49 protein-coding genes and 1 pseudogene (2 of these 50 cut by a window edge) are annotated in these 57,671 nt (G+C 61.3%); 9 read left to right on the forward strand and 41 right to left on the reverse strand.

Annotated features, from left to right (window positions below; genetic code table 11):
• From BT179_RS03650 to BT179_RS03740, 19 genes and pseudogenes are all read right to left on the reverse strand, one after another.
• Positions 1-885: the 5' portion of a flagellar hook-length control protein FliK gene (locus tag BT179_RS03650; RefSeq protein ID WP_072430258.1), read on the reverse strand. The gene continues 489 nt to the left of window position 1, outside the view; 885 of the gene's 1,374 nt are visible here — the first part of the coding sequence; its start codon is at positions 883-885; its stop codon lies beyond the left edge, outside the window.
• Positions 886-983: 98 nt separating this feature from the next.
• The gene (locus BT179_RS03655) at positions 984-1,328 is read right to left on the reverse strand and encodes an Hpt domain-containing protein (protein ID WP_042731736.1); all 345 of its coding nucleotides are present in this window, start codon (positions 1,326-1,328) and stop codon (positions 984-986) included.
• Positions 1,329-1,359: 31 nt separating this feature from the next.
• Positions 1,360-3,066: an ATP-binding SpoIIE family protein phosphatase gene (locus tag BT179_RS03660; RefSeq protein ID WP_072389498.1), complete on the reverse strand. Its 1,707-nt coding sequence runs from the start codon at positions 3,064-3,066 to the stop codon at positions 1,360-1,362.
• 102 nt (positions 3,067-3,168) lie between these two features.
• Positions 3,169-3,468: pseudogene (locus BT179_RS03665) on the reverse strand (STAS domain-containing protein); the annotation flags it as partial.
• Positions 3,469-3,571: 103 nt separating this feature from the next.
• On the reverse strand, positions 3,572-4,021 hold the full coding sequence (gene fliJ / locus BT179_RS03670; RefSeq protein ID WP_053154949.1) for a flagellar export protein FliJ: 450 nt from the start codon (positions 4,019-4,021) through the stop codon (positions 3,572-3,574).
• Between the two features lie 6 nt (positions 4,022-4,027).
• The gene (fliI, locus tag BT179_RS03675; protein ID WP_072430257.1) at positions 4,028-5,386 is read right to left on the reverse strand and encodes a flagellar protein export ATPase FliI; all 1,359 of its coding nucleotides are present in this window, start codon (positions 5,384-5,386) and stop codon (positions 4,028-4,030) included.
• Positions 5,376-6,206 carry a flagellar assembly protein FliH gene (gene fliH / locus BT179_RS03680; RefSeq protein WP_072389500.1) on the reverse strand — a complete coding sequence of 277 codons (831 nt, stop codon included), beginning with the start codon at positions 6,204-6,206 and terminating at the stop codon, positions 5,376-5,378. The genes fliI and fliH overlap by 11 nt, the downstream gene beginning before the upstream one ends.
• A gap of 7 nt (positions 6,207-6,213) precedes the next feature.
• The gene (gene fliG / locus BT179_RS03685; protein ID WP_053154943.1) at positions 6,214-7,233 is read right to left on the reverse strand and encodes a flagellar motor switch protein FliG; all 1,020 of its coding nucleotides are present in this window, start codon (positions 7,231-7,233) and stop codon (positions 6,214-6,216) included.
• Positions 7,226-9,010 carry a flagellar basal-body MS-ring/collar protein FliF gene (gene fliF, locus BT179_RS03690; protein WP_072389502.1) on the reverse strand — a complete coding sequence of 595 codons (1,785 nt, stop codon included), beginning with the start codon at positions 9,008-9,010 and terminating at the stop codon, positions 7,226-7,228. Before fliF ends, fliG begins: the two co-directional genes overlap by 8 nt.
• A 16-nt stretch (positions 9,011-9,026) precedes the next feature.
• Positions 9,027-9,353 (reverse strand): flagellar hook-basal body complex protein FliE, encoded by a 327-nt coding sequence (gene fliE, locus BT179_RS03695; protein ID WP_072389504.1) that lies wholly within the window; start codon positions 9,351-9,353, stop codon positions 9,027-9,029.
• Between the two features lie 230 nt (positions 9,354-9,583).
• Positions 9,584-10,978: a sigma-54-dependent transcriptional regulator gene (locus tag BT179_RS03700; protein WP_072389506.1), complete on the reverse strand. Its 1,395-nt coding sequence runs from the start codon at positions 10,976-10,978 to the stop codon at positions 9,584-9,586.
• Between the two features lie 4 nt (positions 10,979-10,982).
• Positions 10,983-12,173 carry a sensor histidine kinase gene (locus BT179_RS03705; RefSeq protein ID WP_172834668.1) on the reverse strand — a complete coding sequence of 397 codons (1,191 nt, stop codon included), beginning with the start codon at positions 12,171-12,173 and terminating at the stop codon, positions 10,983-10,985.
• Between the two features lie 134 nt (positions 12,174-12,307).
• Positions 12,308-13,783 carry a sigma-54 dependent transcriptional regulator gene (locus tag BT179_RS03710; RefSeq protein ID WP_072389509.1) on the reverse strand — a complete coding sequence of 492 codons (1,476 nt, stop codon included), beginning with the start codon at positions 13,781-13,783 and terminating at the stop codon, positions 12,308-12,310.
• 172 nt (positions 13,784-13,955) lie between these two features.
• Entirely contained in the window at positions 13,956-14,252 is a 297-nt protein-coding gene (locus BT179_RS03715; RefSeq protein WP_072389511.1) for a flagellar protein FliT, read from the reverse strand.
• Between the two features lie 11 nt (positions 14,253-14,263).
• Entirely contained in the window at positions 14,264-14,659 is a 396-nt protein-coding gene (fliS, locus tag BT179_RS03720; protein WP_072430256.1) for a flagellar export chaperone FliS, read from the reverse strand.
• Positions 14,660-14,791: 132 nt separating this feature from the next.
• A complete protein-coding gene (gene fliD, locus BT179_RS03725) occupies positions 14,792-16,222 on the reverse strand; it encodes a flagellar filament capping protein FliD (protein ID WP_072430255.1) in 1,431 nt (476 codons plus the stop codon).
• A gap of 82 nt (positions 16,223-16,304) precedes the next feature.
• A complete protein-coding gene (locus BT179_RS03730) occupies positions 16,305-16,670 on the reverse strand; it encodes a flagellar protein FlaG (RefSeq protein WP_072430254.1) in 366 nt (121 codons plus the stop codon).
• A 72-nt stretch (positions 16,671-16,742) separates the two neighbouring features.
• Positions 16,743-17,591, reverse strand: coding sequence for a flagellin domain-containing protein (locus BT179_RS03735; RefSeq protein WP_039593098.1), 849 nt, complete (start codon positions 17,589-17,591; stop codon positions 16,743-16,745).
• Positions 17,592-17,925: 334 nt separating this feature from the next.
• Positions 17,926-18,852: a ketoacyl-ACP synthase III gene (locus tag BT179_RS03740; protein WP_072430559.1), complete on the reverse strand. Its 927-nt coding sequence runs from the start codon at positions 18,850-18,852 to the stop codon at positions 17,926-17,928.
• 149 nt (positions 18,853-19,001) lie between these two features.
• Here BT179_RS03740 and BT179_RS26705 point away from each other — a divergent pair, with 149 nt between their 5' ends.
• Positions 19,002-19,172 (forward strand): hypothetical protein, encoded by a 171-nt coding sequence (locus BT179_RS26705; RefSeq protein ID WP_176776485.1) that lies wholly within the window; start codon positions 19,002-19,004, stop codon positions 19,170-19,172.
• An 18-nt stretch (positions 19,173-19,190) separates the two neighbouring features.
• On the opposite strand, the gene BT179_RS03745 is transcribed toward BT179_RS26705, so the two are convergent.
• From BT179_RS03745 to BT179_RS03825, 17 genes are all read right to left on the reverse strand, one after another.
• Entirely contained in the window at positions 19,191-22,085 is a 2,895-nt protein-coding gene (locus tag BT179_RS03745) for a glycosyltransferase family 2 protein (RefSeq protein WP_072430253.1), read from the reverse strand.
• Positions 22,086-22,148: 63 nt separating this feature from the next.
• Positions 22,149-25,730, reverse strand: a complete 3,582-nt coding sequence (locus tag BT179_RS03750) for a glycosyltransferase (protein WP_072430558.1) — start codon at positions 25,728-25,730, stop codon at positions 22,149-22,151.
• Between the two features lie 108 nt (positions 25,731-25,838).
• Positions 25,839-27,404 (reverse strand): flagellar hook-associated protein 3, encoded by a 1,566-nt coding sequence (locus BT179_RS03755; RefSeq protein ID WP_072430252.1) that lies wholly within the window; start codon positions 27,402-27,404, stop codon positions 25,839-25,841.
• A 13-nt stretch (positions 27,405-27,417) separates the two neighbouring features.
• Positions 27,418-29,484, reverse strand: a complete 2,067-nt coding sequence (gene flgK / locus BT179_RS03760) for a flagellar hook-associated protein FlgK (protein WP_072430251.1) — start codon at positions 29,482-29,484, stop codon at positions 27,418-27,420.
• A 10-nt stretch (positions 29,485-29,494) separates the two neighbouring features.
• Entirely contained in the window at positions 29,495-30,811 is a 1,317-nt protein-coding gene (gene flgJ, locus BT179_RS03765) for a flagellar assembly peptidoglycan hydrolase FlgJ (RefSeq protein WP_072389551.1), read from the reverse strand.
• Between the two features lie 10 nt (positions 30,812-30,821).
• The gene (locus BT179_RS03770) at positions 30,822-31,892 is read right to left on the reverse strand and encodes a flagellar basal body P-ring protein FlgI (protein WP_165887907.1); all 1,071 of its coding nucleotides are present in this window, start codon (positions 31,890-31,892) and stop codon (positions 30,822-30,824) included.
• Between the two features lie 45 nt (positions 31,893-31,937).
• A complete protein-coding gene (gene flgH / locus BT179_RS03775; RefSeq protein WP_072389553.1) occupies positions 31,938-32,633 on the reverse strand; it encodes a flagellar basal body L-ring protein FlgH in 696 nt (231 codons plus the stop codon).
• Positions 32,634-32,681: 48 nt separating this feature from the next.
• Positions 32,682-33,467 (reverse strand): flagellar basal-body rod protein FlgG, encoded by a 786-nt coding sequence (flgG, locus tag BT179_RS03780; protein WP_053154880.1) that lies wholly within the window; start codon positions 33,465-33,467, stop codon positions 32,682-32,684.
• A gap of 49 nt (positions 33,468-33,516) precedes the next feature.
• Positions 33,517-34,254, reverse strand: a complete 738-nt coding sequence (locus tag BT179_RS03785) for a flagellar basal body rod protein FlgF (protein WP_072430250.1) — start codon at positions 34,252-34,254, stop codon at positions 33,517-33,519.
• A 430-nt stretch (positions 34,255-34,684) separates the two neighbouring features.
• A complete protein-coding gene (gene rffA / locus BT179_RS03790) occupies positions 34,685-35,830 on the reverse strand; it encodes a dTDP-4-amino-4,6-dideoxygalactose transaminase (RefSeq protein WP_072430249.1) in 1,146 nt (381 codons plus the stop codon).
• 51 nt (positions 35,831-35,881) lie between these two features.
• Entirely contained in the window at positions 35,882-36,559 is a 678-nt protein-coding gene (locus tag BT179_RS03795; RefSeq protein WP_072430248.1) for a metallophosphoesterase family protein, read from the reverse strand.
• The gene (locus BT179_RS03800; RefSeq protein ID WP_072430247.1) at positions 36,540-37,517 is read right to left on the reverse strand and encodes an ATP-grasp domain-containing protein; all 978 of its coding nucleotides are present in this window, start codon (positions 37,515-37,517) and stop codon (positions 36,540-36,542) included. Before BT179_RS03800 ends, BT179_RS03795 begins: the two co-directional genes overlap by 20 nt.
• Complete coding sequence (locus BT179_RS03805) at positions 37,514-38,362, reverse strand: NAD-dependent epimerase/dehydratase family protein (protein ID WP_072430246.1); 849 nt, start codon at positions 38,360-38,362, stop codon at positions 37,514-37,516. Before BT179_RS03805 ends, BT179_RS03800 begins: the two co-directional genes overlap by 4 nt.
• Positions 38,359-39,087, reverse strand: a complete 729-nt coding sequence (locus BT179_RS03810; protein ID WP_072430245.1) for a class I SAM-dependent methyltransferase — start codon at positions 39,085-39,087, stop codon at positions 38,359-38,361. Before BT179_RS03810 ends, BT179_RS03805 begins: the two co-directional genes overlap by 4 nt.
• A 45-nt stretch (positions 39,088-39,132) precedes the next feature.
• Positions 39,133-42,675 carry a glycosyltransferase gene (locus BT179_RS03815; protein ID WP_072430244.1) on the reverse strand — a complete coding sequence of 1,181 codons (3,543 nt, stop codon included), beginning with the start codon at positions 42,673-42,675 and terminating at the stop codon, positions 39,133-39,135.
• A 51-nt stretch (positions 42,676-42,726) separates the two neighbouring features.
• Positions 42,727-43,428 (reverse strand): WbqC family protein, encoded by a 702-nt coding sequence (locus BT179_RS03820; protein WP_072430243.1) that lies wholly within the window; start codon positions 43,426-43,428, stop codon positions 42,727-42,729.
• A 230-nt stretch (positions 43,429-43,658) separates the two neighbouring features.
• Positions 43,659-45,215, reverse strand: coding sequence for a sigma-54-dependent transcriptional regulator (locus BT179_RS03825; RefSeq protein ID WP_072430242.1), 1,557 nt, complete (start codon positions 45,213-45,215; stop codon positions 43,659-43,661).
• Between the two features lie 274 nt (positions 45,216-45,489).
• Here BT179_RS03825 and phhA point away from each other — a divergent pair, with 274 nt between their 5' ends.
• The 3 genes from phhA (at position 45,490) to BT179_RS03840 (ending at position 47,995) form a co-directional block, all read left to right on the forward strand.
• A complete protein-coding gene (gene phhA / locus BT179_RS03830) occupies positions 45,490-46,347 on the forward strand; it encodes a phenylalanine 4-monooxygenase (protein WP_256343703.1) in 858 nt (285 codons plus the stop codon).
• Positions 46,348-46,445: 98 nt separating this feature from the next.
• Positions 46,446-46,802, forward strand: coding sequence for a 4a-hydroxytetrahydrobiopterin dehydratase (locus BT179_RS03835; protein ID WP_003184087.1), 357 nt, complete (start codon positions 46,446-46,448; stop codon positions 46,800-46,802).
• A complete protein-coding gene (locus BT179_RS03840; protein ID WP_072389561.1) occupies positions 46,802-47,995 on the forward strand; it encodes an amino acid aminotransferase in 1,194 nt (397 codons plus the stop codon). Before BT179_RS03835 ends, BT179_RS03840 begins: the two co-directional genes overlap by 1 nt.
• 80 nt (positions 47,996-48,075) lie before the next feature.
• On the opposite strand, the gene BT179_RS03845 is transcribed toward BT179_RS03840, so the two are convergent.
• Complete coding sequence (locus tag BT179_RS03845) at positions 48,076-48,639, reverse strand: NAD(P)H nitroreductase (RefSeq protein WP_072430241.1); 564 nt, start codon at positions 48,637-48,639, stop codon at positions 48,076-48,078.
• 172 nt (positions 48,640-48,811) lie between these two features.
• Here BT179_RS03845 and BT179_RS03850 point away from each other — a divergent pair, with 172 nt between their 5' ends.
• Positions 48,812-50,266 carry a TrkH family potassium uptake protein gene (locus BT179_RS03850; protein WP_072389565.1) on the forward strand — a complete coding sequence of 485 codons (1,455 nt, stop codon included), beginning with the start codon at positions 48,812-48,814 and terminating at the stop codon, positions 50,264-50,266.
• On the opposite strand, the gene BT179_RS03855 is transcribed toward BT179_RS03850, so the two are convergent.
• Positions 50,223-51,278 carry an AraC family transcriptional regulator gene (locus tag BT179_RS03855; protein WP_072430240.1) on the reverse strand — a complete coding sequence of 352 codons (1,056 nt, stop codon included), beginning with the start codon at positions 51,276-51,278 and terminating at the stop codon, positions 50,223-50,225. The two genes, BT179_RS03850 and BT179_RS03855, sit on opposite strands and share 44 nt — an antisense overlap.
• A gap of 156 nt (positions 51,279-51,434) precedes the next feature.
• Between BT179_RS03855 and BT179_RS03860 the strand changes: the two genes are divergently transcribed.
• On the forward strand, positions 51,435-51,746 hold the full coding sequence (locus tag BT179_RS03860; protein ID WP_072389569.1) for an Mpo1-like protein: 312 nt from the start codon (positions 51,435-51,437) through the stop codon (positions 51,744-51,746).
• Between the two features lie 2 nt (positions 51,747-51,748).
• On the opposite strand, the gene BT179_RS03865 is transcribed toward BT179_RS03860, so the two are convergent.
• A complete protein-coding gene (locus tag BT179_RS03865) occupies positions 51,749-52,564 on the reverse strand; it encodes a UDP-2,3-diacylglucosamine diphosphatase (protein ID WP_072389571.1) in 816 nt (271 codons plus the stop codon).
• A 135-nt stretch (positions 52,565-52,699) separates the two neighbouring features.
• Between BT179_RS03865 and BT179_RS03870 the strand changes: the two genes are divergently transcribed.
• Together BT179_RS03870 and BT179_RS03875 are read left to right on the forward strand one after the other, a co-directional pair.
• Entirely contained in the window at positions 52,700-53,449 is a 750-nt protein-coding gene (locus BT179_RS03870) for a helix-turn-helix transcriptional regulator (RefSeq protein WP_072389573.1), read from the forward strand.
• A gap of 162 nt (positions 53,450-53,611) precedes the next feature.
• Positions 53,612-54,502 (forward strand): DMT family transporter, encoded by an 891-nt coding sequence (locus BT179_RS03875; protein WP_072389575.1) that lies wholly within the window; start codon positions 53,612-53,614, stop codon positions 54,500-54,502.
• Here the strand turns inward: BT179_RS03875 and BT179_RS03880 are convergent.
• The gene (locus tag BT179_RS03880) at positions 54,496-54,783 is read right to left on the reverse strand and encodes an Rdx family protein (RefSeq protein ID WP_072389577.1); all 288 of its coding nucleotides are present in this window, start codon (positions 54,781-54,783) and stop codon (positions 54,496-54,498) included. The genes BT179_RS03875 and BT179_RS03880 overlap by 7 nt on opposite strands.
• A gap of 71 nt (positions 54,784-54,854) precedes the next feature.
• Between BT179_RS03880 and BT179_RS03885 the strand changes: the two genes are divergently transcribed.
• Positions 54,855-57,056: a patatin-like phospholipase family protein gene (locus tag BT179_RS03885; RefSeq protein ID WP_072389579.1), complete on the forward strand. Its 2,202-nt coding sequence runs from the start codon at positions 54,855-54,857 to the stop codon at positions 57,054-57,056.
• 93 nt (positions 57,057-57,149) lie between these two features.
• Here BT179_RS03885 and BT179_RS03890 read toward each other — a convergent pair whose 3' ends face one another.
• On the reverse strand, positions 57,150-57,671 hold the 3' end of the coding sequence (locus BT179_RS03890; RefSeq protein ID WP_072430239.1) for a motility hub landmark protein FimV. Its footprint extends 1,446 nt past the window's final position; 522 of the gene's 1,968 nt are visible here — the last part of the coding sequence; its start codon lies beyond the right edge, outside the window; the stop codon is at positions 57,150-57,152.

Raw genomic sequence — 57,671 nt, forward strand, 5'->3', positions numbered from 1 at the left:
CGTGGCGGCCTGGGTCAGCGCCGCCAGGCGGTTGGCGAAATCATCCACCCGGGTATCGCTGGAAGCGCCCCCCAGATCCTTGAGCCCTTCGCTGATCAGGCCGCTGAAGGCCTTGTCGCCGCCCTGGCTTCCCGGACCGGTGCTGTCCTGGTCAGCCTGGACGCTGAGCATATTGGCCATGCCGGCGGCGAATGTCTGGGCCGACGTGGACGTCTGTTCGGCTTCGAGCGGCGCCGTAGCGGCTGCCTTGGACTGGCTGGCGGCGGAAACATGGCCGCTCTGCTCCATTGCCAGGCGCAGCGCCGGCAGGGCATCGAGGGGGTCAGCCTGTGGATCGAACTCCGGGTCCACCACTGGAGCCTCAGCCTTGGCCGGCGTCACTAGGGGCGCAACCGGTGCCGCCACCGCCGCGACAACCTGAGGTGCGGAGCAAACGTCCACCGGCGTGGGTGCAACGTCCACGGTCACGACCGATGCGGCAGTCTCCGGCAGCAAGGCGGGGTCCAGTGTCGGATCGGCAAGCGGAGCCTCGGCCACGGGCGCTTCAGCCGTATCGTCGCGCTCCTCGCTGGCCTGCTGGTCGTCGGCGGTGACCGGTTTGTCGGTGGGCAAGGGTTTGCCGCTATCGGCAACGGTCGGTTCTGGCGCGGCAGCCGTTTCGTTGCCGGCGTCTTTCTTGACGGTGTTGTCGGGCGTCTTGTCGCGCACCGGCTTCATCGAAGGTTCAGGTACCGACGGTGATTTGACGGGGGCCTGCTTGGCGAAGACCTGCGCGAAGCTGAAGGCTCTATTTCCTGGCTCCGGGGCCGCTGCCGGTGAATTGACGGCGGTCTGGGGCTTGGCCTGGGTGGTGGCCTGCAGCAGTGTATTGGGCGTAACGGGCATAAAAAGTCTCCGCTGCACTGAAATCATAGGTACAGTCGAGACAAGTCAATGCAAGGGGCGGGCCAACGCCGCAGAGGCTGGAAATCGGTCGGTCATGCTCAGCAGTGGAAACCTTCGCGCTCTTCCCTGCAGAGGTTTCGAACATGGGCAAATTCGCTGTCGATCTCGCTGACCAGCTTCTCGATGCCACCCAGCGAGGGCTGCTTGGCACGCTGCTCCAGCTCGCCGCACAGCTCAGCCAGGCGGATGGCCCCCATGTTGCTGCTGCTGCCCTTGAAGCTGTGGGCCGTGGCGCTCAGTTTTTCAGCGTCACGAGCCTCGTGCAGCACGCGAAGGCGCGCCTCGGAATCGTTGAGAAAGGTGTCCAGCAGTTCCAGATACCCTTCCTCCATGACTTCCTTCAATGTGCTGAGCACATCGCGGTCCAGATGAATCTCACTCACTTGTTCGCTCCTTGATCAAGAATGGCGCGGATTATGCCAGAGCCTCCCAGAAAAACTCCACGCGGACACTACGACCATCGTCTGACCAACGGGCCTGATGGCTCAACTGCCGTACCAGGCTCACACCGCGCCCTGACAGCCTGTCGCAGTCCAGAGGTCGCGCCAGCACCTGGGCGACATCGAAGCCCTCGCCGCTGTCTTCGACCTCGATCACCAGGCGGCCACCCTCACCATGAGGGGTGATATGCAAGTGTACCCGGATGTGACCGTCACTCAATTCTTCCAGGCGTGAGTTGCGCTCCGTGTAATAACGCGCAAAACCCGACGCGTCACGCTTGATACTCGAATCCAGCCCCAGCACGCCATGTTCCAGGGCGTTGGAATACAACTCCGAGAGTACGCTGTAGAGCGCACCGCTCTGGGCCCTGAGCCCATGAACTTCAAGCAACAGTTGCAACAGGTACGGCATGGGATTGAACCGCCTGAGCGTCTGCGCCCGGAACTCGAAGCTCACCGACCAGTCCAGCGGGCTGGACTGGCCGCTATCGGAATAGACCGGTGGCGGCGGGTTGAGTTGCGCCGGCGCCACCATCCGCACCTCCACCATGCTGAAGTCATCGCGGGCCTCGCCGCGAAAATCCCGCAGCGCCTGCTGGATGTCTTCGAAAAGACTGTCCGGCTCGCGGTTGGCGGCGAAGACCGCCTGCAGCCGATCCACGCCAAACAGTTCGTCATCCTCGTTACTGGTATCGATGACGCCATCCGACAGCAGGAATACCCGATCCCCTACCGCCATCGGATGCACTTCGGTACGGTCATCGAATAACTGTGGCGTGAGCACGCCCAACGGCAGGTGGCGCGCCGGCAATGGCTTGCGCGCCCCGCTGAGGCTGTCATGCAGGTAGCCGTCGGGCATGCCGCCGTTCCAGATTTCCACCGTGCCGCGTTGAAAACTCAGGCACAACAGCGTCGCGCAGCAGAACATGTCGACCGGCAGGATGCGTTTGAGCTTGGCGTTCATTTCCCGCAGGATCTGCGCCAGGCCGTAGCCCTTGGCAGTCATGCCGTAGAACACCTCCGCCAGCGGCATCGCGCCGACTGCCGCCGGCAGGCCGTGGCCGGTGAAATCCCCCAGCAGGACATGCATGTCGCCGGCCGGATTGAACGCGGCCAGCAGCAGATCGCCGTTGAACAAGGCATAAGGTGATTGCAGGTAACGGATGTTCGGAGCGCTGAGACAGCCGGAGTGGGCGATCTTGTCGAACACGGCCTTGGCGACCCGCTGTTCGTTGAGCAGGTAATCGTGGTGCCGGGCGATCTGGTCGCGCTGCTCAACGACGGTAGCCTGCAAACGCCGCAACCGATCCATCGCCTTGATCTTGGCGGCCAGGATCACCTGGTTATAGGGTTTTGCCAGGAAATCGTCGCCACCGGCCTCCAGGCAACGAGCCAAGGCCTCGCTTTCGGTCAATGACGTGAGGAAGATGATCGGAACCAGCTGCTCGCCGGCCAACTGCTTGATCTTCTGCGCGGCCTCGAACCCGTCCATGACGGGCATCATCGCGTCCATCAGCACCAGGTGCGGACGCTGCTGCTGGTACACCTCCACTGCCTCGGCACCATCGGCTGCAGTGAGCACATGATGCCCCTGGCGACGGACAATGGTGGACAACAGCAGCCGATCAGCGGCACTGTCCTCGGCAATCAGGACCGTCAGCGACTCCAGATCGGACAACATGGCGGGTGATCAGGCTTTGCCCAGATGGAACTTGTCCTGGTGAGCGTGGCCGTTCTGCGCGCCGTCATCTTTCGCCGCCGACTTGTCCTCCTTCGGGCCGTCGATATCGAACAGCTTGTCGAAATTGGAGATCGCAAGAATCTTGCGCACATCCGCACCGCAGTTGGTGACGCTCACATCGGCGTCTTCACCCCCGGCGTAATCACGCAGCAGGAGCAACATGCCCAAAGCGGAGCTGTCGAGATAGGTGGTGTCTTTCAGGTCCACGACGTAGGTTTCGGGCTTCTTGTGGAACTTTTCGTAAGATTCACGAAATTCCTGGTGCCGCCCGAAATCGAAACGACCCTTGATCGAAATCGTCAGTTTCTTCCCATCGTCGGATACTTCTGTAACGACTGACATAGTAGGCTTCCCTGTCATGGACATACGTGTACAAGGTGTAGCACCTGGTAGAGGACTGAGCAAGGCCTTGGATCGCCCCGCCCTCTAAATTCCAGTGCCCCGGTCAAAACGGATCCTGGCGCGGCAGGCGCTGGGACAGCTCATCCAGCAGCTTCTGCTCGCGTTTGTCTTCCAACTGTCGCGCCTCATCGATGTAACGCTGCACCAGTTTGCGCAGCCCTTCGACGCGGGCGAAAGCCTCCTGCCAACTCTGGCGCGCCTTCTCCAGGTTGTTCTGGTGCCAGACCAGGCTCTGGCGCTGCTGGTCGATGGCCGTCCCCAACTGCGCGAGAAACCCCTGATAGCCCAATAACCACTGGCCGGAAACGCCGTGGCTGCCACGGGCGATCCATTGTTCCTGATATTCCAGGCGGAAATTCTCCAGGTCGGCCAGCTTGCTTTCGGCAACGGCCACCTGGCCCTGGAAATACGCCAACCGCTGGACCGCGGTCTTCTCGGCCTTTTCCGCCATGTCCACCACGGGCGCCAGGCGCGCCGCACGACTCGTGGCCATGATCGGTTATCCGCCGGAAACCGGGGCGAAGATGGTCTGCAGGTGCGCTTCGCTGGCGCCCATGCCGATGTTGTCGTTCAGGCTCTGGCGCAGGTAGACCGCCATGGCTGGATAGAGATTGATGGCGGTGTCGGTCTCGCGATCGCCCCCGGGTACGTAGGCCCCCACACTGATCAGATCGCGGCTCTGCTGGTAGCGCGACCAGTATTGCTTGAATTGCTGGGCGCGCTTGAGGTGTTCGGCGCTGATGACCGATGGCATGACCCGACTGATGGACGCCTCGATATCGATGGCCGGGTAATGCCCCTCCTCCGCCAGGCGCCGGGACAGCACGATGTGGCCGTCCAGCACCCCCCGCGCCGAGTCGGCGATGGGGTCCTGCTGGTCGTCACCTTCGGACAGCACGGTATAGAACGCCGTGATCGAGCCGCCGCCCTTCTCGGCATTACCGGCGCGCTCCACCAGCTTGGGAAGCTTGGCGAACACCGATGGCGGATAGCCCTTGGTGGCCGGCGGCTCGCCGATGGCCAGGGCGATTTCCCGCTGGGCCTGGGCGAAACGGGTCAACGAGTCCATCAGCAACAGGACATTCTTGCCCTTGTCGCGGAAATATTCGGCGATGCGGGTGCAATACATGGCGGCCCGCAGGCGCATCAGCGGCGCGTCGTCCGCCGGCGAGGCCACCACGACGGAGCGCTTGAGGCCTTCCTCACCGAGGATGTGCTCGATGAATTCCTTCACCTCACGACCCCGTTCGCCGATCAGCCCCACCACGATGATGTCGGCTTCGGTGAAGCGGGTCATCATGCCCAGCAGCACACTCTTGCCCACCCCCGTACCGGCGAAAAGCCCCAGACGCTGGCCGCGCCCTACCGTCAATAAACCGTTGATGCAGCGAATGCCCACGTCCAGCGGCACGCTGATGGGGTCGCGCTTGAGCGGGTTGATCGTCGGACCGTCCATCGGCACCCAGTCCTCGGCCTTCATGCCGCCCTTGCCGTCCAGGGCACGGCCGGCACCATCCAGCACGCGCCCGAGCATGCTCATGCCCATGGGCAGCCGGCCGGTATCGGCCAGGGGCACTACCCGCGCACCGGGCGCGATGCCCGCCACGCTGCCCACCGGCATCAGAAAGACCTTGCTGCCGGAAAAGCCCATGACTTCGGCTTCGACCTGCACCGGATGGTAGGTGTCGTCATTGATGACCAGGCAGCGGCTGCCCATGGCGGCACGCAGGCCTTCGGCCTCCAGGGTCAGGCCGACCATGCGCAACAGACGTCCTTCCATGATCGGCTGGCCGGCCAGTTCGGTGGCCTCGGCGTAACTGCCCAGGCGCTTGCCGAAGCTGGTTCTTTCAAGGCGCATCGCGAGCATCCGGTTCGGTAGCGATCAGTTCGGCGGCATCCAGGCCGGCACTGACGGCGCCCCTGGGCTCGTCCGGCAATTCCACGCTAAGGTCGGCAGCGGCCGGATGCAGGGCCTGTTCGTGCAACTGGTCGAAGAGCTTGGCCATGGCTTGCTGGATGCGGGTTTCGACAGTGGCATCGATGCGACTGTGTTCGGTTTCCACCCGGCATCCACCCGGCAGCAAGGCTTCGTCCTCGACGATGCGCCACGTTTCCTCGTGACGCTCGCGCAGAGCTTTGACCAAGGCGAAATCCTGGGGATTGATGTATAGGCGCACGTTGCCCACGCCCAATGGCAACAGCTTGAGGGCCTCGCGCATGACATGTTCGATCTGGCTCGAATCGATGGCCAGTTCGCGCTGGATCACTTGCCTGGTGATGTGTTGCACCAACCCCACCAGGGATTTTTCGATCTGCGTATCCTGCTCGGCGATGGGCTCGAACAGGTTGAGCATCAGTGTCTCCAGCGCCTGGAGCTTGGCCGTCAACGCCGTTTCGGCTTCCTGGCGGACCTTGATGGACGTGCTGTGGAAGCCTTCCTTCTCACCGATGGCGAAACCTTCGTTGTAGGCTTCCTGGCGAATGCCTTCCACTTCCTCCAGGGTCAGCGGCTGGACTTCCTCCAGCGGCACTTCCTCGATTTCCGGCAGTTCCTCCACCGGCTCGGGCTCAGGCTCCGGCACATGAGGATCGAAGCTGGGCAGCGACCAGACGTCGAAACCACCGACATCCCGGGCGCGGATCAGGTCGCTGGGTGCATCATCACTCTTGGCAGACATAACGACCTTAGATCATCTCTTCGCCGCCCTTGCCACCGAGCACGATTTCTCCGGCTTCGGCCATGCGACGGGCGATGGTGAGGATTTCCTTCTGTGCGGTTTCCACATCGCTGACGCGCACCGGGCCCTTGGCCTCCAGGTCGTCGCGCAACAGTTCGGCCGCCCGTTTGGACATGTTCTTGAAGATCTTCTCCTTGACGCCTTCGTCCGACCCCTTGAGGGCCAGTACCAGCACATCGGAGGACACTTCGCGCAACAGCGCCTGGATACCGCGGTCGTCGACATCGGCCAGGTTGTTGAACACGAACATGAGGTCTTCGATCTGACCGGACAGGTCTTCGTCGAACTCGCGGATCGAGTCCATCAGTTGGCCCTCGATCGAACTGTCGAGGAAGTTCATGATATCCGCCGCACGCTTGATGCCACCCAGGGTGGTGCGCGAGGCATTGGAATTGCCCGAGAACTGCTTCTCGAGTATCTGGTTCAGTTCCTTCAGCGCCGCCGGCTGCACGGTGTTGAGCGAAGACACCCGCAGGATGATGTCCAGCCGCGCCTTGTGATCGAAATTGCCGAGCACTTCGCCCGCCTGGTCGGGATCGAGGTAGGCCACCACGATCGCCTGGATCTGCGGGTGCTCGTAACGGATCACGTCCGCCACGGCCCGCGGCTCCATCCACTTGAGGCTGTCCAGGCCACTGGTGTTGCCCCCCAGCAGGATCCGGTCGATCAAGCCATTGGCCTTGTCCTCGCCCAGGGCCTGGGTGAGCATCTTGCGCACGTAGTCATCGGAGCCGACGCCCAGGCTGGTCTGGTCGCCGACGATGTCGACGAACTCGCTCATGACCTGCTCGACCTGCTCACGGTGCACGTTACCCATCTGCGCCATGGCCACCCCCACACGCTGGACCTCCTTGGGCCCCATGTGGCGCAGCACCTGGGCGGCATCGGTCGACCCCAGGGACAGCAGCAGGATCGCGGCTTTGTCGACCCGGGACAATTTGGCAACGGCGGCTCGATTATCACTCATCTGCGTTAATCCACTCTTTCACGACCTGGGCCACACGACCCGGATCTTCTGCCACCAGACTCTTGATGGCGTTCAACTGTGCGTCATAGCCTTCGCTCGGGCTTGGCAACAGAATGCTCTGCGGCCCACCGAGGCTGACGCGATCGTTGGCCAATTCGCCATCCAGGCCACCCATGCCTCCCAGCTCTACATCACCCAGGCCGGCCAGTTGCTTGTTCCTGCCGCCATTGGTGATGTTGTTGAGTACCGGACGCAGCACCCCGAAGACCAGCACCAGGATGAACAGCACGCCCAATACTTGCTTGACCACATCCCAGAACCAGGGTTGCGAATAAAACGGAATATCGGCGATCACTTCTCCGCGCTCGGAGGAGAACGGCACGTTGATCACGCTGACGCTGTCGCCACGGCTGGCGTCGAAACCCACGGCGTCCTGTACCAGGCGGGTAAAGCGCGCCAATTCGTCGGCGCTCCAGGGCGCACGGGTGGTTTCGCCGTTCGCCGGGTTGACCTTGACCTGATCGTCCACCACCACTGCCACCGACAGGCGGTTCAAACGCCCTTGCTGTTGCTTGGTGTGGCTGATGGAACGGTCCAGCTCGAAGTTCTTGGTCGATTGCTGGCGCTTGTCGGCCGGGTACGGCGCGAGCATCGGCTGGCCGGTGGCCGGATCCATGATCTGCTGGCCGTTGGCATCTACCAGCGGCTGGCCTGGCTGCACCATACCGGCAGCCCCGGCGGCACCACCAGTGGTCTGCGGCGCGCTGGCAGGCGATGGCGGCTGGTTGCTCAGGGCACCGGGCACGCCTTGGGGGCCATTGCTGGCGGTGCGCTGCTCAGTCACCGACTGCTCACTGCGCAAGGCCGGTTGATCGGGGTTGAACTGCTCGGACGTCGACTCGACGGCGCTGAAGTCCACATCGGCCGACACTTCGGCCTTGTAGCGGTCATTGCCCAGGATCGGCTGCAGGATGTTATGCACACGCTGGGTCAGCATGCCTTCCATGCGACGGCTGTAGTCGAACTGCTTGCCGGCCATGGTCAGTTCGGAGTTTTCCACCTGGTCGGACAGCAGGTTGCCCTTCTGGTCGACCACGGTGATCTGCGACTTGCTCAATTCAGGAACGCTGGTCGCCACCAGATTGACGATCGCCAGGACCTGGCCAGGCTCGAGCGCGCGGCCCGGGTACAACTCGACCAGTACCGAAGCACTGGGCTTGCGTTCGTCGCGCACGAATACCGAGCTTTTCGGGATCGCCAGGTGCACACGGGCACCCTTGACGTTGTTCAGGCTGGAAATGGTACGCGCCAGCTCGCCTTCCAGGCCGCGACGATAACGGGTCGCTTCCATGAACTGGCTGGTGCCCAGGCCCTGATCCTTGTCGAGGATCTCGAAGCCGATATTGCCGTCGCTGGGCGTCACGCCGGCGGCGGCGAGCTTGAGGCGCGCACGCGCTACGTCGTCGGCCTTGACCAGCAGGGCACCGGAATTGGGCTCGACGGTATAGGGAATGTCTGCGGAAGCCAGGGTCTCCATGACTTGCTTGGCGTCCATGCCTTCCAGGCTGCCGTACAAAGGACGGTAGTCCGGCTGCTGGGACCACAGCACCACGGCGAAACCAATCGCCACGCTGGCAGCCAGGCCGACCAACAGGCCAACCTGACGCAGCATGGTCATCTCGGAGAGGTTTTCCAGGAAAGACAGCCCGAACAGCGGCGGTTTGCCGTCTGGTGCAGGGGTCTTGGCCGGAACGTTATCAACGACTGCTTCTGCCATGACTCAATAGTTTCCTTTAGACCGGCATCTGCATGATGTCTTGATAGGCCTGAACCAGTTTGTTGCGAACCTGGGTCAATGCCTGAAACGAGACAGAGGCTTTCTGCGAAGAGATCATTACATCAGTCAGGTCGACGCCACTTTTGCCAATTTCAAAAGCACTGGCCAGTTGACTAGACGCCTGCTGGGTATCGTTCACTTTATTGACGGCCTGACCGAGCATGTCGGAAAAGCTGCTGCCACCCACCTGGGGGACCGCGACCGACTTGGGCTGTGCCATGGCGTCCATCTGCATGGCCCGCATGTCCAGCATCAATCGATTAAATTCAATACCTTGGCTCATGGTCTACTCTCTCTGGCGGCCCGCATTTTTTTGACACTTACTCAGCGGGTATACAGGTGTTAGCAACAAGGGTGCCAGCTCCGTGGCCGTCATAAACAAATGCGCGCGCCGCTCCTTCGAGGCACCTGTGCAAGCGCGCCTGCTGGCGATAGCGGTGTGTCGGTCAACGTCCTCGTCGCGAGACCATGGTCGTCGCGCGCAGACTCGTTCCCACAGGGTTCAACTCAAATTCAACTGGCGAACAGGTAGGCCTCTACGTCCATCCCCGCGTCACGCATCTGCGCCAGCTTGTAGCGCAAGGTGCGCGGGCTGATGCCCAGACGTTCCGCCGCCTCCTTGCGCCGGCCACGCTCGGCACGCAGGGTGTCGATGATCATCTGGAACTCGCGCCGCCGCAGGTCATCGCCCAAGGCCCCAGCCGACTCGCCCTCGACTTCCGCCGCCGGTACGAATGCCGCCACCGGCGGCTGCGAAGCGACCGGCAATGGGGCACAGGCCACCGGGCCGGCCAGGCAGAAATCCTCAGGCTGGATCAAGCCGCCCTGCTGCAGGATCAAGGCTCGCTGGATCGCGTTATCCAGCTCCCGGACATTTCCGGGCCAAGGGTAGGCAACCAGGCAGGCCTGCGCCGCCGGCGACAACCTGGCGGCCGCATGCTTCATTTTATTGACGTGCCGGGCCAACAACCGCTCGGCCAGCGGCAGGATATCGGCAGTGCGCTCGCGCAATGGACGCCAGGCCAGGGGAAATACCGACAGGCGGTAGTAAAGGTCTTCCCGAAAACGACCCGCCGCCACTTCGCCGGCCAGGTCTCGGTTGGTGGTCGCCACCACGCGGATATCCAGGTGGATGGGCTTGCGCCCACCGACCCGCTCCACTTCCCGCTCCTGCAGCACCCGCAACAGCTTGGCTTGCAGCCCCAGGGGCATTTCGGAAATCTCGTCGAGCAGAATGGTGCCGCCATCGGCCTGCTCGAATTTGCCGGCCTGGGCCGCAATGGCCCCGGTGAACGAGCCCTTTTCGTGACCGAACAGGGTCGCTTCGAGCATGTTGTCGGGAATCGCCGCGCAGTTGATGGCAATGAACGGTTCGTTGGCGCGCCGGGATTGCTGATGGATATAGCGCGCCAGGACCTCCTTGCCGGTGCCGGACTCACCGGAAATCAACACAGTGGAATCGCTACGCGCCACTCGCGCGGCCAATTCCAGCAGTTGCGCACTGGCCGGCTCGAACGCCACCGGCCCTTCGCCTTCGACGAGCGGGACACCCAGCGCATGGCGCGCCACCAGATCCAGCAGCGCCTTGGGTTCGAATGGCTTGACCAGGTAATCCGCTGCGCCCTGGCGCATGGCGTCCACCGCTCGCTCCACCGCACCGTGGGCGGTCATCAGCAACACCGGCAATTGTGGATGGCGGGCACGTAACAGCCCGAGCAACTGGTGACCATCCATGCCCGGCATGTTCACATCACTGACCACCAGGTTGAAGGTTTCCCGAGCCACGGCCAGCAGCGCGTCCTCTGCCGAGCCAACGGCAACATAATCATGCCCGGCCAGCACCAGCGTGTCGGCCAGCGCTTCGCGCAGGGCCCGGTCGTCCTCTACCAGTAACACCTTGATCGCCATCACTTCACTCCACCTGTGGCGAACTGGAGAACAACGGCAGGAGCACCGTTGCACAGGTCCCACGCCCCAGTCGCGACTGCAATTTCAATTCTCCCTGATGGGCACGGGCCACGGCCTTGACCACGGTCAGGCCCAGGCCGGTGCCGGTGGCCTTGGTGGTGAAGAACGGCTCGCCGAGGCGAGCCAGCACAGCCGGCTCGATACCGCTGCCGCTGTCGCTGACACACAGACGCAGGGTCTCGGCCCGGGTGTAGAGGTGAACCTTGAGACGCACGTGCTCGCCGCCGGCCTGGATCGCATTTTCGATGAGGTTCAACACCGCCCCCACCAAGGTGTCACGGTTACACAGCACCTCACCGGCATGGCTATCACACTGCCAGCGGATCGGCAGGTCCCGCACATGGGTCAATGCCGCGGCCTGCAGGGATTGCAACAGCGCCTTCGGGGTTACCCGGTCGGTCAATGGCAACTCGCCGCGGGCGAAGACCAGCATGTCCCGCACCTGATGCTCCAGCTCGTGCAGGCGCTCTTTCAAACGTCCGGCAAAGCGCTGCTGGGTTTCCACCGACAGGGGTTGCTCGGTCAAATGACTGGCGTACAACAGGGCGGCGGACAATGGCGTACGGATCTGATGAGCCAGCGACGCCACCATGCGCCCCAGGGAGGACAACCGCTCATGGCGCGCCAACTGGTCTTGCAGGTGACGGGTTTCAGTCAGGTCGTTGAGCAGCACCAACTGCCCGGGCTCGGCGTCCAGCGAACGGGTCGAAATGGACAAGCGGCGACCATCCTTGAGGGAAACTTCATGACCGTCGTCTTCACGAGGCGCGAAGCAGCGGGCAATGACGTGTCGCCACAACTCGCCCTCAAGGGGCAGCCCGAGCAGCTCGCAAGCCGCCGGGTTGGCTTCGCGGACGAAACCCTGGGCATCGATGACAATGACGCCGCCAGGCAGAAGGTCGAGCAGGTTCTGCAGCCGGTTGGCCAGACGCTCTTTTTCCGCCAGCTCTTGCATGCGCTGGGCGCTGACCACCGCCAACTCACCCTTGAGCTCGGTGACCCGGGCTTCGAGGAGGCTGTAGGAATCGGTCAGTTGGCTGGACACCTGATTGAACAGCGAAAACGCCTGCTCGAGCCCAAGCCGGCTTGCCTGCTCGGCGGAAGGCATGCCCCCCGCATCGGGGACCGAAGACATCTGAACGTGGGCGGCTTGGCTCATCGGGCTCTCTCGCTTGGCTGACCGTCAGTTAAACGGAACGTTGAGAGAGCTTTAGCAATACCCGTGCCGAAAAAAAACCGCCTGAAAATCAGACGGTTGCAAAACAGGCGTCAATCATCCGCCTGTTCGTCTCCTTCGCGACGGCTCATGCCGTACTTGCGCATCTTTTCCACCAGGGTGGTGCGGCGAATGCGCAAGCGTTCCGCCGCACGGGCCACGATGCCGTTGGCGTCGTCCAGCGCCTGCTGGATAAGCCCCTGCTCCAGGCCTCCGAGGTAATCCTTGAGGTCCAGGCCCTCCGGCGGCAGCAGGGCATTGGCGGTGAAATCCGGCGTGTGGCCGTTGATCACCACCCGCTCTTCCAGGTCGCTGCGCAGGCTGTCGACCATTTGCTCGTCTTCGTCGTCGACGTAGCGGAACTTCTTGGGCAGCTCGGCCACCCCAATGACGCCATAGGGATGCATGATCGCCATGCGTTCCACCAGGTTGGCCAGCTCACGGACGTTGCCCGGCCAGCCATGGCGACACAGGGACATGATCGCCGCCGAATTGAAACGGATCGAACCGCGCTTCTCGTGCTCCATGCGCGAAATCAGCTCGTTCATCAGCAACGGGATGTCTTCGACCCGCTCACGCAACGGCGCCATCTCGATGGGAAACACATTGAGGCGATAGTAGAGATCCTCACGGAAACTGCCCACCTCGATCATGCTCTCGAGGTTCTTGTGGGTCGCGGCGATGATGCGTACGTCGACGCTCTGGGTCTTGTTGCTGCCCACTCGCTCGAAAGTACGCTCCTGCAGGACCCGCAGCAGCTTGACCTGCATCGGCAAGGGCATGTCGCCGATCTCGTCGAGGAACAGGGTGCCGCCATTGGCAAGCTCGAAACGCCCGGCCCGGCTGGTGATCGCCCCGGTGAAAGCGCCCTTCTCATGGCCGAACAGTTCGCTTTCCAGCAACTCGGCCGGGATCGCGCCGCAGTTGACTGGCACGAATGGCGCCTCGCGACGCTTGGAATGGTAATGCAGGTTGCGCGCGACCACTTCCTTGCCGGTGCCGGACTCGCCGAGGATCAATACGCTGGCGTCGGTGTCGGCCACCTGCTGCATCATCTGGCGAACATGCTGGATCGCCCGGCTGGTACCGACAAGGCTGCGGAACAGGTTGGGTTCACGATGCCTGCCGCGCTCGCGAGCCTGGTCATACATCTCGCGATAGACCTGGGCCCGGTGCAGCGAATCGAGCAACTTGCTGTAGCTGGGCGGCATTTCCAGGGTGGAAAGCACTCGGCGACGCTGGTCCTCTGGCAAGTCAAGGGAAGAATTTTCGCCCATTAACAAAACCGGAAGGAACTCATCCCAGGTTGAGAGTGTCTTTAGCAAGCCCAAAAGAGTTGCGGGAGCATTTACGGTCCCGATAAGGACACAAATGACTTCACGACTGGACGACAAAGAGCCGACTGCCTGCTGCCAGTCATGGCTTCCGCAGGGTAAATTTTCTTCGCCAAGAAAATTCAGGATCACCGCCAGGTCGCGGCGGCGAACGCTATCGTCATCGATCAGGAGAATTTTGGTTTCACGCCACATGCAATAGCAACTTCCCTAGTCAACTCAGTGCCCGGAATTAGGGGGCAAGCTAGACGCTTGCAGACTTGTCGTGCCTGTAGACGCCTGAAAAGTGTAAACAGCCACTAGTTAAGTCAAAAAACGCTGCAGAGTCAAATTTATGGCGCAGTTTGTTCGGATTATTTGAGCAGGATCAACCGAACAAGTGGTAAACCTTGGCCGCAGCCTGTGCCTGCTGGACCTGCGACATCTCGTTGACTATCGCCTGCCGCTCCCCTGTCGCCGCCTCGAGCAATTGCCTGTACACCCCCAGCAACTCCTCAAGATTACTGCGCAAAGCTGCCTCATCCACTCCGGATTCGCTCAGGGCGTCTTCCATGCAGGAACGGCAGGTCATGTCCAACTGACCGATTGCCTCCCAATTACGCTCTGCCAAAGCATCGACCAGGGCGTCACGGGTTTGTTCTATTCGCTGCAGGACAAGACTCATGAGAGTACTCCTTAGAATTGCGGACCAGGCGTGGCAATGGCATCCCAGCCTTCCTTGACCGTGCGAAGCAGATCGGCGACTTCGTCGAGAATCTTCGGATCGGTCTTCACATTGGCTTCGGCCAAGCGTTTCATCATGTAAGCGTAGAGAGCGTCCAACTCGGCAACCGACTCGGCCTGGTTCTCCAGGTCCAGGCCTTCACGCAGGCCACCAACGATACCGATGGCCTTGCTGATGAAGATGCCTTTGTTGGCGATATCCTTGCGCTCCATCGCACCCTTGGCCTGCGCGATACGGTCCAGGCCGCCTTCCATGAGCATTTGTACAAGACGATGGGGACTTGCTTCGGAGGTTTGCGCCTGGGCACCAATCTTCTGGTATTGGCGAAGGGCTAACATCGGATTCATGTTCTACCTCATCAAAAAACTTCGGTTCGTATAAAGAGCGTATCGACGCCACGTCAAAAAACTTTAGACCCGAAAGGCAAAAGCCCGGAACGTTGTCAAAACGTTGCCGGGCTTATTTGCGTCGGTGGAAAATCAGCTGTTTCTCTGTTGCGCTGTCAACGCCTCGAACATCGAGGTGATGTTGCTCGCAGTCGCCTTCAGCTTACCGACCAGGGTGTCCATGTCGTTGTACTTTTTGGTCAGCGTGGCAGTCAGAGTCACGACCCGGCGATCCAGGGCCTCCTGGTCGTTTTTGAGCCGGGTCTGAGTCTTGTTCAGCGCCGATGTACGCTGATCGAGGATGCCGCCGGTCTGGCTGTAGGGTTCGATAGCCTTGCTCATGCGCTCGAGCAAGCCATTGGAACCGGTGAACATCGTCTGGACTTCACCACTGAGCTTCTTGTCGTTCATTGCCGCGGTGAACTTGGTGTTATCGAAGTTCAACGCGCCCGTTTTCTGGTCGGTGGTGATACCCAGCTGGGCCAGTACCGTCAGCTTGTCGCCGGCCCCGGTTTGAGACAAGGGTTCGCGGATCGCCGCCAGGAGCGAACGAGGCAACGCGTCACCGGTCAGCTTTGCAGGTACCGTCGGGTTACCATCATCGTCAAGGGTCGGCTTGGTCAGCGCGGTGATGCTGTTGGCGACCGCGTTATAGGCATCGACGAACTTCTGGATCGAGGCTTTCAGGCCGTCATTGTTCGGCGCCACGGTAACGGTTGCAGTGCCATCCCCTCCAACGCCGAGCAGATTCAACGTCAGACCGGAGATCGCCGTGCTCACCGTATTGCTCTTGCTGGTCAGTGCCATGCCATCGATGGAAAAACTGGCATCCTTGGCCACGGCACCGATGGCCCCCGCCGAGGTAGCCGTCAGCGCGGCACCGTTGGCACCCACGACATTGGTCCCATCGATCTCCAGGCCAGCAATACCACTCACCGAGATGTCGGAACCTGCACCGGTCGTGCTTGAACCCAGCACCAGGCGCGAGCCGAAAGAGTCGGTCACGATGTTGGCACTGAAACCCGCAGCCTTGAGCGAAGAATCGGCGTTTATCGCGTCACGGACCGATTGCAGGGTCGAACCATCCGGCACATTGAGGTTGTAGTTGACCCCCTTCTGCGAGATGGTCAGGGTGCCCGAGGGGATGGCGCTGGTCGTACCACCGGCGAAGGCTGCCGAAGTAACCTTGGACGCCGTGGCGAGGTTGTTGACTTTGACCGAGTAAGTCCCGTTCACCGCCGAGTTGCTGGCGGTGGCCGTGAGCACTGTCGGGGCAGAGGATGTCGCAGCAAAACCCGCGAATTGCGGGTTGGTTGTGCTGCCCAAGTCCTTCATGGCGGTATTGAAAGCCGCCAGCAACGACTTCAGGGTTCCCACCCCGGAGATACTGTTGGTAGTCGTCGTCGTCGCTCGGGTGATCTGACCTTGCTTGGCGGCCTTGTCGGAATCGACCAGCGCCTTGACGATCGCGGTGGTATCAAGGCCAGAGCCTAGACCCAAGCCAGGTAGAATTGGACTTGCCATATGGGACTCCCTTCAGTGTGTCGCCGGCCTTTTGACCTTTACAACGCCCAAAAGAACATAACTACAAAATTCGTGCCGGTTGTCAGGCTTCGGCGCTGAACAACAAGCTGTTTGCATCATTCAAACTGTTGGCCAGTTTCAAAACTTCTTCGTTCGGGATCTGGCGAATCACTTCACCGGAATCACTGGCAATCACTTTGACCACTACTTTGCCAGAAGGCTCATCGATAGAGAACTCCAGGTTGCGCTTGACCGACTGGACGAACTTCTCGATTTCCTGAACTGCTTTCTTGAGTTTGTCCTGCTCTGCGGCAGCTTCTTTAGGAGTCTGCTTGACCGGTGTCACGATAGCGACGTCAGCCTGAGGCTTCTCCACTGGCTTGTCGGCCACTGTATGCACCGGCTTGGCCGCTGGATAAGACAAGTTCAGCTTCACGCTCATATCCATGTCCATCACCTCTTGAACGGAAAAAGCGAGAGAGCACGCAAGCGCACTCCCCCGCTAAAACTCATCCGACTATTACTGAAGCAGCTTCAGTACAGCGGATGGCAGTTGGTTGGCCTGGGCCAGAACCGAGGTAGACGCTTGCTGCAGAGTCTGCTGCTTGGTCAGTTGTGCAGTTTCAGCAGCGAAGTCGGTATCTTGTACGCGACCCAGTGCAGCACTGGCGTTTTCGTTGATGTTCTGCAGGTTGGAGATAGTGCTGTTCAGACGGTTCTGGGCAGCACCGAGGTCGGCACGAGCACTGTTGATGGTGTCGATCGCGCTGGTGATTGCGTCCATGGCGGCCGAGAAGTTGGTTTCAGCAGTTGCGCTGTCGGAACCAACGATGGTGATCGCCGAGTCAACACCCAGGGTGGCAGCGTCGAAGCTGGCGCTCAGGGTCAGGGTGATCTGGTTGTCAGAACCGTTGTTCGAACCGACCTGGAAGGTCATGGTGCTAGCGGTACCGTCCAGCAGGTTCTTGCCGTTCAGGTTGGTGCTGTTGGCGATACGGGTCAGTTCGTCGCTCATCTGCGAGAACTCTTTGTTCAGAGCGATACGGTCATCTGCGCTGTTGCTATCGTTACGAGCCTGGATGGCCAGTTCACGCATACGTTGCAGAATGTTGGTCTGCTCCTGCATCGCGCCTTCAGCGGTCTGCGCCATGGAGATACCATCGTTGGCGTTCTTGATCGCCATGTTCTGACCGCGGATTTGCGAGGTCATACGGGTAGCGATCTGCAGGCCTGCGGCGTCGTCTTTGGCGCTGTTGATTTTCAGGCCGGACGACAGGCGGGTCATCGAAGTGGACAGAGCATCGGAAGCCTTGTTCAGGTTCTTCTGAACGTTCAACGATGTGACGTTAGTGTTTACTGTTAAAGCCATGACGAATTCCTCGTTGGTTGGGTACTGCGGCTTCCGGCCCTGGCAACCGCCGGGTGTGGCCTAGAGAACCTTCGTAATAGTTATCGTCGGGTTGGGAACTTGCTTGAGGGCTTTTTTCAAAAAATTTGCTAGCAGACTGCCACCCCTTGAAAAACAAGGGCTTAGCCGGGAGAAAAGGCAAGAAAAATGGCGCCAAAAACCGGTTCCGGTAAATTGCGGGCAAAAAAAGTGGGAGCGGACTTGCTCGCGAAGGCGCAGGTTCAGCAGGTAACTGTGCTGAAGGTACCGACGCCTTCGCGGGCAAGCCCGCTCCCACATCTGGGTTGCGGTGTAATCAGTCGCGATAAAGGATCGCCGATCCCCACGACAGGCCCACACCGAAACCGCTGATGGCCACGCGTTTCCAGTCAGCATCCAGGACGTGCTTTTCCAGCAGCAATGGAATGCTCGACGACACCGTATTGCCAGTCTCGACCATGTCCTTTATGAACTTCTCCGGTTCGCCTTCGAAGCGGCGCGCCACGGCATCGACAATCGCCGCACTGCCTTGGTGGATGCAGAACGCATCGATGTCGCTGGCTTGCAACGACGACTCGTTCAACAGCTCATGCAAATGAGCGGGCACCTTGAGCAAGGCGAAATTGAAGACCTGGCGACCGTTCATGAAGAACACGCCATCACTGACCTTCAAATGTGGCGCACCGGAGCCGTCGGTACCGAACTTGGACTTGCCCAACTGCCAGCTGGCGCCCTCGGCCATCCAGGTGGCCGTGGCGGCATCGCCGAACAGCATGGTGGTGTTGCGATCTTCAGGGTCGACGATTTTCGAGTACGGGTCGGCGGTAACCAGCAAGCCGTTCTTCAGGCCTGCGGCCTCCATGAAGCCTTTCAAGGCATAGATGCCGTATACGTAGCCCGAGCAGCCCAGCGATATATCGAACGCCGCCACATGGGTGGGCAGGCCAAGCTTGTCCTGCACGATAGCGGCAGTGTGCGGCAGCCCTTCTTCATCACCATTCTGGGTGACGACGATCAGCGCGTCGATAGACTCGCGCGAAAGCTGTGGATTGTTGGCGAACAATGCATTCACCGCCTCGACACACAGGTCCGAGGTTTCCTGGTCGGCGTCTTTGCGCGGCAGAAACGCCGAACCAATCTTGCCAAGGATGAACTCTTCATCCTTCTCGAATTTGGCACCCTGAGCGTAGTTATCCACACCAGCGGTCGGCACATAACTCGCTATGCTTTTTATGCCAATCATCATGGCTTCCCGATCATGTACTGCGACTAGGTTCACCCCCAAAAGCTCAGGGGCGCGTCAAAAAAGGTTGATTTCCCGGGGCGGACGCCTTGTCCTGCGAACGAACAGGCCTCCACTCCAGGGAATACAATACAGTGAAGATGCACTTTATGACCTATGCGTCACGCCGTTTTGTTCTGGAAAAGCATTTTTTCATGACAAACGAAGCCATGTCATTTCCAGCGACGGTGCCGAAAACAGGACAAGAATCTTGGGATGGCGGCGCGATTCGGGGAAGGACGCCGGCAGGTTCAGCTGCCGGCGCTGATGGAAACCACTGAGATGGGTTGCGCAGCAGGTTAGCCCAGCAAGTCGGTCCAGGGTACGTTGCGTACCGCCCCCAGGGCGAAACCCGCGCCTTCCAGCGCCAGGTTCCCGTTGTAGAACCGATCCTGGGCGAATGCCTCGGACCACTTCTCGCGAAGGGCTGCAAGCGCCTGGGGGGTGCTGGCCAGCACGCCAGGCTGGATGACCTGCACGTGTGGCGTCCATACCGTCAGATAACCGGCCTGGCCAATTCTCAGACACAGGTCGACATCACCCAAGGCCTCGTCGAACAGCCCTGTGTCGATACCGTCAGCCGCTTCGAACAACTGCCTGGAAATCATCAGGCAGGCAAAAGACACCGCCGAGCAGTTCTGCTCCACCACCAGCCTGTTCATGTAGCCTCTGGCTGTCTTCGGCTCGCCGACGAAAGCCGAGCCGACTCCGTTGTTGAGGCCCAGGATCAAGCCAGCCTGGGTGATGCTGCCGTCGCGTTCGACCAGTTTGGCGCCGACCACTCCCACTTCCGGACGCAACACTTGATTGAGCAGCGACTCGATCCAGTTGACATTGACCACTTCGCTGTCAGCCGCCAGTGTCACCAGATAGTCGCCCTTGGCATGCTGACTCGCAGCGTTGATCAAGGTCCCCGTCGCGACACCCGGTTCGATATCCAACAATCGGACGCGGCTGGCCTGGTGTCCCTGGCCACTGAGCCAGGTGCGCAGTACCGAATTGTTTGCCGCCCCGGTGGGCACCAGCACTTCGTAACGCTGATATCGAGTGCGCTGCAGTACGCTGAGCAAGCAACGTTGCAGCGCGATCAATTCGCCAATGCCATGGACGATAATCGATACCATGGGACGATCGGCAAAACGGTAATCGATTTTATGCGTGCCCGGCACCGCAGCGCTCACGTCGGCTTGATACCCACGAACCGCCAGATGACGCAGCAATGTCTTGCGCTCATCGGCATTGTCCTTCAGCGCAGGCGCCTGGCAGATCAGCAGAGGTTCATCCAGGTGGGCAAGCCCTTCCAGGCCATCCTGCTCGATCAGACGCAACAACAGGTCGAACTCCATCGCATTCTTGAACTCGCGGGAATACCCGCCGAGCTTGACCAGCGTCTCGCGGCGTACCAACCAGTGACGGGCCATCAACGCCGGGGAGTTTTGCAGCAAGTCCAGGTTGAACCCTGGCCGGAAGACATCGGCCAGCGTACCGTCGGGCTGGCGCTGAAGCTCGTCCATCGCCACGGCCTGGCACTGTGGAGCGGCCAGTAATTCCACCCCCGCGCGGAACAGGCCGCCCGGCGTCAATTCATCGCCCACCTCGGCCATCACCATCCAGTCACAATCGCTCTGGTTGACAACCTGGTTGATCTTGTCGACGTAGTTGCTTTCGTTGACCTTGACGAAATGCAAGACATTCTGCGGCGTCGTCTCGGCTGGCAGGTCGCCGGTGGTGAACACGATTATCTTGAATGCCCGACAGTAGCCGTTGATGATGCTGTCGAAGGTCGCCTGTAATTTGAAGACGTCCGCTTCCAGGTCCAGGAGCAAAATGCCGAACTTGGGGCCTCCATCGCGAGCCGCCAGGTATTTTGATACCTGCCCGGCTTCACCAGCGCTCGGCTCACGTGCCTCGAGCCAACGCAGCAATTGACCGGAACGCGTGGCATCGAACAGTTTCGCGGTATTTTCAAATGCCGCCGCCTTGAGCCGCTGGTCCCAGGCCTGGAGCATCTGCACGTAGCGCGTGTCACCCTTGGCCTGCATGAGCCCGAGCAGTTGCTTCACCAGATCCTGGTTGAAGGCATAGCTCAGGAAAGCCCTCGCCAGCTGTTCGTCAAGCGGCTCGGCGCTGGTGTTGCGCTGCGGCCGAGACAGCTCTTTCTGCCTGAGCATGACCGCTTCCAGCTCCCGCAACTGCACCTGTCCGCTCGGTGCTGCATGGAGCAGGAATTCCAGCGTGGTGAGCACGTCAAAGAAGGCCTGGTTATAGAACGGCATCTCAACGTATTGCGTCGGTTCGAAACGACGAACCGGTTCGCCACGCCGCGAGTCCCAGATTGACTCGAACAGATTCCTGCCCTGCGGTACCGAACGTTCGTCCTGCTTCTTGACGATGGCCTTGGCATATTCCCGCGTCGGGGTATCCGTGCCGAAGGCACTGGCCAGGGCCGCGGCAAAACGTTCCTGCTCGGCGGCCGCATGCAAGTCCGAAGCGCCAGGCACCGTAACGAGCGGGTTCTGTGGTTTTTCTATGCGGCTACGTTCGTGCAAGCCATGGGGAATGTCCAGCAAACGGACCTTGCCCTGGGCCATCAACCCATAGCAATGACCGGCCTGCTGCAACCGCGAATCAAAGCCGGCGGGCAACGAAGCGTAGTTTCGCCGCAAGGTTTCAGTGCGCGTCAGTGCGCTCACCAATGACGGGCAATCCTCGGCGAACACGGCCAGGCGGGCTTCGGCCGATGAGGCGCAATAGTCTTCACAGCCCTTGCGGTCGAGCAAGTAGTAATCGACACGATCGGCATGGGCTTCGAACGCCAGGCTATAGCCTTGGCAGGCACTGTATTCGGCGTGTGCTTCGAGGAAACTCAACGATTGTTCGAGCGCTTGGGGCAGCAGGAAACTATCGGCGTCGGCAATCGCCAGGTAAGGCGTGACAACCCGCTCAACGGCCTGGCGAACCTTGTCGCCAAAACCACTCGCCCCAGGGGCATGCAGGTATTGCACACCAGGGAATGCAGTCGAGATACCGGCATCGATCAGGTTCGATGAGTCGATCACCAGCATGGAGAACGAACTGTCGCGGTAGTGGCGCAACGCCCGTCGCAGGGCAGTCGACTGGTCGTGAGCAAGCAGCACCAGCGTAAACCGTTCATTCAACGGAGCAGTCGATCCTGTTGGGACATTGCTTTGCATATTCATTCCTTAAAAAGTGTGAAGCCACATCGGCGATACCGGGAGTTTCGGGATCGAAATCCGTCAGTCCGGTAGCCAGCCATTGGCCCAGTACTGCAAGTTATCGCCGCGCAATACAAAGTCGCGCAGTACCACTTCACGTAATTCGTCGCCCATCCGGTAACTGGCAATCGGATCCGCCAGGTGCATACGGATCGCCTCCAGCCATTCTTCCGTGCTGTTGGTGAGAACGCGAGTGCAAGGCAAATGACCCCGGTAAGCTTCGGTGTCCGAACAGATGACCGGATAACCGCACGCCCCGTACTCCAACAGGCGAAGGTTGCTCTTGCAGTCGTTGAAAATATGGAATTCCAACGGAGCCAGAGCCAGGTCCAGGTTCAAGCTGGCAAGTTTTGCCGGATAAAGCGCCAGACTCACCCCAGGATGAAACTCATGAACATAGGGCTTGAGCAAATCGGGGCACATGCCAAAGAAAACCCACTCGACTTCATCAGCCAACTCTTTGACGACATCGGCAATGAGCTCCAGGTCACCACGGTGGCTGGTGCCTCCGCCCCAACCGATACGCGGTTTGGCGGAGGTCGCACGCTGGCTCCTGAGTTGGTTCCACAGGCCGGCGGCCAGCATATTCGGCACCACACGGATGTCGTGGTGCATGCTCGACAAGACATCCGCCAGCGGATGGGTGGAAACCACTACCCGATCACATAGGCCGATTCCCTGGCGCAGCAGATCCTCGAGGTTATCCGGCATATTGCGACGGTGTTCGTTTTTTTCCGGGACCTTGGCTATGTAATCATCCAGCTCGTAGATGCGCATGGCCTTGGAGTAGGTCTTGACTTGGGTAATGTCCTTGAACTTGCCCACGTTATAGCGACCTTGAAGCACGATCACATCCGGTGACTGGCGTTCGATGTCGATGATCGAAGGCGTATCGTAGGCAACACGACCGACTATTCGGCCCGCCGCCTCCAGCTCGAACAACGGTTGACTGACCCGGTAATGCCCCACCGCCGAAGTATTGACCGCCATTCCCAGGATTGACGGTACGTTGCGGGTGATCAACGGATTCCATCCGGTGCGTGGGCCGGGTTCCAGGCTGAAACTCTTTCCGGTCAGGGTCAGGTTACGGTTGTAGGCAGGATCATTGGCGATCCTGGGCAACCAGCGCTGATAGAACGCCTCTTGTTCGTGCTCCAGCCGCTGCTTCCACGAAGGGTCACGACTGGCCTCCACGCCAGGTGCCAGCACAACATCGCTGTACGGCGTGGTAACGATCAGGTAGCCGTTTTTTCCGACCTGCTGGCACAGCTCCAGAGAGTTGATGCGCTGCGTGGTGATGGATTCATCAAACCCACCGACCTCCTCCAGAACCTGCTTGCGCACCAGCATGCAATGATCGCCGACGGCACTCCAGTTCTGCACTGTCTGCAAGCGTTGCATATAGCCGCCAGACGTGACCGATTCGTTGACGAAGGCCCGGCCCGCCAATCCACCCAGCCCCATGATCATGCCCGAGTCGATGACCCGGCCTTGCTGGTTGAGCGTGCGGGGGCCCACGATGCCAACCTCGGGACGTTGCCCATGATTGAGCAACTCGTCCAGCCAGGCGGCTTCCAGCAGGAGGCAATTGGGGTTGAGCAACAACAGGTATTCGCCGCGAGCCTGCTGTGCGGCGAAATTGCGCAGCACTGCTTCGCTAGCACTTCCCGGATGCAGGAAGATCCGCAGCTTTTCACTGCCCAACTCGGCCATGGCCCGCAGCCAATGCTGCAACTCGGCGTTTTCACTGGCGTTGTCGACAATGATGATTTCATAGTGAGGGTATGCGGTCGTGCTGATCAGGCTGTTTACGCAGCGCTCCAGCGCGCCCAGGTCATCCTTGACGCTGATGACGATCGACACCAGTGGTCGCTCGGCGAACAGATATTCGATGCGTGGTACCAACGCCAGGAGCGGCCCTGGGTGGAGCTTGTGCGGCACGCCGATACGCTGCAGATGAGCGCTGATCGACCTGGCATTCTGCTCGATGACTTCCGGCAGCGACAGCCATTGTGCGAAGGAAAACGTTGACTCGACCTGGACTTCAGGAATATGCCCGATGACCTGCGGCCCGTCCGTTTCCACCAAGCGCCAGATCAGGTCGTGGGGCGCCAATTCGCCCAGGCTCGAATCGAATCCACCCGAGGCCAGGAATCGCGTGCGCTCGAAAGCCAGCGTCCGACCGACATAGGGATAACCTCGCATCAGGTCGACATTGAAGTCAGGCTTGAAGATCGGCTCCGCCGATTTTTCATCCGCCAACGCTCCTTCATCGCTGTAGATACAGGCCGCACCCGGCGAGCTGACAATCCGGTCGGCCATTATCAGCAACGCTGATTCGGTCAGGCGATCGCCAGCACGCAGCAGGTAGAACCAGTCGGCACCGTCCAGTTGAGGCAGCAGCCCGTTGAGCTGCTGCGCCCAGTCTGCTTGCAGGCCGAGGCGCAACACATGGTTCTCCAGCGCCTGGCGGCCGTTGGATAACAGCAGCACGGATTCGCAGGCGTAGGCTTGGGCAGCGATACTCTGCAGGGTAATGCCCAACGCATAAGGATCGTCCTGCTCGTCGATGATGACCGGGACGATCCTCGGACGATAGGCCCAGCGGGCGATCTGCCGGGACAAGACTTGCTTGCGCAATGGGCTGAAACGCCGACAGGCCAACCACTGCACATAAAGATCCGCATAGCTTTCGATGTCAGTGCCGACTTGCGAGCCGATGACGCCCTGCCGCGTCGCAATCACCGAGTAGACGTTGATTTCTTCCCACTCGGACGCCTCCTGTTCCTTGCTCCGATCCAGCGCCTGGTAACGCACCCAGCCGCTGGCTGGCGCCGGCTCGCCACTGCGCTGGGCAAGCATTTCCTTGAGCCATGTCAGCTCCACCGTTGCCGCGTCAAGCATTTTGGCCTGACGCGCCAGGCGCTCCGGATGCAAGCGCTGGCCGCTTCCCTCGGCGTACAGCTGGACCAGGTTTCCACGGCGCAACAGGCAGATAAACAAGGCGAAATCAAGGACCGCCTCGAAGCCTTCACCGGGCCGCGCCAACGCTGGCAGCAAGGCCTCGACATCGGTACGACGCATCAACGCGCCACTTAAACCGCCAAGGATATTACGGGTGGTTTTCTCAAAATACGCCAGCATGTCGCTGCCATTGAACATCGCATCGAACTGCGTGATACCCGTGTTTTCAACACGGACCGGCAACGCATAGTTGTCTGCGTCGATCAGGTGATGCTTGTTGATCACCAGCGAGACTTGCGCATGCTCCTGCAGAATGGCTGCCTGCTGACTGACACAGAACGCCAGCAATTGGTCGTCATCGCAAAGGAACTTGATGAACTCGCCCGAAGATTCTCCAAGGCAACGCAACAGGTTCTGCTGGAACCCCAACCGAGTCGGGTTACGCAGGTAGCGCACCGCAACGTCGGAAGCCGCGCCAAGCTCCTGGACAATCTGCTCGATTTCATCAGTGCGGCAATCGTCGCAAATGACAATCTCGAGGTTCTCGTAGGTCTGCTCGAGTGCACTTTGCAAAGCGAGGCGGAAAAAGCGTGGGTTGAACGCGGGGATGGCAATGCTGACAAGAGGAGCTGAATTCACACGCATGGCTCTCAACCGGTGGGCGTCAACTCAGGCGAGAGCAGGACGTCCTGAATCGTAAAGGAACAGGTCGGGGACCGTGCTTGGCATCACGGCCCCCGCCTTGGATCAGATCTTGTTGAACAGTCCCAGCTGACTGATTTTGCTGAATGCCAACTGCGACGCCTGAAGCATAGTCTGCTGCAAAGTCAGGCGCGTCATCACTTCCGCCGGGTCGGAGTCACGAATGGCCGACTGGGTTTGCGAATTCGCCAGGACAAAGCTCTGGTTGGTATCGCTCTGGGTATCGAGGGACTGGCCGCGTCCACCCACAGAGCTCAGAGCACTGGTCAACTGGTCGGTTCCGCTGGCCAGGTTACCGATACCCGAAGCCAGCGCCGCGTTCAATTTCTGGATAGCGATATTGTCGCCATCGGCCGGCGTGTTCAGAGCAGTTCGCAACTGGTTCACGGTGTCCAGGATGTTCTGCGTCTCGTGGGTATTGACCGCGATGCTGAACTGGTCGTTGGCCGCCGGAGCACCATTGAGGGTGAAACTGACGCCGGATGCGGTGGCGACGTTGCCCGCCAGAGTCCCGCTGGATACCGGCTTGCTATCAGCGGTCAGGGGCGCGGCATACAGGTCGAAATCCGTGGCGCTGGTGAACTTCAGCACCGCCGACCCCGTCGGAAAACTGCCGTGGTAGGCCACCGGATCGGTGATTTCGCTACCGGTGATCTGGGTCGCAGTGGTGTTGCCCGGGCTGCGGGCAGGAGCGAACGAGTCGGGTTTGGCAGCCAGGGTAAAAGTATGGCCGGGCAACACCGTGCCTGGCGCGTCGCCCGCATGAAGGTTGACGTTCAGGGTCAGGTCGACGCCGCGAAAGCTGACGGTCTGGCCGACCTGGTTATTAGGCTCGATGACGCCACCCTTGCTGGCTTCAGCGGTGACATCGTTGCCGCCCGAATCGGTGATCTTCAATTGGGTGCCGCTGACGAACTCCACGGTGTATGGCTCGCCGCTGCGAAACTTGCCGTTGTAGGCAACGCTGGACGACACCTGCCCATTGGTCAGCACCACGCGACCATCATCCACCGCCGGCGCGGTCATGGTGACCTGGGTGCGACTGGTGTTGACGGCTTGCTGGAACGCTTCCCAACCGGTGCTGTTGGTGGCCATCGACATGGTGTCGCCGATAGGCAGGTCAAGGGTCACCTGGTCGCCATTGTAGCTGTAGGTACCGTCGTCATTGCGGGTGAACGGTACGACATCGCCTTTGGATCCGGCAAAGATGTATTTGCCGTTTTCATCCTTGGTGTTCATCAGGCTCAGCAGCTGCTCTTCGATCGATCCCAACTCAGAAGCGACGGCCTTGCGGTCTGCGTCGGTGTAGGCGGCGTTGCCGGCACTCACGGCCAATTCCTTGGCGCGCTGCAGCACGTTGCCAATGCTGGTCATGACCGCTTCGGTCGTGCCCAGGGTCGCCTTGATGGTGGTGACGTTCGCTTCATATTGGGAAAGCATCGAAGCCTGGTTGCCCAGTTGCAGCAGACGCGAAGCGCCCACCGGATCATCGGCGGCGGTGTTCACCCGCACCAGGCTGCTGGCTTCCTCACTGGTCTTGACGACCTTGGCGAAATTCTTCTGGTAGTTCGCAGCCGTGCTTTCGTAGAACTGAGAGGTGGAAATGCGCATGGGCTACGGCTCCTTAAAGACTGTTGATCAATGTGCTGAAGATTTGTTGCGCAGCCTTGATGATCTGCGAAGACGCGGTGTAGTACTGCTGGAACTTGACCAGGTTGCCGGTTTCTTCATCCAGGTCCACGCCAGACAGCGAGTCGCGAGCGGTCTTGGCGTTGTTCAGGATCGCGCCGGTGGCGGCGCTGTCGAGCTTGCCCTGGGCGGCCTTGGCGCCAACGCCTTCCACCAGTTTTCCGTAGGCATCGTTCAGGGAAATGCCCTTGCTGGACGAGCCGGTGTCCACGGTCTTGGCGGTTTGCAGGCCGGCCAGGACGGTGCCGTTACGGTTATCCAGGCTGCCAGGCTGGCTGAGGCTGATATTGATGCCTGACCCTTCGGATGGCGCGCCGGCAATGGACATGTCGAACGTGACGGTACGCTGCACCGGCGGTACGGACGAATCCATGATCGGGTTGCCACTGGCGTCCTTGAGCGGAACGCTCAGGCTCAGGGTGTTGCTCTGGCCCGGCTTGATCGTACCGCTGCTGATCGTACCGCCTTGGGCGTCGAGCAGCTGGTAGGCCTGGCTTGTGCCGTCGGCCGAAGTCGCACCGAACACCACCTTGACCGGCATGGAGTTCTTGATGCCGTTCTGGATGATGCTGGTGGTAGCTTCATCATAGATGTCCAGCTTGGTCGTCATGGTCGGCTGGCCGCTGGCCGGAATGGTCAGCGTGCCGCTGCCGCCCGGCGTAATGGCCGCGCCCAGCGGGGCCGCGATCGCCAGCCGCTTGGAGTCGGTCATCTCGGTCTTGATGCTGCCCGCCGCGTTGCGGGTCGGGGTGATCTTGAACGAATCGCCGGCCGCCGCGGTGCCGTTGGCAAAGGTCATCGAAAAACCGTCGATCACCGGCGGCGGCGTGGTCGTGGTGCTGAATGCCCCCATCGAAGTCCCGTCGGGCAAGCGCTGTACGATATATCCAGTGGCGCTGGTGAACGTCACTTTATAGTCGTTGGTGGTCAGCTTGCCGGTGTCTTCGATGGACACGTTGAAGTTGCCGGAACCTGCGCTGTTACTCAGCGCGGCGACGCTGCGCTGGCTCATCTGCGCAGTGCTGTTGATGTTGCTGAACAGGTTGGAGCCAAACGCACCGTTCTTGTCGATGCCCGAAGCCTGGATGGTATTCATCTGGTCGGCGACGACCAGTGCCACCCGGCCCAGCTCGTTCATGGCCGGATCCAGTACGGTGCTGCGATAGCGCATCAGGCCGCCGATTTCACCGCCGGTAATTACCTGGGTCAGGTCCATGACACTCGAGCCGCTGTTGAGCTGGATGCCCATGCGACCCGGGTCGTTCTTGTCCGGCACCGCCTCGAGTTTATTGGTGATATTGCCCATGACCAGTGGCTGGCCGGAGCCGAGGTAGATGTCCAGGCTGCTGCCGTTCTCGACGACCTGGGTGCCGGTGAACGTGGACAGTTGGCGAATGGTTTCGCTACGGGCATCGAGCAGATCGTTTGGCGCGCCGCCGGAGTTGGAGACTTCGGCGATTTTCTTGTTCAACTGGGCAACAGTGGTGGCCAGACTGTTGATCTGGTCGACCATGTTCGACAGGTTGCCGTTGATGTTCTCGTTCTGGGCGGTCAACTGGCTGGCAACCGAATTGAAACGGTTGCTCAAGGCCTGGGCATCGCTGAGCAGCAGTTGGCGGGACGCATCGTCCCCCGGCTTGGCGTTGACGTTCTGCACCGAGGCGAAGAACTTGGTCAGCGCACCGTTGAGGCCGGTACCGCTGTCCGACAGCAGGGAGTCCAGCGGAGTGATCTGCCCCTGGTAGGCCGCCGCATCGCTGTTGAGCGAGGTGGTGGTTTTCAACTGCGCTTCAAGATACGAGTTATATACCCGGCGCACATCGGCCAGGGTCGTGCCGGAACCAATGAACACGTTGCCGTACTGGTTCGACGCCTTGGTGGTCTGCACGGTCTGCTGACGCGAATACCCGGCGGTATCGACGTTGGCGATGTTGTTACCCGTGGTTACCAGTGCGGTCTGGCTTGCGGACAGACCCGACATCCCGATATTGAGCAAACTCATGGTTCAGACCTTATAAAGTCGTTGTGGCGCCAGCCGACGCGTAGTTTTGGTAACTCGTCATCTGCCGGGCTATGTTCGAAATCTTGCTGGCGTAGTTCGGATCGGTGGCGTAACCGGCCTTCTGCAACTCGCGTACAAACTGTTCCGGGTTATCGGCCGACTTCAGCACATCTTGATAGCGGCTGTTGCTTTGCAGCAGGTTGACCAGGTCATGGAAACTGTCGCGGTACGAGGCGTAGGAACGGAACTCGGCCGTCTCCTTGACCATCTCGCCATTGCGGAATTCGCTGGTGATCGCCCGGGCCGAATCGCCCGTCCAGTTCTTGCTGGCCTTGATGCCGAACAGGTTGTGGCTGCTGCTGCCATCGGGCTGGCGCATGACCGACTTGCCCCAACCGGTTTCCAGGGCAGCCTGGGCCACCAGGTAACGCGGATCGACACCGATGCGGTCTGCCGCTTCCTTGGCCATCGGCAACATGGCGTTGACGAACTCGTCGGCATCGCGGAAAGCCTTGCGCGCCGGCGCCAGCGGCGGCTGTGCCACGGCGCGGCCGTAAATCTGCATGTCGCCCTTGGACTCGGCGGCCTTGAGCGTCGCCAACCAGTCGCCATTGGCCAATTCGCCAGAGGCAGGCTTGACGCCGGTAACGGCGCGGTCCGGCAGGATGTTCATCGCGGGGGCATCGGCATTGACCTTGCCATTGGCCACAGCCGAAGGCACCAGCCCGGCCAACAGTCGGTCGGCCAGTTTCGGCGGCAAGGCCAGGCGACGCTGATTGAGCAGCTCCATGTCGTTGCGGTGACCACCCTCGCCCGCTTCCTGCGGTGCCCTCACGGCCCGCGAAGCCCACAGCGGACGTTGGCCGCTGGTGCGCGAAAGAGGCCCGTCGGACAGGGTTCCGGCAGCCACAGGCGTGGGCACCGGTGCCTTGGCAACCTGATCCTGCGCCTCTTGCTGCTTGGCGGCCGACAACGTGGCCGCCTCGCCCGATGCCAGGGGCTTGTTCTTGGACATCTGACGCAGCAACACATCCGCCAGGCCGATGCCTCCGCCCTCGCGGGACATGGAAACGGCCAACTGCTGGTCGTACATTTCCTGGTACTGCTTGGCCTCGGGCGTATTCATGGGGTTGTCCTTGCCCAGCACCTCGGTGGCCGAACGCATGGACTTGAGCATCTCGCCGATGAACAGCGACTCGAACTCCTGCGCCACCTTGCGCAGGTTACCGTCGCTGTTCTTGTCGCCGACCTTGAGCTGATTCAGGCGATTGAGGTCCGAGTAGGAAGCCGAATCCCCGCTGATCAAGGCACCTTTGCGCATATCCATGGCTCGTCCCTTAAATCACGATCAGGTCGGCTTGCAACGCGCCGGCCTGCTTCAAGGCTTCGAGAATCGCCATCAGGTCGCCCGGTGCCGCGCCGACCTGGTTCACCGCCCGGACGATTTCATCCAGGGTCGTGCCCGGGCCGAACTTGAACATCGGCTTGGCTTCCTGCTCGGCATTGACCCGCGAGCGGGGAACCACGGCGGTCTGGCCGTTGGACAACGGCCCCGGCTGGCTGACGATCGGGTCTTCGGTGATGGTCACCGTCAGGCTGCCGTGCGTCACCGCCGCTGGCGACACCTTGACGTTCTGGCCGATCACGATGGTACCGGTGCGCGAGTTGATGATGACCTTCGCCACCGCCTGGCCCGGATCGACTTCCAGGTTTTCCAGGATCGACAGGTAGTCGACCCGCTGGCTCGGGTCCAGGGGCGCAGTGACGCGGATCGAACCGCCGTCGATGGCCTGGGCCACGCCTGGGCCGAGCATGTCGTTGATCTTGTCGACGATGCGCTTGGCGGTGGTGAAGTCGGAACGGTTGAGGTTCAGCGTCAGGCTGTTGCCCTGGTTGAAACCGCTCGGCACCGCACGCTCCACCGACGCACCGCCAGGGATGCGACCTGCCGACGGAACGTTGACGGTGATCTTCGAACCATCGCGCCCTTCGGCATCGAAACCACCCACCACCAGGTTGCCCTGCGCAATGGCGTAGACGTTGCCGTCGATCCCCTTGAGCGGCGTCAGCAGCAAGGTGCCACCACGCAGGCTCTTGGAGTTACCGATGGAGGAAACGGTGATATCCACTTGCTGACCGGGCTTGGCGAACGCCGGCAGATCGGCGCTGACCGAGACCGCCGCGACGTTCTTCAACTGCACGTTGCCCGAACCCGCCGGCACCTTGATGCCGAACTGCGACAGCATGTTGTTGAAGGTCTGCAAGGTGAACGGCGTCTGGGTGGTCTGGTCACCCGTGCCGTTCAACCCCACGACCAGGCCGTAGCCGATCAACTGGTTGGAACGCACGCCGGAGATGCTGGCGATATCCTTCAGGCGCTCGGCTTGAACGCTGAAGGCCGCCGACATGACCAGGGCACCGAGCAACAGCTGTTTAAGATTCAACTTGACCACCTAGAAAGGGAACTTGGGGCTGAGGAAGAAACGGTCGAACCAGCCCGGCTGACTCGCATCGGCAAACGCACCGGTACCCGAGTACGTAATGCGCGCATCGGCCACACGAGTCGACGAAACGGTGTTGTCGGTCGCGATGTCATCCGCACGGACCATACCCGCGATACGCACCAGTTCGTCACCGGTGTTGAGGGTCAGCCACTTCTCGCCCCGCACGACGATGATGCCGTTGGGCAGCACATCGGCGACGGTCACGGTGATCGAACCGGTCAGGCTGTTGCTCTGCCCGGACTTGCTGTCACCCTTGGTGGCCCGGTCGGCGCCATAGCCGGCGTTGAGGCTCAGGTCATTGCTGCCGATCGGGTTGTTGGTGGTCAGGCTGGAGCCGAACAGCGAGGTAAGGCCGACGCTGGTCTCGCTGGTCTTGTCGATCTGCGAGTTGGCGTTCTTGCTGGCCTGGGTCCGCTCGTTCAGGGTGATGGTGATGATGTCACCGACCCGGAAGGCCTTGCGGTCGCTGTACAGGTTCTGTTCGAAGCCGGCCTGGTAGATCGAGCCGTTATTGGCGGCGGCCGGCAGCGGCGTGCGCGGCAACACCGGAGCGTAGTACGGGTCATTGGGCTTGGGCGTAGGCGCGACGCAGCCCGCGAGCGCGGTGATCCCACTCAGTGCCAGTACAGATACAAAGCGATTCATGACCCTACCTCTAGGTGTTGCAGGCGACCCAGGGTCGCCCTGACGTGATTACAGATTCTGTGTAACGAACGAGAGCATCTGGTCGGCGGTGGAGATCACCTTGGAGTTCATCTCGTAGGCGCGCTGGGTGGTGATCATGTTGACCATCTCCTCAACGGTGCTCACGTTGGACGTTTCCAGGGTGTTCTGCAGCGTGGTGCCGAAACCGTTCAACCCCGGCGTGCCGACTTGCGGCGCACCGCTGGCGGCGGTTTCCAGGAACAGGTTGTTGCCCACCGCTTGCAGACCGGCCGGGTTGATGAAGTCGGCGGTCTGCAGGTTGCCGATCACCTGGGCGGCCGGGTTGCCCGCCACAGTGATGGACACGGTGCCGTCACGGCCCACGGTGAAGGTCTGGGCATCGTTCGGGATGATGATGGCCGGCTCCAGGGCGAAACCGCTGGCGTTGACGATCTGGCCATTGGAATCGAGGTGGAACGTACCGTCACGGGTATAGGACGTGGTGCCGTCCGGTTGCAGGATCTGGAAGAAGCCGCGACCGTCGATAGCCATGTCCAGCGGCTGCTCGGTGGTCTGCAGGCTGCCGGCGTTGAAGTTCTTCTGGGTGCCGACGATGCGCACACCCGTACCCACTTGCAGGCCCGACGGCAGCTCGCTGTCCTGGGTCGACTGGGCACCTGGCTGGCGCTTGACCTGATACAGCAGGTCCTGGAATTCGGCGCGATCACGCTTGAAGCCCGTGGTCGACACGTTCGCCAGGTTGTTGGAAATGGTGGAAAGGTTGGTGTCCTGGGCGGACAGACCGGTTTTGGCAACCCATAGAGCCGGAAGCATTCGATTCTCCTCGTACGCCTGTTTTTCGGCGCGACGCTGTAGTTAATGGTTAGATCTGCAAGACCCGAGCCATGGCCTCGTCGCCTTCTTTGGCGGTGTTCATCATTTTCACGTGGAGCTCGAATTGCTTGGCCAGGGCCAGCACCGACGTCATCTCATCCACGGCATTGACGTTGCTCGCTTCCTGGAAGCCCGACACCAGTTGCACGTTGGCATCGATGGGCGCCGGCTGGCCGTCCTTGGTACGGATCGTGCCGTCCAGGCCCTTGGTCATGTTCCTGGGGTCCGGGTTGACCAGCTTGATGCGGTCGACCTCAGCCATCACGCGCGGGCCTTCGCCCATGGCGCGGATGCTGATGGTGCCGTCCTGGCCGATCTCGATCTTCTGCTCCGGCGGCACGGCGATCGGACCGCCGTTGCCCATGACCGGCATGCCGTTGCCGGCCCGCAGCACGCCCAGGGCGTCAACGTTCAGGCTGCCGGTGCGCACATAGCTTTCGCCCCCGTCGGGGTTCTGCACGGCCATCCAGCCCGGCCCGCTGACAGCCACGTCCAGGTCGCGACCGGTTTCAACCAGTGCACCCGGCGTGAAGTCCGTGGCTGGACGTTCGGACATGGCGAATGCCCGCGCCGGAAAGCTGTCGCCGAACACGGGCATCGAACGTGCCTGCTCCAGGTCTTTCTGGAAGCCGTTGGTGGAGATGTTCGCCAGGTTGTTGGCATGGGCCCGTTGCGCCAGCGCATTCTGGCTGGCGCCGGTCATTGCCACATAAAGGTACTTGTCCACTTTCGTTCCTCTGCATGCCGGACGTTTGCCGTCCACTGCTGTGTTGCACAGCCTCAAGCAATTTGCAGACCAACTTTTTCCTAACGGCGCCAAGCCCGGCAAACAAAGGGGTTGAGGGACTTCGAGAGGGAGGCCATCAACCGATGGAAGACGAAAAACCGGCGGTGTCATGCCGCCAAGTGGCAAGGGCTGGCCTGGAGGCTGGAGGCATCGCCGGCCATCACGGACAAGCCAGACCAGGGACAGGTCCGATTTAAGGCGCAGCGCAAGCCGCCACCCCCACGACTTGCCTGGATATTCCTGGCCCGACAGGGCCGCCAACCCCCGAGGCCAGACCAAGGTGTGTCAGTGAAGCTCAGGTCCCTGACACGGCGTTTCGCCGAATGAGGCCTTGCAGGACAACACCTCGGTCATACTTTCAACCAGCCAGTCAGGCTCTCATCAAGGCATTGCCCAGGGTTTCCACCACCCGACCTTGCTGGTCGTCGGTCATGCCCAGCCAGAGTGGCAGACGCAACAAACGCTCGGAATAGCCATCCGTGATTTCCATCGAGCCATGAACCCGCCCATAACGTGCGCCCGCAGGCGAAGAATGCAGCGGCACGTAATGAAACACGGCATGGATCGCATGCTTTTTCAGCGTATCGAGCACCGCCTGGCGCTCTACGCCCGGGGCGAGGAGCACGTAGTACATGTGGGCGTTGTGCTGACAATCTTCAGGGATTATCGGACGACGCAGCACCCCTTGGAATTCCAGCTCCGCCAATGCGGCATGGTAGCTATGCCAGATCGCCAGACGGCGATGGGTGATGGCCTGGGCTTCTTCCAACTGGGCCCAGAGGAAGGCGGCAATGATTTCTCCGGGCAGGAACGACGAGCCCACCTCCTGCCAAGTGTATTTGTCTACTTCGCCCCGGAAGAAACGACTGCGATCGGTACCTTTTTCCCGAATTATCTCGGCCCGCAGCGCCAGCTCGGGGTCATTGACCAGCAAAGCCCCGCCCTCACCCGAAATCACGTTCTTGGTTTCGTGAAAGCTGAATGCTCCAAGGTCACCGATGCTGCCCAGTGCTCGGCCTTTATAGGTCGACATCACGCCTTGTGCGGCGTCTTCAACCACTGCCAGCCCATGCTTGCGGGCAATCGCCAGGATGGCATCCATCTCGCAGGCCACCCCGGCGTAATGGACGGGCACGATGGCCTTGGTCCGGGATGTGATTGCTGCCTCGACCAGACGCTCATCCAGATTCAGGGTATCGGGTCGTATATCGACGAAGACCGGCACTGCGCCACGCAATACAAAGGCATTGGCGGTGGAGACGAAGGTATAGGAGGGCAGGATGACTTCATCGCCAGGCTGGATATCCAGCAGCAAAGCCGCCATCTCCAGCGCAGCGGTACATGAATGCGTGAGCAATGCCTTGCTGCAACCAGTATTGGACTCCAGCCAGCGGTGGCACTTCTTGGTGAATGGGCCATCACCGGCGAGCATGTTTCCGAACTTGGCCTGGGCAATGTAATCCAGCTCCCTGCCGGTCATGTAGGGGCTGTTGAAGGCGATCGTTTCTTGGCTCATTGCAAACTTCCATGGGTGGGCATAGTCATCAGTGGTGCACAGCGCGAAGTCTTAAACCGCACTGAGCCGCCCACCTATCTGGCTGCCTGTTTCAAGGTTTTCATAAAAATACGGGGTGAATCCCGCGTCCTTCATTGCCTCTTGGGTTTCACCGATGTCGTATTCAATCCGATGCAGGTGGAATATCTCGCCATCCCAAGTGGCGAAACCTGCCCGGGGATCACCATCACGTGGCTGGCCGACGGAACCGGGATTGCAATAGAGCTTGTCCTCGCCACTCCACAAGTGCTGGACATGGGTATGGCCTGACACGAAATGACGACCGGGAAACGGCATGAAATACGCTTGTGACGGACGCACGTACTCGTCCAGCGGATCGTTCCAGCCGCCATGGACAATGCTCAAGTCATGCTGGGTAGAGCGCTCAGGGAGCGCCCCCAACCATGCCAGGTTCTGTGAGGTGATGACGCCCCGTTGATAATCCAGGCAGGCATTGGCGCTATTGGAGCGAGGACAGCGCTCGTTCCTGGCCAGGTACCAGTCATGGTTGCCCATCACGGAAAAGATGTTCCGTTCGCGCAGGGCATCGCAGCACTCATTGACCTGGCTGTAATAACCGGCCGTGTCGCCCAGGCAGATAATGTGCGTCACACCCAATTCGTCAAGCTTGGCCAACACTGTCCGCAGGGCACTGTAATTGCCGTGTATGTCAGAAATGATCCCGATCATAGACGATGAAATCCTCTATATAACGAACAGCGAAACCACCCCGAAGGGCTGGCTGGGTCAGCGTCTTGCCGTCGAGGTAATGATCCAGGCACATGGCAGCTTCGTTGTAACCGAATGCGCGACGTATCGAACTGGTCGAAGAGATCCGCGGGTTGATCTCGAGGAGGCTCCAGGACCCGTCATGACCGCGACGGAACTGCAGATTGGTCGGTCCGACCGGCTTGAAGGCACGGCACAGCCTGGCCACGACTTGGTCCAGAGCGTCATCCCGATATACCCAGGCCTTGGCGGTCGAGCCATCCGAGGCCAGCCTGCGCTGGAAATTGATGGTGGGCCCGGTATTGCCCTGTCCGTCGCCAAAAGCCGCTACGGTGAACTCATCGGCCGCACTGCCGATGATGGGCTGCGCCATGAGGTAATCGCCGAGCAGCGCCGCATGAGGCGTAAAGTCACGCTCTTCGCGTACCCAGACCAGCCCCTTGGAGGCATAACTGCGGCGCGGCTTGAGCAGGAACGGCAGCCCCAGGGCAGCCTCGAGCGAATGAAAATCCCCCGACAGCAGGCTGGGAATACGGCTGGGATCCCCCAACGCTACCAGCGCCTGGTCCATTGCCCATTTGTCCCGGGAAAGATCGATCAGATGCGGGTTGTTGAGCACCACTTGGCAATCCCATTGGGCCAGCAGTGCCCGGTTGTCCGATAACCAATGAACGTCCTGTTCGATGCCGGGAATAAGCAGATCAACCTTGTACCTGGCCAGCGTATCGCCCAGCCACTGTCCATATTCGGAGGCTGCGGTATACGGGGCCTGCTCGAAGACATCGCTCCAGGCGCGGCCGACAGCGTCGTCGTAGATATCAGTGCCGACCAGGCGAACAGAAGGAGCCGCTTCACGCAGCGACTTGAGCAGGCCGTACCCCATGATGGCCCCTACGCCAGTCACCATGACGGTCTTCATGACAGCCCCTCCCTGTGCGCTCTCATCAGCTCGAAGCCCCGGCGAACGTCGATTCGAGGGGTGAAACCGATCTGCTGGTACAGCTCGTGCGCACACTCGAAAGGGGCAAGGTCGGGGATATCACCCTTTTCGGGCAGGAAGCGTACATCCAACGGCTTGCCGAACGCCTCGAACGCAGCCTGGACAATCGCCGAAAGACGGGGAGATTCGGGATGACCACAGTTATACAAACCAGGGATGCCCTGCTTTGCCAGCCGCACGCAGACCTCGGTCAGATCGCTCAGGTGCAGATAGTTGCGCCTGGCGTCGTTGCTGCCATACAACTCGACGCCCTGCCCCGCCTGTGCCTTATCGGCGATGGCGTACAGCAACGGCTGGTGAAGCCTGCACTGTTCGCCGTCGTCGTAGACTTGGCTGATGCGCAAAACACTAAGGGTCATGCCCCGTTCCCGGCAATAAAGACTCGCCACCTCTTCTGAATGGCGCTTGGAAAGCGAATAGATGCCGAAATAGGGATCCGTCGGCCGGTCACCCGCCGAACGCGATGAAAGCAGAATGAAATGACGGGCGCCACATTGCTCGGCCAGGCGGCAGGCCGCCAGCGTACCAACACTGTTGACCAGTTCGGCGCGGACCAGCTCGTCCGGCTGGCGGCCGCCGAAATCTGCGGCGGCCAGCACGACAATGTCAAAACGCTCGTCGCACGCGAAGGGCTCCTGGCGGCTCAGGTCGAAAGCGATATCGGCATCCCGGCGCCCCGCCAGCTTGACGGGGCCAAGGCACGACAAGGCTTGGGCGACCGCCTTGCCGATGACCGAGGTACTTCCAATCACCAGGCTTTTCATGATGGGGCGACTGCCGCTTCGAGCATCAGCGCACAGCTGAGCTCCGGATAATCGATGCCCACGGTGCACATCGCGTGAAGGATGTCGCCCCCCAGGTGCAGCTCTTGCAGTTGTCCGGTGGTGAAGGGCTTGAGGAAGACACCTTCCTTGCGCACCACCTGGAACCCGGCAGTTTCCAGCTCAGCGGTCAGGGTCTGAAGCGAATAGCTGCGCACATGGCCCAGCTCCAGATCGCCACGACCCAGCGCCATCATGTCGTCAAGCAGACCGGCAGCATGACCGAACCGCCGATGCAGCGACTCCCCATTGGGAACCAGCACGAAGCAGCGGCCACCCGGCGCCAGGTAATGCTTGAATTTTTGCAATATAGCCTGCGGATCATCGACGTGCTCAAGGACAAACCCCATCACGATGAGGTCGAAACGCTTGTCGGTATCGAATGTCTCGAAATAGCTTTCGACGATCTCGGCTGCATTGTTCGGATACTGCGCCTTGAACTGAGCGATCACCGACGCGGAGCCATCGATCACCGTGTGCTCACTGAAGAACTGCGAGAAGCGGTGGGTGCTGAAGCCATGGCCGACACCAAGCTCCAGCAGGCTTTGCTCCTTGGTGCACAGCGCCATGATGCGTTGGGGATACCAATTGAGAATGATGTTGTTGTCATACGCATAGCCAAAGCTGTCGCTGTAGGCTGCGATGAAGGTATCGAGATTGTTGCTCATGTCACATGCACTCCGCTGGGGGGCAAAGGTAATAAGTTGTACGGATCAGTCGGCCAACCAGGCCCGTCGCCAGGCGTCGAGGCGCTCGCCTTGGAGCAGCCACTGCGCACGTACGGTCGACTGCAAGGTATCGCCCAGCGTCGCGGAGGCTTCACGGTCTTCCAGGTGCATGCGAATCGTCCGAATCCATTCCTGCGCCTCGTTGTTCACCCGGGACAGCGGCAACACCTCGCCACCGATAAAACCCGGTACTCGGCTGCAAATGACCGGATGCCCGCAAGCGGCATGCTGCAGGACACGCAAGTCGCCGGAACAGGCATTGCCCAGGTTTTCCGCCATGGGGACCAGGGCAAGATCAAGATTCAAGGCGGCCATGGCCCCGGCCAACTGCTGCTGCGCGACACTTGGGTGCAGTTCTTTCAGGAAAGGTTGCAATGACGCCGGGCAGTCGCCGAGCACCACCCAATCCACCTCGCCAGCGAACGCGGGCAACACGTCGGCCAACAACTGAGCATCCTTGCAGCCCAACCAGCCCAGACGCGGCCTGGGCCCAGTGCGCCGCTTGCTTTGCACACGCCCCCACGCAGCCGGCAGCAGGGTTTCCAGCACACGAATATCGTCGTGGTGACCCTGTAGCAGTTCAGCCAGCGCGGGCGTAGGGACCAGCACACGATCGGCCTGCATCATTCCGTACCGCAGGCGCTCCAGCAGCTCTTCGGCAGCGTAATCGCCCTTCAACGCCATCTGCGGTAGATAGCCATCCAGATCATAGACGGTGAAGGCTTTGGAAAAGGCCCTCAGGCGGCTCAGGGCCAGCAGCCCAGCGTCGTCCAGGGGGCGCTGCAACACCACGGTGGTTGGTGCCAGGCGCTCGATTTCCACCGACGACAGCAGACTTGAAACAGCCACACCTTCAATCTGCCCTGCTTCAAGCAACGTACTGAAGGGTTGAACCAGCCGCGAGTAGGCGCCCGCCTGCTGTTCGGTGACACAGACCAGCACCCTCGGTACGCTGCCTTGCAGCGCAAACCAGCACAGATCAGTGTTTTCCCGGACAAATCCCTCACCGACGCGCAGCGAAAAGTTGGCGTTGTAGGCCGGGTCGCGGGCAAGCTGTGGCAACCAGCGTGCGAGCAAGGCATCTTCCTGCTGGCTGCTCGCACGGATGCCAGCCACAGAATCCATCAACAGGCGCGCGTAAGGCGTCCAGACATTCAGATAACCTGCCTGCAGGAGCTTCAGACACAGGTCGACAGAGGTCCAGGGCGCCAGCAGCGGGTCGCTGTCGAAGCCTCCAGCCTCAATGAACAGCGCTCGACGCAGCATCAGGCATTCGGCGCCCAGGGCAGAGCAATTGCGTTCAAGCCCAAGCCGTCCCATGTAGCCCTCCGCCTCGGAGGGCAGACCTTCAAAAGCCCGGCCGACCATGGCGCCCAGCCCCAGCACCAGGTCCGCCTGGCGAATGCGACCCTGGCTATCCTCCAGCTTGCCTCCCACGGCGCCGACTTCCGGACGCTGGGCATGATTGAGCAACGACTGCAACCAACCCGGCTCCAGCACAGCGCTTTGCGCATCGAGCCAGAGCAGGTATTCTCCACGTGCGTCCTGGGCCGCCGCATTGCACATGCCCGCACGAGACTGCCCCGGCATGAAACGCAACACCTGGAACCGGCCTTCGCCCATCCGCTCGACCAGCCCCAGCCACTCCAGCAACGCGGGGTCATCGTTGCCTGGCTCGATCAGCAAGACCTCGAAGTCCACTGCATCAGTGTGCAACAGCAGGCTTTCCAGGCAGCGCTGGAAATTCGTCAGTTGACCTTCCAGGTAAATCAGAATGCTGACCGAAGCCTGCTGCTCGTGGCCGTAGTCGATACGATAGCGGCCCGCAGTCGTAGCAAGTTCAATCGCTCGCGCCCGACCGTAGCCACGTGCCTGGAGATGTGCATCGATGACCGCGCATTCATCTGCGCATTGCCAATGACGCAGCTCGTTGGCAATCAACAGCGGTTCGCTGACGTGACCGATGCTCGCCATCCCGCATTCGCTGATCAGGCGCAGTTGGTAAGCCAATTCGAAGGCATCGCCGCAGGTATCGTCAAAACCGTTCAAGCGCACCAGCGCATCGCGACGGAACATCCAGTGACGAGAAAGACCGGCCGGAAACGCCAGGAGCAGGTCCAGATTCAAATCGGGTCGCAGCGAAAGGTCGACCACACCGCCCGTACGCAGCGCCTCGTCGGCGTATACCGCCAGGCAACTGTCAGGCGCCTGGAGTAGATTCTGAGCCATCACCAGCAGCCCCGCGGCGATAAATTCCTCCCCCGCATCCACCAGCATGAACCAGTCGCTCTGGACGCCCTGGAGCAAGCCATTGATCGCGGCCGCCGGCTGCTTCGGATCGCACGCCAACCACTGGACGTTGGCTCGCCCCGGGTCGGCGCTACCGATCACGCAGACATGGATGCGTTGGTACAACTGTCTATCCAGGCTGTCCAGGGTATGCGCCAATGCCAGCTGATTGCCGTCATCGTGGACGACGACAGTGAAGGCAGGCGCCGCCGGGACCGACAACCGCTCATTGATCAAAAGCAACTGCTGCGCCGTCGGGTAGCGTTTGCGCAACCAGTCGAGCGCTCCCAGACGATTGCCGACCGCCTCACGAGCGGCGGTTGCCTGGGTTTTCGCGATAAACACATCCAGTTGCTGCCAGAAAGACGCAGTGCGCTCGACGTAACGTTGCAAGGCGTCACCAAGGCTGGCCCGGGCATGCCCCAACGGGTCCGGCTGGTCGAGCATGGCAAAGCCGACGCTGCCGAAGAAACTGGTGTCGAGCAGTGGCTGGTCGACGCCATGCCCCGGAATGAATATCACCGGGCAACCACACAGCACCGCCATGACACAGGTCATCGACCATTCATAGCTGTACATCACCTCCGCCCCGCGCAGCAGCTTGGCCAGCTCGGGCAGGGGCAAGGGATTGGCCATGCTCAACAGGCGGATATCGGCCGGCAGTTGCGAGTAATCGATCAGGCCCAGAGGGTGACGGTTCTGGTAGAGATAGCTTCCCTTGCGCTCAGTCGCGGTGCCCACCGTCGAGAACATTTCGACATCGATGGCCGGCAGGCACAACAGGTCGCCGTCAGGGTCACCTCGGTGCTCGGCGAGCCGGGCAGCGTAATAGAAGAACAGGTCGGTGGGAGCGGCATCCATGCCATTACCCGTGAGAAACCCCTCGAAATTCAGCAGAAAACGCGCCACGACCGAACAGTTGAGCGGATTGCCGGGGAACACCTCCGGATAAACCGCAATCGGCACTTTGCCCGCTGCCGCATGGCGCTGCTTGATCGTCGAATTGATCAGCGGCGTCTTGAGGTCCGGGTTGACCACCTCTGTGCCGCAGATATAGGCCTCGCGGCCACTGAGGTTGAGCATATGACAGAGGTAGTGCAACGAGACGACGCCCGACGACGATTCACGATAGGCAGGCGCGAGGAAGTAATACGGATGCTCGGGCTTGGCGTACATCAGCCGCAAACGCGCCAACGCCTGTTCGAGCGAGTAAGCGTCCTGCTGCGCAAGGTTCGACATCGGGTGCAATCTCCAGAATCAAATCAAAAGGGTGTCACTGGGAAGGCCTGCTCAGGCAGCCCTTTTCTCCAGGAAAGCCGATGCGTCCGCGCCGGTGTTGAACAACAGGTCTATGACACTGACCGCATGCTGGAACTCACCGTAGACCTGGGGATACTCGGGATAACCGGCATAACTCATATACGACACGGTAATCCCCTGGGCGGCGAAAGCCGCTTCGTCCAGGTAATGACTGGCAGCGGGTCCAGAGAGATATTCGTCGGCACCGAGGGCCTGGCATAAGTGGATCAGGCGCTCATTCTTGCCTTCTGCACGGCCCAGATCCTCGGAACGGTACAGCGGCGTGTGAATGCCCAGCAGGGGGCACAAGCCGGCGATGAACAGGTGGTTGATACGGCTCAGGTGAGTGAGGTTGGCGGCCTGTTCGTAGAGCGAGCGGATCGGCGCCTCCATCTGCCTGAAGCATGAAGCGCGCCGGTAGCTCTGCTCAATGGTCTTCCAGTGGGCTGCGGCCCAATCCGGATTGGTGACTTGTACCTCATTGATCAACTGCCCGAGACGGCCTTTCTTCTTGATCGGGATACTCAGCCAATGCTCGCCCTGGGCGGTCTTGATCTTGTTGCGGTTGCGCCAGTCACTACGGGTGTACTGGACATCGTCATACAGGACGAACGCATCGACACTGCGGATCAGATCGAAATAACCCTTCCAGGGAATGTAGTTCGACTGAACCACAGCCAGTTTCTTATGCATCCTGAACCTCACGTAGCGCGGCGGAATCCGGGGCCCTGCCCTGTCAAAAAATCGCCACCAGGCATGAATAAGTGGGGACAGATCAGGACACAGCAAATCCCATACCAGCTACCGTGATACCCAAGGCGCGTGCAATTGCGGACATGGCCCTCACATCGGACCGACGACAAGACCGAGCCAGCGCTTGACGAACATCAGGTATGAAAAGAGTGGCAGACATGGACCTTCAACTACTGGCCCTTTCCCACCTCATACTCACGCAACTTATTGGCAATGGTGGTGTGGGAAACCCCTAGTCGCTTGCCCAGTTGGCGGCTGCTGGGGTGCTCGGAGTACAAGCGCTCCAGCACCGCCTTCTCGAAACGCCCGACGATCTCGTCCAACCCGCCCTCGAGTGAGAAATCACCAAGAGGCTGGCGCACGCCGTAGTCCGGCAGGCGAATATGCTCGGCCTTGACGGTACCGCCATCGCACAGGGAAACGGCCTGGAACAGTACGTTTTCCAGTTGCCGGACGTTGCCAGGCCAGTGGTAATGGCTCAGACGGTCCATCGCCGCCGGAGCCAGCCTGGGCAGCGGGCAGCCGATCTGGCGGCTGGCCTGGTCGAGAAAATGCTCCACCAGTGGCGTCAGGCCATCGAGGCATTCGCGCAACGGCGGGATGTGCAGGGACAGCACGTTCAAGCGGTGGTACAGGTCCTGGCGGAATTCTCCCCGGGCACAGAGCTCGGACAAATCCACCTGGGTCGCGCAGATGACCCTGACGTCCAGGTACACCTCCTCATCGCTGCCGACGCGCCGGAAGCAACCGTCCTGCAGGAACCGCAGCAGCTTCACCTGCAGGCGCGGGCTCATTTCCCCGACGCCGTCGAGGAACAGCGTGCCTCCGGCGGTCAGTTCCAACAGGCCGAGCTTGCCTTCGGCACGGGCGCCTTCGAAGGCGCCGGGGCCGTAGCCGAACAGTTCGGTCTCGGCCATGGATTCCGGCAACCCGGCGCAATTGAGCGCCATGAGGGGGGATTGACCCCGGGGACTGGCCAGGTGGCAGGCGCGAGCCAGCAGCTCTTTGCCGGTGCCGGTCTCGCCTTCTATCAACAGCGGCGCATCCAGCGGCGCCATCCGCCGGGCCTCGCGGACCACCGCCGCCATCACCTTCGAGCTCTGGAAAATACTGTCGAAGCCACGCAGCTCCTGCTTGCGCACGTTATAGATCCGTTCGCCGACCCGGTCGGCCCGATGCAGCGTCAACACCGCGCCGGCCATGGCCTCGCTGTCGTCGTGCTCCGATTGCAGCGGGGCGATGTCGGCCAGGAACACGTCCCCCTTGACCTTGACCCGCAACCCATTGATCCGCGACTGGTTGGCGCGCACCAGTTCCGGCAGGTCGAAATCCTCGGCGTAGCGCGACAGTGGAATCCCCGGCACCTCGTCCACCCGCACTCCAAGCAGTTGCGCCGCTGCCCGGTTCGCCGCGACGATGGAACCGCCCATGTCGATGGACAGCACCGGAAACTCCAGGGCGCCAAGCAAGGCATTGAGTTCCATGTGCCGACGCTCGCTTGGCATCAGCCCTACGCGCTTGACCCCGAACACCCCGGCGATGCCTTCGAATTTCGGGCGCAACGCCTGGAACTGGATATTGATCAGGTTGGGGCAGTGCAGGTAAATCGCATTGCCATGCTCGCCCCCCACTTCGCCCCGGGCAACGTTGATGCCGTACTCCACCAACAGATTGAGAATGTCCCGCAGGATGCCGATGCGGTTCTGGCAATGGACTTTGATGCGCATGAGAAGGCCTGGTGCGTTAGGAATCGATAGGGACAAGGCCCGCAAAGCGCTGCCGCGTCGCCCGGTGGAGCAAGCCCACCAGTGTTTTTGTCTGGAGGCGCAAATAACCGTCAAGATTATGTGACAGCTGTAGGCCTTTTCCTAGCTGAAAATCTCCAGAGAATCGAAGGCCAGCAAAAAACGTCACGAAAATTTTACAGAACGAGGACAGCTATCATTGATTGGCGCGCTTGCACCTGCTGCACGATCCCCTGCTTGGGGTTATCTCTAATGCATCGCTGGACATAAAAATAAACAGCCTTTCTCCGGTTCGAAAAAACCAGAGGAAAAACAGCAGGAGAGCAGCATGAAGCAAACGCAATACGTGGCCCGCGAGCCCGATGCGCAAGGTTTTATCCACTACCCCGCCGAAGAACACGCGGTGTGGAATACGCTGATCACCCGCCAGCTGAAAGTCATCGAAGGCCGTGCGTGCCAGGAATACCTGGACGGCATCGACAAACTCGGCCTGCCCCACGACCGCATTCCGCAGTTGGGGGAAATCAACAAAGTGCTGGGCGAGACCACGGGCTGGCAAGTCGCCCGGGTGCCGGCGCTGATCCCTTTCCAGACCTTCTTTGAATTGCTCGCCAGCAAGCAGTTTCCGGTGGCCACTTTCATCCGTACCCGTGAAGAACTGGACTACCTGCAAGAGCCGGACATCTTCCACGAGATCTTCGGCCACTGCCCGCTGCTGACCAACCCCTGGTTTGCCGAATTCACCCACACCTACGGCAAGCTCGGCCTGCAGGCCTCCAAGGAAGAGCGTGTCTACCTGGCGCGCCTGTACTGGATGACCATCGAGTTCGGCCTGGTGGAAACGCCTCAAGGCCGGCGCATCTACGGCGGCGGCATCCTGTCATCGCCCAAGGAAACCGTGTATTGCCTCTCGGACGAGCCGGAGCACCAGCCCTTCGACCCGCTGGAAGCCATGCGCACGCCATATCGCATCGACATCCTGCAGCCGGTGTATTTCGTGCTGCCCGAACTCAAGCGCCTGTTCGACCTGGCCCACGAAGACATCATGGGCATGGTCAAGCGCGGCCGGGAACTGGGCCTGCACGCACCGAAATTTCCACCGAAAGCCGCGTGACCCGCGATTTTCGATCTCAATTGAGTCTGTTGCACGGCACGACTTTGCTTTAGCGTGGGTGCATCGACGCTTTCAACTATTCGATCCAGGAACACACCATGAACACTCTGAACCAAGCCCATTGCGAAGCCTGCCGCGCCGACGCCCCACAAGTCAGCGACGAAGAACTGCCGGTCCTGATCAAGCAGATCCCGGACTGGAACATCGAAGTGCGCGACGGCGTGATGCAGCTGGAAAAAGTCTTCCTGTTCAAGAACTTCAAGCATGCCCTGGCGTTCACCAACGCCGTCGGCGAAATCTCCGAAGCCGAAGGCCATCACCCGGGCCTGCTCACCGAGTGGGGCAAGGTCACCGTGACCTGGTGGAGCCATTCCATCAAGGGCCTGCACCGCAACGACTTCATCATGGCCGCCCGCACCGATGACGTGGCCAAGACCGCCGAGGGCCGCAAGTAATGCACTTCGATGCCATCGGCCGGGTGCCCGGTGACCCGATCCTCGGCCTGATGGAGGCCTACGGTGCGGACAGCAACCCGAACAAGTTCGACCTGGGCGTAGGGGTCTACAAGGACGCCCAGGGCCTGACGCCGATCCTTGCGTCCGTGAAGCTGGCCGAGCAGCGGCTGGTGGAACGCCAAGCCACCAAGACCTACATCGGTGGCCATGGCGACGCCACGTTCGGCCAATTGGTCAGTGAACTGGTGCTGGGGGCCGACTCGCCGCTGGTCATGGACAAACGCGCCGGCGTCACCCAGACCCCGGGGGGCACCGGTGCGCTGCGCCTGAGCGCCGATTTCATTGCCCAATGCCTGCCGGGCCGTGGTGTCTGGCTGAGCAACCCGACCTGGCCGATCCACGAAACCATCTTCGCCGCGGCAGGGGTCAAGACCCGCCTCTACCCTTACGTGGGCGCCGACAACCGTCTGGATTTCGAGGCGATGCTGGCCACCCTGGGCCAGGCACCGAAGGGCGATGTGGTGCTGCTGCATGCCTGCTGCCACAACCCCACCGGCTTCGACCTGTCCCATGAGCAATGGCGCCAGGTCCTGGACGTGGTACGCAGCCGCGATCTGCTGCCCTTGATCGACTTTGCCTACCAAGGTTTCGGTGATGGACTGGAGCAAGACGCCTGGGCGGTCCGGCTGTTTGCCCAGGCCTTGCCCGAAGTGTTGATCACCAGTTCCTGCTCGAAAAACTTCGGCCTGTACAGGGACCGTACCGGCGCGTTGATCGTCTGTGCGGCGGATGGCGAGAAGCTGCAGGATATTCGCAGCCAACTGGCCAACATCGCCCGCAACCTGTGGTCGACGCCACCGGACCATGGCGCGGCGGTGGTGGCGACGATCCTGGGTGACGCGCACCTCAAGAGCCTGTGGACAGACGAAGTGCAGGTCATGCGTCTGCGCATCGCGCAGCTACGCAGCGGCCTGCTGGAGGCCTTGGAGCCTCACGGCCTGCGCGAACGCTTCGCCCACATCGGCGTGCAACGCGGGATGTTTTCCTACACCGGCTTGAACCCGGAACAGGTCAGGCACCTGCGAGAGCGACACAGTGTCTACATGGTCGGTACAGGACGGGCCAACGTGGCAGGCATCGATGCCACGCGCCTGGATCTGCTGGCCCAGGCCATTGCCGACGCCTGCCGATAATCGCAGCGCATTCGTGGCGAGGGGGCCTGCCCTTCGCCACGATGACCCAGCCGAACGGATGCGGCGGTGCGATATGGCGTTTACTGGCCGGTCCACTCGCGAACGAATTCGCTGATGTCTTCCTTGGGCGCCGTACGCGCTTCCTTCTGCGGCGTGCCCAGGTAGAGGAAACCGATCACTTCTTCCCCCACTTCCAGGCCAAGCCCCTCGGCCACGTGGGGCGAATAGGCCAGTTCTCCCGTACGCCATACGCCACCGACGCCCTGGGCGTAGGCCGCCAGCAGGATTGCATGGGCCGCGCAGCCGGCCGCCAGCAATTGCTCGGACTTGGGGATCTTGAAATGGTCTTGCAGACGAGCGATCACCACCACGACCAGGGGCGCACGCAGCGGGCCATTGAGGGCCTTTTCCACAACGGCCTCAGCCACCAGCGGGTCATTGAAACGCGCCGCTTCGGCCAGCAGTTCGCCCATGCGATAACGCGCTTGCCCTTCGACCGTCAGAAAACGCCATGGCCGCAACTGGCCATGATCCGGCGCGCGCATCGCGGCGGCGAACATGACCTCCCGCTGCTCGGGCGTAGGCGCCGGGTCAATCAGGCGTGGAACGGAAACACGGTTGAGCAAAGCGTCGAGAGCCTGCATCGGCCACCTCCCTGGAAAAATGTCCGGCTATTCTAGTGGCTGTACGGCGAGTCCGTCAGCGCAAATTCGAATACCGGCTCCCAGGCCGCACCCGCCAGGCCCCGGATGGCGGTTTACATGCCATTTGCCGCAGGTAGAATGGCGCCCTTCCCTTTCAGCCCGAGCGGACTCCATGGCGTTGCCGACCCTGCGAATCATTGGTTTCATCATCGGCATCTTCCTGATCACCCTGGCGATCTTCATGGTCGTGCCCATGGCCACGTTGCTGGTTTTCGAGCGCACGGGCGACCTGCCGTCGTTTCTCTGGTCGAGCATGATCACCTTCGTCGCCGGCCTGGCCCTGGTGCTCCCGGGACGTCCCGAGCATGTGCATCTGCGGCCCCGGGACATGTACCTGCTGACCGTCAGCAGTTGGCTGGTGGTGTGCATTTTCGCAGCGCTGCCATTCCTGCTGACCCAGCACATCAGCTACACGGATTCGTTTTTCGAAAGCATGTCGGGAATCACCGCCACCGGCGCCACGGTCCTGAGCGGCCTGGACAACATGTCCCCCGGCATCCTGATGTGGCGCTCGCTGCTGCACTGGCTCGGCGGGATCGGCTTCATCGGCATGGCCGTGGCGATCCTGCCGCTGCTGCGCATCGGTGGCATGCGGCTGTTCCAGACCGAATCGTCGGACCGCTCGGAAAAGGTCATGCCGCGCTCCCACATGGTGGCGCGGTTGATCGTGGCCTCCTATGTCGGTATCACCATTTTCGGCACGCTGGCGCTCTGGTGGGCCGGGATGAGCCCGTTCGATGCCATCAACCATTCGATGTCGGCGATCTCGACCGGCGGTTTTTCCACCTCCGACCTGTCCCTGGCCAAATGGAGCCAGCCGGCGGTGCATTGGGTCGCCATCGTCATCATGATCCTCGGCAGCCTGCCGTTCGCCCTGTATGTCTCGATGCTGCGCGGCCATCGCCGGGCGCTGATCAAGGACCAGCAGGTCCAGGGCCTGATCGGCGTGCTGCTGGTGACCTGGCTGGTACTGGGCACCTGGTACTGGGCGACCACCGACCTGCATTGGCTGGACGCTTTGCGGCACGTGGCCCTGAACGTGACGTCGATCGTCACCACCACCGGTTTCGCCCTGGGCGACTACAGCCTGTGGGGCAACTTCTCCCTGATGCTGTTTTTCTACCTCGGCTTCGTCGGCGGCTGCTCGGGCTCGACGGCCGGCGGGATCAAGATCTTCCGTTTCCAGGTCGCCTACATCCTGCTCAGGGCCAACCTCACGCAACTGATCCATCCGCGCGCGGTGATCAAGCAGAAATACAACGGCCACCGCCTCGACGAGGAAATCGTGCGCTCGATCCTCACGTTCTCGTTCTTCTTCGCCATCACCATCTGCGTCATCGCCCTGCTGCTGTCGCTGCTGGGCGTGGAGTGGATGACCGCGCTGACCGGCGCGGCCAGTACGGTATCCGGCGTCGGCCCGGGGCTGGGGGAAACCATCGGCCCGGCCGGCAACTTCGCGCCGCTGCCGGACGCGGCCAAGTGGATCCTGTCGGCGGGCATGCTCCTGGGCCGGCTGGAAATCATCACAGTGTTCGTGCTGTGTATCCCGGCGTTCTGGCGTCACTGACCGGTTTGGCCGCCCGTGCCGCCCGGTACTCGCCGGGCGTCGTATCGAACCAGCGGCGAAAGGCGCGGAAAAAATTGCTCGGATCGGCAAACCCCAGCAGATAGGCGATTTCCAGCAAGGTCATGTCCGGCTGCGTCAGGTACTGCTCGGCCAGCTCGCGGCGGGTGTCATCCAGCAGATGCTGGAAGCTGGTGCCCTCTTCCTGCAGGCGTCGCTGCAAGGTGCGTTGAGACAGGTGCAATGCCTGCGCCACCACGTCACGCTTGGGTTCGCCCTGGGGCAGCAGCCGGCAAAGAGCCTGGCGCGCCTTGTGAGTCACGCGGCTTTCCGAAAAACGCGCCAGGTATTCGCCGGCGAAACGGTCATGCAGCAACGCCATGGCCTCGTTGGCCGTCGGCAGCGGTACCTCCATGTCTGCCCGTTCGAAGATCAGCGCATCGTAGGGCGCATTGAACATCAGCGGCGCGGGGAAAGCCTGGCGGTAGGGCGTCGGATCAAGGGGCTCAGGGCCCTGGAACAACACTTTCACCGGATGCAGGGTGCGTCCGGTCAGCCAGTTGCACAGGCTCAACGCGCAGGCCAGGGATGCCTCGGTACTTTGCCGGGTGGGAGGCAGGTGATCGCCGTGCACCGCCAGGACCAGCCCGTAATGGCCCTCAATCTGGCGGATGCTGGCCTCGGCGCTTTCGGCGATGATCCGCTGATAGCGCACCAACCGCTGGAAACCTTCGAGCAATGTGCGGCTGGACATCAGGGCATAACCCACAACATGGAACGACGCCGGGCGCACGATCTTGCCCATGTTCAAACCGATGGCCGGATTGCCCGACAGCTCCACCGCCAATTGCCAGAGCCGCGTCATGGAGTCCTGGGGGAAACGGGCATCCGGATCGTCCAGCGCTTCGAAGTCCAGCCCCAACTGCCCGAACATCGCGCGACAATCCAGGCCGTCCATCTCCAGCGCCTTGACAATCCCCATCGCCCAACTTGAAGAAGTCGTTCGTTCGCTCATGACATTTACTTGCATGACGAGCCGCGCGTTGCGGCCGGATTTGCGAAGGATACTAAAGTGGCGCCCATTGTCACTGTCCGTCGATGACAAGGGCTCCTAGACTTCCAGAAGAATGGCGCGATCGGCACCAGAACAATAACCACCGAGCAAGCAATCGTGGAAAACACCAAGACATTCAGCACATTCGCCGAGTTCTATCCGTACTACCTGGGCGAACACAGCAACAGCACCTGCCGGCGCCTGCACTTCGTCGGTACTTCCCTGGTCATTCTGATTTTCGTCATGGCGCTCGTCGTCGGCAACGGCGCCTGGTTGCTGGCGCTGCCCGTGGCAGGCTACGGCTTCGCCTGGGTCGGGCATTTCTTCTTCGAAAAAAACCGCCCGGCCACCTTCCAGCATCCGTTCTACAGCCTGCTGGGGGATTTCGTCATGTACCGCGACATGTGCCTGGGCAAGGTCGCGTTCTGAGCTCAAGCCGGCTCGGCGACCTTGATTGCCTTCAGCCGAGCCTCTCGCGCCTGGGCCTCCGCCAGGCGATAGAGTTCGATCGAACCATCCCAGTGCTCGATCAACGCGGTGCACGATTCGACCCAATCACCGCAATTGAGGTATTCCACCTCCCCTACCTTGCGGATCTCGGCATGGTGGATGTGCCCGCACACCACGCCGTGCAGTTCGCGCTTGACGCATTCGTGGGCGATGGCTTCCTCGAAATCGCTGATGAAGCTCACGGCAGTCTTGACCTTGTGCTTGAGGTACGCCGACAGCGACCAGTAGCCATAGCCATAACGGGCCCGCCAATGGTTGAGCCAGCGGTTCAGCGTGAGGGTGAATTCGTAGGCCCAATCCCCGAGGAACGCCAGCCAACGATGGTACCGGGTGATGACATCGAACTGATCGCCATGGATCACCAGCAGGTGCCGGCCGTCGGCGGTGACATGCACCGCTTCGTCCACCAGCTGGATGTTGCCCAGGATCAGCTTCGAATAGCGACGCAGGAATTCATCGTGGTTACCCGTCACGTAGATCACTTCGGTGCCGCGCTTGCTCATGGTCAGCAAGCGCCGGATGACGTTGGTATGCGCCTGGGGCCAGTACATGCCGCCGCGCAGCTTCCAGCCGTCGATGATGTCGCCGACCAGGTAGATCCTGTCGGCGTGGTAGCCCTTGAGGAACTGTGACAGGTGCTCGGCCTGACAGTCCCGGGTGCCCAGGTGCACGTCGGAAATCCACAGGGTGCGAACACGCTGCTTGCGGCTGGGTCTGGCGAGCTCGGCGCTGGTCATGGGCAACCCCTCTGATCGTTTTCACCACTGTGCATGCCGGCGATTAATGGCCCATGACAAATACAAGTCGGTTACATGACAGGGCCATGCATCGCGACCTGGGTGTATCCTGACGGCCTGCCATGGGAGACCGCGATGAGACCGATCCTCACGCTACGCCAATACAGCCAGGACCTGATCGTCCACAGCCATGACCACCCTCAACTGGTGTTCGGGCTGTCCGGCGCGCTGGATTTCGAGGTCGAAGGTTGCGGCAGCCAGGTGGTCCGGCAAAGTTTCGTGGTGGTGCCGGCCGGTGCCCATCACGCCTGCGACAGCCCCAAAGGCAGTCGTTGCCTGGTACTGGATGTACCCGGCGGCGATTGGCTCGATCAATGCCTGGGCGATCATGCCGACGCCAGCCGCCGGTTGCTCGACACCAGTGCCCGCCTGCCCCTGGATGCGGGGCAAAGCCAGTTGGTCAGTTGGCTGGCGGGCAGCCGGATGGACGATCCGTTGATCGCCCGGCAGGGGGCGGTGCTGCTGCTGGCCAGCCTCAATGACGCGCGTCCCGCCCCCACCGGTGGCCGGCGCCTGCCCTACGCCGCCCTCGACGCCCACATCGACCAGTACGCCGCCTATCCATTGCAGGTGGCGGACCTGGCCCAGGTCGCCGGTCTCTCCAGCGCCCGCCTGCATGCGCGCTTCGTCGCCGAATGCGGACAGACCCCGATGGAATACATCCGCAGCCGTCGCCTGCACAAGGCCGTGGGGTTGCTGCGGGACTCGGACCTGCCCATCGGCGAGATCGCCCACCGGGTCGGCTACAGCTCCCAGAGTGCCTTCGCCGCCGCCGTGCTGCGCGAATTTGGCGCCTCGCCGGGCAAACTGCGACGCCAGCGCTAGCCGTGCGCTAAAAACCGCTAGGATCGCGACAGACGCGCCGGGCTGTCCCACGCTTGAATACTGACCAGCCATGCCGGCGTGGCGCGGGCTTTAGTCGGGTCGCGCCGCAGCGTACTTGCACAAGGTTCTGCGTGCATCCGCCGCTTTATAGAAAGGACTGTAATGACTCCCCGTACCGCCCTCGGCGCCCTGCACATCGGCGCCCTCATGTTCGGCCTGACCGGTGTGTTCGGCAAGCTGGCTGCCGCGTCGCCGACGATCATCGTGTTCGGCCGCGCCACGTTTGCCGTGCTGGCCCTGGCGTTCTTTGCCCGGTTCGCCAGTAGCACCTCCTGGCAGAAACTCCGTGCAGCGGATAGCCGTCGCCTGTTGCTGGGCGGACTGCTGCTGGCAGCGCACTGGGTAAGCTTCTTCATCGCGGTAAAAGTCGCCGGCGTTGCGGTCGCTACGCTGGGATTCGCCAGTTTCCCCGCGTTTACCGTGCTGCTCGAAGGGTTGATCTTCCGGGAGCGAATACGCGCCAATGAAATCCTGCTGGTGGTATTGGTGAGCATCGGCCTGGTGCTGGTCACGCCGGATTTCGACCTGGCCAGCGGTGCCACCACCGGCCTGCTGTGGGCGGTGGCTTCGGGCTTGCTGTTCTCCCTGCTGTCGCTGACCAACCGTGCCGGCTCCGGCCGCGTTCCGCCCGTGCAGGCCGCGCTGTGCCAGAACCTGGTGGTGGGGTTATGCCTGCTGCCCCTGGCCGCGCCGCAGTTGAGCGATGTACGTGCGCTCGACTGGCTGTGGATCGCCCTGCTCGGGGTGCTCTGCACCGGCCTGGCCCACAGCCTGTTCGTCGCCAGCCTGGAAGTGATCAAGGCGCGCACCGCGGCGGTGGTCTTCGCCATGGAGCCGGTCTACGGCATCGCCATGGCCTGGCTGCTGTTCGGTGAGAGCCCGACATTGCGCATGTTGCTGGGCGGCGTGCTGATCATCGTCGCGATCGTGGTGTCGAGCCAGCTGAGCCGTTCCAAGGCACCGCCGGCAGGCGTCGAAGCGACGTCTCACTGAACCCGGTCGTTATGGCCCAGGTCCCGCTCCGGATCGATCTGATCGCGCACCCGCTGCTTGAGCACCTTGGCCTCGGGGAAGCCGCCGTCGGCCTTGCGCTCCCAGAGCTGCACACCGTCGCAGCCAATGTGGAAAACCCCGCCAGTGCCCGGCACCAGGGAGACCTTGCCCAGATCGTCGCCGAAGGTGCTCAGCAGTTCCTGGGCCAGCCAGGCGGCACGCAGCAACCACTGGCATTGGGTGCAATAGGTGATGACGATTTCCGGTTTATGCTCGGTCATTGCGGGTCGACTCGTGGATTCGAAGGCATCGTTATACTACTCGCCTTTGACCGTCCGCCCCGAGATCGACGATGCGCCGCCTGCTGCCTTGCCTGCTTCTGCTCCTGTTGCCCTTGTTCAGTCATGCCAACGAGCCTGCCGTCCAAACCCCGCGTCCGAAGATCGGCCTGGTGTTGTCCGGCGGCGCGGCACGAGGCCTGGCCCATATCGGCGTACTCAAGGCCCTGGAAGAACAGGGTATCCGGATCGACGCCATCGCCGGCACCAGCATGGGCGCCGTGATCGGCGGGCTGTACGCCTCCGGCTACAAGATCGACGAGCTGGAAAGACTCGCCCTGGAAATCGACTGGCAGCAGGCCCTGTCCGATGCCCCGCCGCGCAAGGACGTGCCGTTCCGGCGCAAGCAGGACGACCGTGACTTCCTGGTGAAACAGAAACTGAGCTTTCGCGATGACGGCAGCCTCGGCCTGCCATTGGGCGTCATCCAGGGGCAGAACCTGGCTCTGCTGCTCGAGAGCCTGCTGGCACATGCCAGCGACACCCGGGACTTCGACAAACTGCCGATCCCGTTCCGCGCCGTGGCGACCGACATCGCCAGCGGCGAAAAGGTGGTGTTCCGCAAGGGTCACTTGCCCAAGGTCATCCGCGCCAGCATGTCGATCCCGGCGGTGTTCGCCCCGGTGGAGCTGGATGGCCGTCTGCTGGTGGACGGCGGCATGAGCGACAACATCCCGCTGGACGTGGCCAGGGAGATGGGCGTGGACATGGCCATTGTGGTGGACATCGGCACCCCGTTGCGCAACCGCAAGCAACTGGTGACGGTGCTCGACGTCCTGAACCAGTCGACCACCCTGATGACCCGGCGCAATTCCCAAGAGCAACTGGCAACTCTGAAGAAAGACGACGTGCTGATCCAGCCGGCCCTGGCGAGCTTCGGCTCGACCGACTTCGGCCAGGCCCGGGAAATGATCGATGCCGGCTATCGCGCCACCCGGATTCTCCAGGCCCGCCTGGCCCACCTGCGGCCTCCCGAGCCGACCGATCCACAACTCATGGCCGCACGCACGCCCAGCGAACGGACACCGGTCATCACGGCCATTCGCGTGGAAAACGATTCGAAAGTGGGCGATGACGTGATTCGCTATTACATTCGCCAGCAGATCGGTGAGCCCCTGGACCTGGGCCGCCTGCAAACCGACATGGGCACGCTGTACGGCCTGGACTACTTCGAACAGGTGCAATATCGCGTGGTCCACAAGGGACCGGACAACACCCTGGTGATCAACGCCCGGGGCAAGCGCACCGGTACCGACTATCTGCGACTGGGCCTGAGCCTGTCGGACGATATGCGCGGCGACAGCGCCTTCAACCTCGGCGCCAGCTATCGGGTCAACGGCATCAATCGCCTGGGCGCAGAATGGCTGACCCGGGCCCAGATCGGCGACCGGCAGGAGTTGTACAGCGAGTTCTATCAGCCGCTGGACGTAGGCTCGCGCTACTTCATCGCCCCCTACGGGCAATTCGAATCTCGCAACGTGGAATCGATCCTGGACAACGACCCGGTCGCGCAATACCGCGTGGAGCGTTATGGCCTGGGCCTGAACCTGGGCCGCCAGATCGGCAACAGCGGCGAGATCCGTTTCGGGGTCGGCCAGGCCTGGGGCAAGGCGGACGTGCGCATCGGCGACCACGACCAACCCAGCGAGGACTTCAACGAAGGCTTCTACGAGCTGAAATACTCGTTCGACTCCCTGGACAACGTGTACTTCCCCCACGAAGGCGAAGATCTCGGCCTGTCCTGGCGCCAGTACGATCCGGGCCTGGGCTCCGACCAGCGCTATCGCCAGTGGGAGCTGAAGCTGGACAAGGCCATGAGCAGTGGCCCGAACACGTTCATCCTCGGCGGGCGCTACGGGCGGACCCTCGACACGGCCGAGATCGTGACGTCGAGCTTCGTGCTCGGCGGCGCACGGCAGCTATCAGGCTTTCGCGAAGACGGCATTTCCGGGCAGAACATGAGCCTGATGCGCGCCGTTTACTACCGCCGGCTGACACCCCGAGCCTACCTGCCCCTGGATTTCCCACTGTACTTCGGCGGCTCGCTGGAGCGCGGTCGGGCCTGGAACAACGACAACGAATTCGACAGCGGCTACATCAACGCCGCCAGCATTTTCCTGGGCTTCGACACACCGCTGGGCCCGCTGAACTTCAGCTACGGCTTCAACGACGACGATGAGCAGGCGGTGTACCTGAATCTGGGCCAGACGTTCTGATGGCCAGGCAGGGAAGATTGGATCTCTGGACGGGCTTCTTCACGGGCCAGCCCGGGAAGAGGCCCATCTCCCCTGGAGGCTTTTGAAGAAGTATCAGCGAATCCCGGCCAACAGCACCCGCGCGGTCTGCTTGAGGGGTTCGTCGCCCTCCTGGAGCAGTTCTTCGAGCAACGTGATGGCGGTCTTGATGTCGCCATCGTCGATACAATTCTGCGCCTGCTCAAGCTTTTCCGAATGCTCCGATGCCTGTGGATCCGGAGAGGTCGCTTCGGGCTCCAGCGACAGCGGCTCGAGCTCCAGGGACTGCTCCTCATCGGCGAACCCGTCGAGGAAAGCATCGTCCAGTGACTCGGTTTCCAACGGCGCGCCCCATTGCAGCTCCGGTTCGTCGAAACCGGAAAGCGACAAATCGTCGAGGGCCAGTGGAGGCTCGACGTTTTTGCCGCCGGTGGCCTCCTGCCCTTCCTTGAGATCCCAGCTGGAATCCATGGACAGCTCATCCAGGTTCAGCTCGAACTCGCCCGGCGGGTGTAAAGGGGCCGGCTCGGGAGCGGGAGCAGGAACAGGAATTGGCGCCTGGGGCGCCGGGGGCACGGCCTCGGGTGCGCTGGCCAC

Origin of the sequence: Pseudomonas sp. NFACC43 (genome assembly GCF_900119645.1) — a bacterium.
Taxonomy (GTDB): Bacteria; Pseudomonadota; Gammaproteobacteria; order Pseudomonadales; family Pseudomonadaceae; genus Aquipseudomonas.

Coding starts and splice junctions, on each gene's coding strand:
- BT179_RS03660 (WP_072389498.1), bottom strand. CDS start 3,066: ATGTTGTCCGATCTGGAGTCGCTGACGGTCCTGATTGCCGAGGACAGT.
- fliJ (WP_053154949.1), bottom strand. CDS start 4,021: ATGGCCACGAGTCGTGCGGCGCGCCTGGCGCCCGTGGTGGACATGGCG.
- fliI (WP_072430257.1), bottom strand. CDS start 5,386: ATGCGCCTTGAAAGAACCAGCTTCGGCAAGCGCCTGGGCAGTTACGCC.
- fliH (WP_072389500.1), bottom strand. CDS start 6,206: ATGTCTGCCAAGAGTGATGATGCACCCAGCGACCTGATCCGCGCCCGG.
- fliG (WP_053154943.1), bottom strand. CDS start 7,233: ATGAGTGATAATCGAGCCGCCGTTGCCAAATTGTCCCGGGTCGACAAA.
- fliF (WP_072389502.1), bottom strand. CDS start 9,010: ATGGCAGAAGCAGTCGTTGATAACGTTCCGGCCAAGACCCCTGCACCA.
- fliE (WP_072389504.1), bottom strand. CDS start 9,353: ATGAGCCAAGGTATTGAATTTAATCGATTGATGCTGGACATGCGGGCC.
- BT179_RS03700 (WP_072389506.1), bottom strand. CDS start 10,978: ATGGCGATCAAGGTGTTACTGGTAGAGGACGACCGGGCCCTGCGCGAA.
- BT179_RS03705 (WP_172834668.1), bottom strand. CDS start 12,173: ATGTCTTCGGTCCCCGATGCGGGGGGCATGCCTTCCGCCGAGCAGGCA.
- BT179_RS03710 (WP_072389509.1), bottom strand. CDS start 13,783: ATGTGGCGTGAAACCAAAATTCTCCTGATCGATGACGATAGCGTTCGC.
- BT179_RS03715 (WP_072389511.1), bottom strand. CDS start 14,252: ATGAGTCTTGTCCTGCAGCGAATAGAACAAACCCGTGACGCCCTGGTC.
- fliS (WP_072430256.1), bottom strand. CDS start 14,659: ATGAATCCGATGTTAGCCCTTCGCCAATACCAGAAGATTGGTGCCCAG.
- fliD (WP_072430255.1), bottom strand. CDS start 16,222: ATGGCAAGTCCAATTCTACCTGGCTTGGGTCTAGGCTCTGGCCTTGAT.
- BT179_RS03730 (WP_072430254.1), bottom strand. CDS start 16,670: ATGGATATGAGCGTGAAGCTGAACTTGTCTTATCCAGCGGCCAAGCCG.
- BT179_RS03735 (WP_039593098.1), bottom strand. CDS start 17,591: ATGGCTTTAACAGTAAACACTAACGTCACATCGTTGAACGTTCAGAAG.
- BT179_RS03740 (WP_072430559.1), bottom strand. CDS start 18,852: ATGATTGGCATAAAAAGCATAGCGAGTTATGTGCCGACCGCTGGTGTG.
- BT179_RS26705 (WP_176776485.1), top strand. CDS start 19,002: ATGACCTATGCGTCACGCCGTTTTGTTCTGGAAAAGCATTTTTTCATG.
- BT179_RS03745 (WP_072430253.1), bottom strand. CDS start 22,085: ATGCAAAGCAATGTCCCAACAGGATCGACTGCTCCGTTGAATGAACGG.
- BT179_RS03755 (WP_072430252.1), bottom strand. CDS start 27,404: ATGCGCATTTCCACCTCTCAGTTCTACGAAAGCACGGCTGCGAACTAC.
- flgK (WP_072430251.1), bottom strand. CDS start 29,484: ATGAGTTTGCTCAATATCGGGATGTCGGGTCTGTCCGCAAGCCAGACC.
- flgJ (WP_072389551.1), bottom strand. CDS start 30,811: ATGGATATGCGCAAAGGTGCCTTGATCAGCGGGGATTCGGCTTCCTAC.
- BT179_RS03770 (WP_165887907.1), bottom strand. CDS start 31,892: ATGTCGGCGGCCTTCAGCGTTCAAGCCGAGCGCCTGAAGGATATCGCC.
- flgH (WP_072389553.1), bottom strand. CDS start 32,633: ATGAATCGCTTTGTATCTGTACTGGCACTGAGTGGGATCACCGCGCTC.
- flgG (WP_053154880.1), bottom strand. CDS start 33,467: ATGCTTCCGGCTCTATGGGTTGCCAAAACCGGTCTGTCCGCCCAGGAC.
- rffA (WP_072430249.1), bottom strand. CDS start 35,830: ATGAGCCAAGAAACGATCGCCTTCAACAGCCCCTACATGACCGGCAGG.
- BT179_RS03795 (WP_072430248.1), bottom strand. CDS start 36,559: ATGATCGGGATCATTTCTGACATACACGGCAATTACAGTGCCCTGCGG.
- BT179_RS03800 (WP_072430247.1), bottom strand. CDS start 37,517: ATGAAGACCGTCATGGTGACTGGCGTAGGGGCCATCATGGGGTACGGC.
- BT179_RS03805 (WP_072430246.1), bottom strand. CDS start 38,362: ATGAAAAGCCTGGTGATTGGAAGTACCTCGGTCATCGGCAAGGCGGTC.
- BT179_RS03810 (WP_072430245.1), bottom strand. CDS start 39,087: ATGAGCAACAATCTCGATACCTTCATCGCAGCCTACAGCGACAGCTTT.
- BT179_RS03815 (WP_072430244.1), bottom strand. CDS start 42,675: ATGTCGAACCTTGCGCAGCAGGACGCTTACTCGCTCGAACAGGCGTTG.
- BT179_RS03820 (WP_072430243.1), bottom strand. CDS start 43,428: ATGCATAAGAAACTGGCTGTGGTTCAGTCGAACTACATTCCCTGGAAG.
- BT179_RS03825 (WP_072430242.1), bottom strand. CDS start 45,215: ATGCGCATCAAAGTCCATTGCCAGAACCGCATCGGCATCCTGCGGGAC.
- BT179_RS03835 (WP_003184087.1), top strand. CDS start 46,446: ATGAACACTCTGAACCAAGCCCATTGCGAAGCCTGCCGCGCCGACGCC.
- BT179_RS03840 (WP_072389561.1), top strand. CDS start 46,802: ATGCACTTCGATGCCATCGGCCGGGTGCCCGGTGACCCGATCCTCGGC.
- BT179_RS03845 (WP_072430241.1), bottom strand. CDS start 48,639: ATGCAGGCTCTCGACGCTTTGCTCAACCGTGTTTCCGTTCCACGCCTG.
- BT179_RS03850 (WP_072389565.1), top strand. CDS start 48,812: ATGGCGTTGCCGACCCTGCGAATCATTGGTTTCATCATCGGCATCTTC.
- BT179_RS03855 (WP_072430240.1), bottom strand. CDS start 51,278: ATGAGCGAACGAACGACTTCTTCAAGTTGGGCGATGGGGATTGTCAAG.
- BT179_RS03865 (WP_072389571.1), bottom strand. CDS start 52,564: ATGACCAGCGCCGAGCTCGCCAGACCCAGCCGCAAGCAGCGTGTTCGC.
- BT179_RS03870 (WP_072389573.1), top strand. CDS start 52,700: ATGAGACCGATCCTCACGCTACGCCAATACAGCCAGGACCTGATCGTC.
- BT179_RS03875 (WP_072389575.1), top strand. CDS start 53,612: ATGACTCCCCGTACCGCCCTCGGCGCCCTGCACATCGGCGCCCTCATG.
- BT179_RS03880 (WP_072389577.1), bottom strand. CDS start 54,783: ATGACCGAGCATAAACCGGAAATCGTCATCACCTATTGCACCCAATGC.
- BT179_RS03885 (WP_072389579.1), top strand. CDS start 54,855: ATGCGCCGCCTGCTGCCTTGCCTGCTTCTGCTCCTGTTGCCCTTGTTC.